At 59.9% G+C, this 54233-nt stretch carries 52 protein-coding genes, 1 tRNA gene, 4 pseudogenes and 1 other annotated feature; of the genes and pseudogenes, 16 read left to right on the top strand and 41 right to left on the bottom strand.

Annotated elements, in window-relative coordinates; translation table 11 throughout:
• The 8 genes from trbL to AB2L51_RS11655 all read right to left on the bottom strand — a co-directional run.
• Positions 1–897 (bottom strand): P-type conjugative transfer protein TrbL (trbL, locus tag AB2L51_RS11690; RefSeq protein WP_400922043.1); only part of this gene is annotated, 897 nt, incomplete at its 3' end.
• Between the two features lie 5 nt (positions 898–902).
• Positions 903–1637 carry a P-type conjugative transfer protein TrbJ gene (gene trbJ, locus AB2L51_RS11685; protein ID WP_395582626.1) on the bottom strand — a complete coding sequence of 245 codons (735 nt, stop codon included), beginning with the start codon at positions 1635–1637 and terminating at the stop codon, positions 903–905.
• The gene (gene trbE / locus AB2L51_RS11680) at positions 1634–4075 is read right to left on the bottom strand and encodes a conjugal transfer protein TrbE (protein ID WP_395582627.1); all 2442 of its coding nucleotides are present in this window, start codon (positions 4073–4075) and stop codon (positions 1634–1636) included. Before trbE ends, trbJ begins: the two co-directional genes overlap by 4 nt.
• A gap of 13 nt (positions 4076–4088) precedes the next feature.
• The gene (locus AB2L51_RS11675) at positions 4089–4364 is read right to left on the bottom strand and encodes a VirB3 family type IV secretion system protein (protein ID WP_395582628.1); all 276 of its coding nucleotides are present in this window, start codon (positions 4362–4364) and stop codon (positions 4089–4091) included.
• Complete coding sequence (locus tag AB2L51_RS11670; protein ID WP_395582629.1) at positions 4364–4732, bottom strand: TrbC/VirB2 family type IV secretion system protein; 369 nt, start codon at positions 4730–4732, stop codon at positions 4364–4366. The genes AB2L51_RS11675 and AB2L51_RS11670 overlap by 1 nt, the downstream gene beginning before the upstream one ends.
• Positions 4729–5685 (bottom strand): P-type conjugative transfer ATPase TrbB, encoded by a 957-nt coding sequence (gene trbB / locus AB2L51_RS11665; protein WP_395582642.1) that lies wholly within the window; start codon positions 5683–5685, stop codon positions 4729–4731. The genes AB2L51_RS11670 and trbB overlap by 4 nt, the downstream gene beginning before the upstream one ends.
• A 194-nt stretch (positions 5686–5879) precedes the next feature.
• Complete coding sequence (locus tag AB2L51_RS11660; protein ID WP_110507509.1) at positions 5880–6326, bottom strand: CopG family transcriptional regulator; 447 nt, start codon at positions 6324–6326, stop codon at positions 5880–5882.
• A gap of 7 nt (positions 6327–6333) precedes the next feature.
• Positions 6334–8328 (bottom strand): conjugal transfer protein TraG, encoded by a 1995-nt coding sequence (locus AB2L51_RS11655; RefSeq protein WP_395582643.1) that lies wholly within the window; start codon positions 8326–8328, stop codon positions 6334–6336.
• 288 nt (positions 8329–8616) lie between these two features.
• On the opposite strand from AB2L51_RS11655, the gene AB2L51_RS11650 reads away from it, so the two are divergent.
• Positions 8617–8871, top strand: a complete 255-nt coding sequence (locus AB2L51_RS11650; protein WP_010517990.1) for a type II toxin-antitoxin system Phd/YefM family antitoxin — start codon at positions 8617–8619, stop codon at positions 8869–8871.
• Positions 8871–9299: a type II toxin-antitoxin system VapC family toxin gene (locus AB2L51_RS11645; RefSeq protein WP_007397912.1), complete on the top strand. Its 429-nt coding sequence runs from the start codon at positions 8871–8873 to the stop codon at positions 9297–9299. Before AB2L51_RS11650 ends, AB2L51_RS11645 begins: the two co-directional genes overlap by 1 nt.
• Before the next feature lie 13 nt (positions 9300–9312).
• Here the strand turns inward: AB2L51_RS11645 and AB2L51_RS11640 are convergent, their stop codons facing one another.
• The 14 genes from AB2L51_RS11640 to AB2L51_RS11570 all read right to left on the bottom strand — a co-directional run bounded on the left by AB2L51_RS11640 (position 9313) and on the right by AB2L51_RS11570 (position 17825).
• Complete coding sequence (locus tag AB2L51_RS11640; RefSeq protein ID WP_395582630.1) at positions 9313–11052, bottom strand: relaxase/mobilization nuclease domain-containing protein; 1740 nt, start codon at positions 11050–11052, stop codon at positions 9313–9315.
• Positions 11053–11334: 282 nt separating this feature from the next.
• The gene (locus AB2L51_RS11635) at positions 11335–12051 is read right to left on the bottom strand and encodes a lytic transglycosylase domain-containing protein (RefSeq protein WP_395582631.1); all 717 of its coding nucleotides are present in this window, start codon (positions 12049–12051) and stop codon (positions 11335–11337) included.
• 4 nt (positions 12052–12055) lie between these two features.
• The gene (locus tag AB2L51_RS11630) at positions 12056–12394 is read right to left on the bottom strand and encodes a DUF736 domain-containing protein (RefSeq protein WP_095350273.1); all 339 of its coding nucleotides are present in this window, start codon (positions 12392–12394) and stop codon (positions 12056–12058) included.
• Between the two features lies 1 nt (position 12395).
• A complete protein-coding gene (locus AB2L51_RS11625) occupies positions 12396–12953 on the bottom strand; it encodes a S26 family signal peptidase (protein WP_095350278.1) in 558 nt (185 codons plus the stop codon).
• Complete coding sequence (locus AB2L51_RS11620) at positions 12950–13447, bottom strand: DUF2840 domain-containing protein (protein ID WP_095350274.1); 498 nt, start codon at positions 13445–13447, stop codon at positions 12950–12952. Before AB2L51_RS11620 ends, AB2L51_RS11625 begins: the two co-directional genes overlap by 4 nt.
• Entirely contained in the window at positions 13444–14523 is a 1080-nt protein-coding gene (locus tag AB2L51_RS11615) for a replication initiator protein A (RefSeq protein WP_124306680.1), read from the bottom strand. Before AB2L51_RS11615 ends, AB2L51_RS11620 begins: the two co-directional genes overlap by 4 nt.
• Positions 14524–14536: 13 nt before the next feature.
• A complete protein-coding gene (locus tag AB2L51_RS11610) occupies positions 14537–14788 on the bottom strand; it encodes a helix-turn-helix transcriptional regulator (protein WP_084149793.1) in 252 nt (83 codons plus the stop codon).
• A 221-nt stretch (positions 14789–15009) separates the two neighbouring features.
• Complete coding sequence (locus tag AB2L51_RS11605) at positions 15010–15558, bottom strand: DUF2285 domain-containing protein (RefSeq protein ID WP_223846632.1); 549 nt, start codon at positions 15556–15558, stop codon at positions 15010–15012.
• 19 nt (positions 15559–15577) lie between these two features.
• A complete protein-coding gene (locus AB2L51_RS11600) occupies positions 15578–15796 on the bottom strand; it encodes a transcriptional regulator domain-containing protein (RefSeq protein ID WP_075595803.1) in 219 nt (72 codons plus the stop codon).
• Positions 15797–15935: 139 nt separating this feature from the next.
• Positions 15936–16199: a hypothetical protein gene (locus AB2L51_RS11595; RefSeq protein WP_034932810.1), complete on the bottom strand. Its 264-nt coding sequence runs from the start codon at positions 16197–16199 to the stop codon at positions 15936–15938.
• A gap of 348 nt (positions 16200–16547) precedes the next feature.
• A complete protein-coding gene (locus tag AB2L51_RS11585) occupies positions 16548–16691 on the bottom strand; it encodes a hypothetical protein (RefSeq protein ID WP_253545869.1) in 144 nt (47 codons plus the stop codon).
• Between the two features lie 80 nt (positions 16692–16771).
• Positions 16772–16924 carry a hypothetical protein gene (locus AB2L51_RS11580; RefSeq protein WP_395582632.1) on the bottom strand — a complete coding sequence of 51 codons (153 nt, stop codon included), beginning with the start codon at positions 16922–16924 and terminating at the stop codon, positions 16772–16774.
• A gap of 343 nt (positions 16925–17267) precedes the next feature.
• The gene (locus AB2L51_RS11575; RefSeq protein WP_034930119.1) at positions 17268–17591 is read right to left on the bottom strand and encodes a DUF736 domain-containing protein; all 324 of its coding nucleotides are present in this window, start codon (positions 17589–17591) and stop codon (positions 17268–17270) included.
• A gap of 18 nt (positions 17592–17609) precedes the next feature.
• Complete coding sequence (locus AB2L51_RS11570; protein WP_034932806.1) at positions 17610–17825, bottom strand: hypothetical protein; 216 nt, start codon at positions 17823–17825, stop codon at positions 17610–17612.
• 594 nt (positions 17826–18419) lie between these two features.
• Here AB2L51_RS11570 and AB2L51_RS11565 point away from each other — a divergent pair.
• The gene (locus AB2L51_RS11565) at positions 18420–19079 is read left to right on the top strand and encodes a plasmid pRiA4b ORF-3 family protein (protein WP_408874557.1); all 660 of its coding nucleotides are present in this window, start codon (positions 18420–18422) and stop codon (positions 19077–19079) included.
• Positions 19080–19254: 175 nt separating this feature from the next.
• On the opposite strand, the gene AB2L51_RS11560 is transcribed toward AB2L51_RS11565, so the two are convergent.
• From AB2L51_RS11560 to AB2L51_RS11530, 7 genes are all read right to left on the bottom strand, one after another.
• Positions 19255–20190 (bottom strand): DUF2493 domain-containing protein, encoded by a 936-nt coding sequence (locus tag AB2L51_RS11560; RefSeq protein ID WP_034932802.1) that lies wholly within the window; start codon positions 20188–20190, stop codon positions 19255–19257.
• Between the two features lie 313 nt (positions 20191–20503).
• Positions 20504–21550, bottom strand: coding sequence for a DUF7146 domain-containing protein (locus AB2L51_RS11555; protein WP_034932798.1), 1047 nt, complete (start codon positions 21548–21550; stop codon positions 20504–20506).
• Entirely contained in the window at positions 21537–21977 is a 441-nt protein-coding gene (locus tag AB2L51_RS11550; RefSeq protein WP_034932795.1) for a hypothetical protein, read from the bottom strand. Before AB2L51_RS11550 ends, AB2L51_RS11555 begins: the two co-directional genes overlap by 14 nt.
• A gap of 84 nt (positions 21978–22061) precedes the next feature.
• A complete protein-coding gene (locus tag AB2L51_RS11545; RefSeq protein ID WP_395582633.1) occupies positions 22062–23264 on the bottom strand; it encodes a DUF932 domain-containing protein in 1203 nt (400 codons plus the stop codon).
• 136 nt (positions 23265–23400) lie between these two features.
• Entirely contained in the window at positions 23401–25479 is a 2079-nt protein-coding gene (locus AB2L51_RS11540) for a ParB/RepB/Spo0J family partition protein (RefSeq protein WP_034932831.1), read from the bottom strand.
• 226 nt (positions 25480–25705) lie between these two features.
• The gene (locus tag AB2L51_RS11535; RefSeq protein ID WP_039733240.1) at positions 25706–26326 is read right to left on the bottom strand and encodes an NIPSNAP family protein; all 621 of its coding nucleotides are present in this window, start codon (positions 26324–26326) and stop codon (positions 25706–25708) included.
• The gene (locus AB2L51_RS11530; RefSeq protein WP_039733242.1) at positions 26323–26682 is read right to left on the bottom strand and encodes a YciI family protein; all 360 of its coding nucleotides are present in this window, start codon (positions 26680–26682) and stop codon (positions 26323–26325) included. The genes AB2L51_RS11535 and AB2L51_RS11530 overlap by 4 nt, the downstream gene beginning before the upstream one ends.
• Positions 26683–26783: 101 nt before the next feature.
• On the opposite strand from AB2L51_RS11530, the gene AB2L51_RS11525 reads away from it, so the two are divergent.
• Positions 26784–27680, top strand: coding sequence for a LysR family transcriptional regulator (locus AB2L51_RS11525; protein WP_082084838.1), 897 nt, complete (start codon positions 26784–26786; stop codon positions 27678–27680).
• A gap of 175 nt (positions 27681–27855) precedes the next feature.
• Here AB2L51_RS11525 and fghA read toward each other — a convergent pair whose 3' ends face one another.
• From fghA to AB2L51_RS11495, 6 genes are all read right to left on the bottom strand, one after another.
• The gene (gene fghA, locus AB2L51_RS11520) at positions 27856–28683 is read right to left on the bottom strand and encodes an S-formylglutathione hydrolase (protein WP_039733239.1); all 828 of its coding nucleotides are present in this window, start codon (positions 28681–28683) and stop codon (positions 27856–27858) included.
• A 24-nt stretch (positions 28684–28707) separates the two neighbouring features.
• On the bottom strand, positions 28708–29109 hold the full coding sequence (locus tag AB2L51_RS11515) for a VOC family protein (RefSeq protein ID WP_039733238.1): 402 nt from the start codon (positions 29107–29109) through the stop codon (positions 28708–28710).
• A gap of 59 nt (positions 29110–29168) precedes the next feature.
• A complete protein-coding gene (locus AB2L51_RS11510; protein ID WP_039733241.1) occupies positions 29169–30278 on the bottom strand; it encodes an S-(hydroxymethyl)glutathione dehydrogenase/class III alcohol dehydrogenase in 1110 nt (369 codons plus the stop codon).
• A gap of 41 nt (positions 30279–30319) precedes the next feature.
• Positions 30320–30595 (bottom strand): formaldehyde-responsive transcriptional repressor FrmR, encoded by a 276-nt coding sequence (frmR, locus tag AB2L51_RS11505; RefSeq protein ID WP_025829448.1) that lies wholly within the window; start codon positions 30593–30595, stop codon positions 30320–30322.
• 493 nt (positions 30596–31088) lie between these two features.
• Positions 31089–33200 (bottom strand): DUF262 domain-containing protein, encoded by a 2112-nt coding sequence (locus AB2L51_RS11500; protein ID WP_400922013.1) that lies wholly within the window; start codon positions 33198–33200, stop codon positions 31089–31091.
• 459 nt (positions 33201–33659) lie between these two features.
• Positions 33660–34316: a chromate transporter gene (locus AB2L51_RS11495; protein ID WP_395582635.1), complete on the bottom strand. Its 657-nt coding sequence runs from the start codon at positions 34314–34316 to the stop codon at positions 33660–33662.
• Positions 34317–34324: 8 nt separating this feature from the next.
• Between AB2L51_RS11495 and AB2L51_RS11490 the strand changes: the two genes are divergently transcribed.
• The 5 genes and pseudogenes from AB2L51_RS11490 to AB2L51_RS11470 all read left to right on the top strand — a co-directional run bounded on the left by AB2L51_RS11490 (position 34325) and on the right by AB2L51_RS11470 (position 37920).
• A complete protein-coding gene (locus tag AB2L51_RS11490; RefSeq protein ID WP_395582636.1) occupies positions 34325–35404 on the top strand; it encodes an IS5 family transposase in 1080 nt (359 codons plus the stop codon).
• A gap of 11 nt (positions 35405–35415) precedes the next feature.
• Positions 35416–36072: a LysR substrate-binding domain-containing protein gene (locus AB2L51_RS11485; RefSeq protein ID WP_395582637.1), complete on the top strand. Its 657-nt coding sequence runs from the start codon at positions 35416–35418 to the stop codon at positions 36070–36072.
• 137 nt (positions 36073–36209) lie between these two features.
• Positions 36210–36492, top strand: a pseudogene (locus AB2L51_RS11480) (hypothetical protein); the annotation flags it as partial.
• Positions 36484–36633, top strand: a pseudogene (locus AB2L51_RS11475) (IS5/IS1182 family transposase); the annotation flags it as partial. The pseudogenes AB2L51_RS11480 and AB2L51_RS11475, both read left to right, overlap by 9 nt.
• A 353-nt stretch (positions 36634–36986) precedes the next feature.
• Positions 36987–37920: pseudogene (locus AB2L51_RS11470) on the top strand (IS630 family transposase).
• Between the two features lie 156 nt (positions 37921–38076).
• Here AB2L51_RS11470 and AB2L51_RS11465 read toward each other — a convergent pair.
• Both AB2L51_RS11465 and AB2L51_RS11460 read right to left on the bottom strand, forming a co-directional pair.
• Positions 38077–39018, bottom strand: coding sequence for an AEC family transporter (locus tag AB2L51_RS11465; RefSeq protein ID WP_173585212.1), 942 nt, complete (start codon positions 39016–39018; stop codon positions 38077–38079).
• 83 nt (positions 39019–39101) lie between these two features.
• Positions 39102–40733 (bottom strand): NAD-dependent malic enzyme, encoded by a 1632-nt coding sequence (locus tag AB2L51_RS11460; protein ID WP_166319075.1) that lies wholly within the window; start codon positions 40731–40733, stop codon positions 39102–39104.
• A gap of 207 nt (positions 40734–40940) precedes the next feature.
• On the opposite strand from AB2L51_RS11460, the gene AB2L51_RS11455 reads away from it, so the two are divergent.
• Both AB2L51_RS11455 and AB2L51_RS11450 read left to right on the top strand, forming a co-directional pair.
• Positions 40941–42151, top strand: a protein-coding gene (locus AB2L51_RS11455; RefSeq protein WP_395582638.1) for an IS3 family transposase whose coding sequence is annotated in 2 segments (ribosomal slippage) — positions 40941–41226 and positions 41226–42151 — 1212 coding nt in all. Because the reading frame shifts where the segments join, the coding sequence is not laid out codon by codon here.
• Positions 41219–41335 (top strand) — a sequence feature (AL1L pseudoknot). (Overlaps the previous gene by 117 nt.)
• A gap of 30 nt (positions 42152–42181) precedes the next feature.
• Positions 42182–42346 (top strand): annotated as a pseudogene (locus AB2L51_RS11450) (pyridine nucleotide-disulfide oxidoreductase); the annotation flags it as partial.
• Between the two features lie 134 nt (positions 42347–42480).
• Here AB2L51_RS11450 and AB2L51_RS11445 read toward each other — a convergent pair.
• On the bottom strand, positions 42481–42843 hold the full coding sequence (locus tag AB2L51_RS11445) for a winged helix-turn-helix transcriptional regulator (RefSeq protein WP_034927508.1): 363 nt from the start codon (positions 42841–42843) through the stop codon (positions 42481–42483).
• A 115-nt stretch (positions 42844–42958) separates the two neighbouring features.
• Here AB2L51_RS11445 and AB2L51_RS11440 point away from each other — a divergent pair, with 115 nt between their 5' ends.
• Together AB2L51_RS11440 and AB2L51_RS11435 are read left to right on the top strand one after the other, a co-directional pair.
• The gene (locus AB2L51_RS11440; protein WP_395582639.1) at positions 42959–44083 is read left to right on the top strand and encodes an alkene reductase; all 1125 of its coding nucleotides are present in this window, start codon (positions 42959–42961) and stop codon (positions 44081–44083) included.
• 16 nt (positions 44084–44099) lie between these two features.
• Positions 44100–45470 carry an NAD-dependent succinate-semialdehyde dehydrogenase gene (locus tag AB2L51_RS11435; RefSeq protein ID WP_034927514.1) on the top strand — a complete coding sequence of 457 codons (1371 nt, stop codon included), beginning with the start codon at positions 44100–44102 and terminating at the stop codon, positions 45468–45470.
• 197 nt (positions 45471–45667) lie between these two features.
• Here the strand turns inward: AB2L51_RS11435 and AB2L51_RS11430 are convergent, their stop codons facing one another.
• Complete coding sequence (locus AB2L51_RS11430; protein WP_034927517.1) at positions 45668–46315, bottom strand: SOS response-associated peptidase; 648 nt, start codon at positions 46313–46315, stop codon at positions 45668–45670.
• A gap of 12 nt (positions 46316–46327) precedes the next feature.
• Positions 46328–48430: an ATP-dependent helicase gene (locus tag AB2L51_RS11425; RefSeq protein ID WP_395582640.1), complete on the bottom strand. Its 2103-nt coding sequence runs from the start codon at positions 48428–48430 to the stop codon at positions 46328–46330.
• Between the two features lie 156 nt (positions 48431–48586).
• Here AB2L51_RS11425 and AB2L51_RS11420 point away from each other — a divergent pair, with 156 nt between their 5' ends.
• Genes AB2L51_RS11420 through AB2L51_RS11410 form a run of 3 tightly spaced genes read left to right on the top strand, consistent with a single transcriptional unit; the run spans position 48587 to position 53959 of the window.
• The gene (locus AB2L51_RS11420; protein ID WP_165993063.1) at positions 48587–49351 is read left to right on the top strand and encodes an ImuA family protein; all 765 of its coding nucleotides are present in this window, start codon (positions 48587–48589) and stop codon (positions 49349–49351) included.
• Entirely contained in the window at positions 49266–50789 is a 1524-nt protein-coding gene (locus AB2L51_RS11415) for a DUF6504 family protein (RefSeq protein ID WP_165993061.1), read from the top strand. Before AB2L51_RS11420 ends, AB2L51_RS11415 begins: the two co-directional genes overlap by 86 nt.
• Positions 50786–53959, top strand: coding sequence for an error-prone DNA polymerase (locus tag AB2L51_RS11410; RefSeq protein WP_395582641.1), 3174 nt, complete (start codon positions 50786–50788; stop codon positions 53957–53959). The genes AB2L51_RS11415 and AB2L51_RS11410 overlap by 4 nt, the downstream gene beginning before the upstream one ends.
• A gap of 170 nt (positions 53960–54129) precedes the next feature.
• On the opposite strand, the gene AB2L51_RS11405 is transcribed toward AB2L51_RS11410, so the two are convergent.
• Positions 54130–54206, bottom strand: a tRNA-Met gene (locus tag AB2L51_RS11405).
• Positions 54207–54233: the final 27 nt, after the last annotated feature.

The raw sequence follows: 54233 nt of genomic DNA, 5'->3' as shown, positions 1-54233 counted from the left end.
AGAGGCGACAGCCCCGACACCGGCCGCCGCAGCAGCACCCATGGCGCCGACGGCCATGCCGGTCCCGACGGCTGCACCCGCGCCAAGCTGCGGTGCGCCGGAGATCAGCCCGTTGGCGATGCTGCCGCCAAAAATGGACAGGCCGACAATTGCAAGCGAGGCCAGCACCACCGAGACGGACTGCCCGATCGTGGGCACGTCGCTGCCGTAGGAGGTTGAGAACTGGGCGAACAGAACCGACGCGATAGCGGAAATGACCGCCAGCACCATGATCTTCACACCCGACGAGACGACATTGCCCAGCACCTTCTCGGCGAGGAAGGCGGTGCGGTTGAACAGGGCAAACGGGATCAGCACGAACCCTGCCAGCGTGGTCAGCTTGAACTCGATCAGCGCCACGAAAAGCTGCACGGCCAGAATGAAGAACGCCGCCAGCACGATCAGCCAGGACAGGCAGAGCACGAAGATCTGGATGAAGTTGGTAAAGAAGGCGACCGGACCAAGGAGATTGTGGACAGAGTCCAGAAGCGGCTGCGCTGCCGTAAATCCGGTCGAGGCCAGTCGGCCGGGCCGCAGGAAATCACCAAGCGCCAGACTGCCACCGCCGACCTTCAGACCGAGGGCCGCAAAGCTGTCGAAGACGATCTTCGAGAGCGCATCGAAATCGTTGATGACCCAGGCGAAGAAGCCGATATAGAGCGTCTTCTTCACCAGACGCTGGATGATGTCCTCATCTGCCGCCCAAGCCCAGAACAGCCCGGCCAGCGCAATATCCAGCACCGACAGAGTACCCGCCAGCGAGATCACATTCCCCTTCACCAAACCGAAACCGGTATCGATCGTGGTGGTAAAGGTGTTCAGGAATGTATCGATAACGCCCACGTCATTGGTCGCCATGGCCGTCAGTTCCCGCTGCTGCCGAACATGGAAATCGCGGTCGGGCTATAGGCATTATATTGGGAAAAATGCTGGTACTGAGCTTCGCTCTCGGCTTCGGTGGCAGCATTTCGCGCCCGCTCCAGCGCCATAGCCCGCCCGTTGGCGGCGAGTTCGGCCTGAATGTCAGACAACTGGCGCGACTGAAGTGCTAGAAGCTGATTGCCGGCCTGCGCTGCCTGCAGGGCACCTGTGGAATCCTGGCTGGCCGAAACAAGCTGGGTCATGGCACTGCTGTCGGAAGGAATGTTCCCCACAACACGCGCCTGCAGTTTCAGGGCATCTTCAAAGCCGCCTACGGAATTCTGCCACCTTGTCTGCGCCTGGCTGAACAGGGCGCTGTCGGACATGCCCGATGAGACCGACGTATAGGACTGCTGGTACTGCTGCTCGACGGACTGGACGCTGTAGGCAATGTTCTGCGCCTGCGCGAGCAGTGCCGTGGTCTGGGAAATCGTTGATTGCAACGATGACAATGTCGAAAGCGGCAGGCTCGCCAGATTACGTCCCTGATTGACCAGCATCTGTGCCTGGTTGGCCAGCGAGGTGATCTGATTATCGATCTGCTGGAGGGTCCGTGCCGCGATGAGAACATTCTGGACATGGTTGGCTCCATCATACACAGCCCATTGTGCCCGGGCCTCCGGCACGCCAATCGACAACAGGGCCGCTGCACTGCAGAAAAAGATCACCTGCCTCATGACACGTCCCCTTCCCGCAGAAGGTCCGCAGCCCATGACACGCCACGCACGTCGAACCAGGCAGGCAGAAAGCCACCACGTCCGTGTTCCGCCAGCACACTGTCGATCAGCCGGTGATCGTCCTTGCCGGAGGCCGCGCACAGCGCCAGGGCAACAGGACCGAGCCCAAGTTCAAACAACCGGTTGCCCCGTTGCGTCTGGCAGTAATACTCCCGCTTCGAGGCCGCGCGGGCGATGATGGCAATCTGCCGGTCGTTCAGGCCGAAGTCCCGATAAAGCGCCATGATCTGCGACTCGATCGCCCGCTCATTGGGCAGGAAAATGCGCGTGGGGCAGCTTTCCACCACCGCCGGGGCGATCGGCGAATTGGCAATATCCGACAGGGACTGCGTGGCGAAGATGACGCTGGCGTTCTTCTTGCGCAGCGTTTTCAGCCATTCCCGGAGCTGGCCGGCAAAATCGCCGTCATCCAGCACCAGCCAGCCCTCATCGATCACCAGCAGCGTCGGCCGGCCATCCAGTCGCCCTTCGATGCGATGGAACAGGTAGGACAGCACGGATGATGCAGCGCCCGAGCCGATCAGCCCTTCGGTCTCGAACACCACGACATCGGCATCCCCCAGCCGCTCGGCTTCGGCGTCAAGCAACCGGCCATAAGGACCACCGAGGCAGTATGGGGCCAGAGCCTGCTTCAGGGCGTTGGACTGGAGGAGTGCGACCAGACCTGAGATCGTGCGTTCATGGCTGGGCGACGACGCCAGGGAATTCAGGGCCGACCAGAGGTGAGACTTCACATCCGGGGTCAGCGTTACCCCCTCTCCGACAAGGATCTGGCCGAGCCATTCGCTGGCCCATTTACGCTCATCGGGATCATCAATCCACGCCAGAGGCTGGAGCGATACACTGCCACCCTGTTCTCCCGATGGATTAGCATCGGTCAAACCGCCACCGAGATCGTGCCAGTCGCCTCCCATTGCCAGCGTCGCCGCCCGCATGGAACCACCGAAATCAAAGGCGAAAACCTGTGATCCCGCATAGCGACGAAACTGGAGTGCCATCAGCGCCAGCAGGACGGATTTGCCCGCTCCCGTCGGTCCCGCGATCAGCGTGTGACCGACATCGCCGACATGCAGGGAAAACCGGAACGGTGTGGCACCCGCGGTCCTGCCGTAGAAAAGGGGAGAAGCACGGAAATGGCCATCCTGTTCCGGCCCGGCCCACACGGCGGACAGAGGAATCATATGCGCGAGATTCAGGGTCGATACCGGCGGCTGACGCACATTGGCGTAGACATGCCCCGGCAGAGATCCCAGCCATGCCTCCACCGCGTTGAGGCTTTCCGTCATGCAGGTGAAATCGCGGCCCTGGATGATCTTCTCGACCAGCCGGAGCTTCTCGGCGGCGATGGAGGCGGAACCGTCCCAGACCGTGACGGTCGCGGTAATATAGGCCTGTCCGACATCGTCAGCACCAAGGGACTGCAACGCCAGATCGGCGTCGGCCGCCTTGTTGGCGGCATCATTGTCCACGAGGACCGAGGCCTCGTTGGTCATCACTTCCCGGACAATGGCCGCAATACTCTTGCGCTTTGCAAACCACTGGCGCCGGATTTTCGTCAGCACCTTCGTGGCATCGGTCTTGTCCAGCAGGATGGCGCGGGTGGACCAGCGATAGGGCATGGCCAGCCGGTTCAGGTCATCCAGAATTCCAGGGAAGGTCCGCGACGGGAAACCCGTAATGGTCAGGGTTTTCAGGAAGGCATCGCCCAGCTTTGGCTCCAGACCACCCGAAAGCGGCTGGTCCACCAGCAGGGCATCCAGATGCATCGGAATTTCCGGCACCCGGACCCGCTGGTTCCGGGTGGAGATGGTACTGTGCAGATAAGTCAGCATCTCACCGTCATCCAGCCATGCCGCCTCGGGCATGAAGCCATCCAGCAAGGCCAGCATCCGATCCGTGCGGTCCACGAACGTATGGAGCATGCCATGCGGATCGGGACCATCGCGTTCCCTGCCTTCATAGAGAAAACGCTCGGCGCGACCTGATGATTCCGCCGGTGGCAGCCAGACCAGGGTCAGAAAATACCGACTCTCGAAATGCGCGCCCTCATCCTCGAACTGCTCCCGGCGCTCCAGGTCGACCATTTGGCTGGCTGCGTCGGGAAAGTCACCGTCAGGATAGAGTGTCGCCGGGACGCGCTGCGCTTCCACGAACACCGCCCAGCCTGAGCCAAGGCGACGGAGCGCATTGTTCAATCTTCCGGTCACACCGACCAGTTCCGCTGGTGTTGCGCTATCGAGATCGGGACCACGTATTTTTGCGGTGCGCTGAAAACTGCCGTCCTTATTCAGGACGACACCTTTTTCGACCAGCGCGGCCCAGGGCAGGAAGTCGGACAGGAGGGAGTTCCGGTTGCGATATTCGCCAAGGGACATCATGGCCCTGCCCTCCCTATGCCCGGAGCCAGGCGGGATAGCGCAGATGCCGCCGGCCCACCTCCACGAACAGCGGATCACGTTTCGCGCCCCAGACCGCGAGCCCATGGCCGACGATCCAGAAAACGACCCCAATCAACCACAGCCGCAGGCCCAGCGCGATCGCTGCCGCCAGCGTGCCGTTGGCGATGGCGACGGCACGGGGCGCACCACCCAGCAGGATGGGGTCGGTCAGCGACCGATGCACCGGGACATGAAAGCCCGGCACCGCGTCATCGTCATATCCCGCCATCAGATCAGTGCTCCGCCGGAGAACGAGAAGAACGACAGGAAGAATGAGCTGGCCGCAAAAGCGATGGACAGACCGAAGACGATCTGGATCAGGCGGCGAAACCCTCCCGATGTTTCCCCGAAGGCCAGGGTCAGACCGGTCACGGTAATGATGATCACCGAGATGATCTTGGCCACCGGCCCCTGCACGGATTCCAGGATCTCGTTCAGGGGCGTTTCCCAGGGCATGCTGGATCCCGACGCCCATGCCGATGACGCGAAAACAAGCGACAGCAGCATGGAGGTTCCGAATACACGCAGATCCGGCACATGCCGGTCAGGACGTGCGACAGCGCACACAATGGCGCGCAAACGTGAAGGCGACCTCATGATGACTCTCCATTGGCAGATCTGTATGTTTCGGGAAAAGAGAAGCTGACCGGGCGGATGCGATAGGCGCCCGTCACGGGATCTAGGCCGTCAATTTCGGCCAGCTCGGAAAGGCGGCGTGCCGTGCCGCGCCCTGAAAGCACGGCGATCACGTCGATGGTCTCGGCGATCAGGGCGCGTGGCACCGTGACCACGGCCTCCTGGATCAGTTGTTCCAGACGATACAGGGCCGCCAGCACCGATCCGGCGTGCAGCGTCCCGATGCCACCGGGATGGCCGGTACCCCATGCCTTGACCAGATCAAGGGCTTCAGCCCCACGTACCTCGCCGATGGGAATACGGTCCGGACGCAGGCGCAGGGCCGAGCGCACCAGTTCGGATAGGGTGACAACATCATCACGGGTACGGAGCGACACAAGATTGGGGGCGCGGCATTGCAGTTCGCGCGTATCCTCGATCAGGACGACGCGATCGCCAGTTTTCGCGACCTCGGCCAGCAGGGCGTTGACCAGAGTGGTCTTGCCGGTGCTGGTTCCCCCAGCGACCAGTATGTTTTTTCGGTCGGATACAGCCCGGCGCAGGACATTCGCCTGGCCCGCTGTCATGGTCCCGGCTTCGACATAATCGTCGAGCGTGAACACAGCGACGGCCGGTTTACGGATCGCGAAGCTCGGGGCCATCACCACGGGTGGCAAAAGCCCCTCGAAACGCTCACCGGTCGGGAGTTCCGCCGACACGCGGGGCGCCCCCTCATGCACCTCCGCGCCGACATGATGCGCGACCAGCCGCACAATGCGCTCGGCATCAGCCGGTATGATCCTGTCCCCGGTATCACTCAGCCCTTCGGACAGGCGGTCGATCCACAGCCTACCATCGGGATTGAGCATCACCTCGACAATGGCAGGATCAGCGAGGTGCCGGGCAATCGCTGGCCCCATCGCCGTGCGCAGCATGGACATGCCGCGTACCGTGGCCCTTTCATGGATGCTGGAAACCGACATGATTTTCCCCGCTACGGGCCGAACGCGATGCGCGGACAGCAACAGGGACAATTAAGAAAGGCAGGAAACCACGCGGTTCAACAGGAATTCATGCGTCGTAGGACGGTAGGGAAACGCAGGGCAAAAATACTTGCAGGGTGCGGAAATTACGAATCCGGTTCATCCTGTATGGCAGGATCGGAAACGTCGTCTGGAATTTCCTGCTGGAGTCTCGGTCCCTGGGCCAGCCTACGACCGAGGGCCGCGACAAAATTATCGTAACGCGCCGCAGCCTGTGCCCGCGCTGCTTTTGCGGCCGGTTCGGGCAGCGGTGGGGTCGTGGTCAGCCAGAAGCGGATGAACAGCGCCAGGGTCTCCACCGTGATGCCAATATCACGCTCCAGCCGCGCAAGGCGCCGGTCCTGCCGGTCGAGGCGCTTCGATGTGGCAGCCTCGCGGCGCTCCTCCCCGTCGGGCGACAGGAAGGAGGCGACAGCGGCCTCGACGATCAGCGACATCGGCTGCGCGCGTCGCGCGGCATAGGCGGAGAGGGTCTTCATCACCTCGGGATCGAGATAGACGGAGATCTGGGCTTTCTTTTTTGCCATCGCCATACTTGCCTCACAGTTCCAACTCGTCGCCACGGTCGAGCGATGCCTGCCGGGCGACACCGCGCATGAGATCGTTCATCCGGTTGTTACGGGGCGCGATGTCGTCGAATTCGTCAGTCGGGTCGGGTGCGAATTCATTTTCCATCGGCTCCTTTTTCTCGACCGTTCCCTCACCTAGTTCTGGCTGGCGACGTCGGGCAGACTGCTTCGGGTCTTCTTCATCGTCGTGCATCACCGCCGCTTCAGTCGCCGCGTCTGACGCAGGCGGTCTGGGCGGAAGAGGGTGGTTGCTCCAGTCATCCGGGCAACCATCTTTGGGACGCGTGGTCTTCGGCGGCGGCAGAATACGCTCCTGAAAGCGCACATCCTCGAAATAACGGGCCTTCTTCGCGCGGATCGGATAGAGGCCGGAGACCATAACGATCTCATCGGACGGGGAAAGTTGCATAATCTCGCCTGCTGTCAGAAGCGGGCGCGCGGTTTCCGAGCGCGAGACCATCAGATGCCCCAGCCAGGGCGACAACCTGTGCCCGGCGTAGTTCTTCATCGCCTTCATCTCGGTGGCGGTGCCGAGCGCATCCGACACACGTTTTGCCGTGCGTTCGTCATTGGTGGCAAAACTCACCCGGACATGGCAGTTGTCGAGGATTGAATTGTTCGGTCCGTAGGCCCGCTCGATCTGATTGAGGGACTGGGCGATCAGGAAGCTCTTGATCCGGTAGCCCGCCATGAAGGCCAGCGCCGATTCAAAGAAATCCAGCCGCCCGAGGGCTGGGAATTCGTCGAGCATCAGCAGGAGCCGCCGGCGCTGTGCCGCGGCGTCGAGATCTTCCGTCAGGCGTCGTCCGATCTGGTTCAGCACCAGACGGATCAGCGGTTTGGTGCGGCTGATATCCGAAGGCGGCACGGTCAGGTAAAGCGTCACCGGGCGGTCCCCACCAACGATATCGGCAATGCGCCATTCGCAGCGGCGTGTCACTTCCGCGACCACCGGATCACGGTACAGGCCAAGGAAGGACATGGCGGTGGACAGCACGCCCGAGCGTTCATTTGGTGATTTGTTCAGCAGCTCCCGCGCGGCCGACGCCACAACAGGATGTGACCCCTTCTCGCCCAGATGGTTTGTCCGCATCATCACCGACAGCGTGGTCGCGATCGGACGCTTCGGGTCCGACAGGAAATTGGCGACACCGGCCAGCGTCTTGTCCGGCTCGGCATAGAGGACATGCAGGATGGCGCCGACCAGCAGGGAGTGTGAGGTCTTCTCCCAGTGATTGCGCTTCTCCAGACTGCCCTCCGGGTCCACCAGAATATCGGCGACGTTCTGGGCGTCCCGGACTTCCCATTCCCCACGCCGGATCTCCAGCAAGGGGTTGTAGGCCGAGGAGGCCGCATTGGTCGGATCAAACAGCACGACGCGACCGAAACGGGCGCGGAATCCCGCCGTCAGTTCCCAGTTTTCCCCCTTGATGTCATGGACGATGGCTGAACCGGACCAGGTCAGAAGGGTCGGGATGACCATGCCCACGCCCTTGCCACTGCGCGTTGGCGCGAAGGTCAGGACATGTTCCGGCCCGTCATGGCGCAGATAGGTTTTGCGATAACGACCCAGCACCACCCCGTCCGGGTCAAGCAGCCCGGCCTGGGCGATTTCCTCCGGCTCTGCCCAGCGTGCCGACCCGTAGGTTTCGATTTTCCTGGCTTCACGGGCGCGATGGACCGACAGCGTCACGGCGGCGGCGAAAGCCAGCACCCCACCCGATCCGGCCATCCACGCCCCGCGCGCAAAGACGTTCGGGGCATAGGCGTCGAATTCGAACCACCACCAGAAAAACAGCGGCGGCGCGTAGACCGACCAGTGATGGAACAGCACGAACCAGGGCCGACCGAGTTCAGGCTGGAAGCCCAGTTCCCAGGCCGTCCATTGGGTCGCGGCCCACCAGGACAGGACGACAATGGACAGGACCACCGCGACCTGTCCCCATTGAATTTTGGTTCCCGGCATTTTCGATTCCTCCTTGCGCAGGAACAGGTCGGGCGGCCATTTTCCGTTCCGCAAGGGCTTTTCCCGCGTCGTCGCATCCCGGCGCATGGCAGGGAAAAAATACTTGTCCGGTGCGGCCCAGACCGTCATCACATTGAGCGAAGGTCGCGGGAGTCGAATGATAACCGGGTCTTGTGGCTGGACGGGTGCTGCGGCCAACGATGATGCGAACCCCGACCAGACATGGATTTTCTGGCACTCCCTCTCATTATGTAGTAATGTTCCTACATTGCAGTCTGGAGGCCGGACATGAGCATCACCACACTTTCAAGCCGCGAGTTCAACCAGGACACCAGCCGGGCCAAGAAGGCGGCGGCCGAGGGACCGGTGTTCATCACCGACAGGGGACGCACGGCCCATGTCCTGCTCAGTATTGAGGAATACCGCCGTCTGACACACCATCCGCGCAAGATCGCGGACGCTCTGGCGATGCCGGAAGCTGCGGACATCGCATTCGATCCGCCTCGCGCCAATATCACACTCCGCCCGGCCGATTTTTCCTGATGTTCCTGCTGGACACGAACGTCGTTTCAGAACTGAGAAAAATCCGTGCCGGGAAAGCCGACCCGAATGTCGCGGCATGGGCGGATAGCGTGGAGGCAGAAGATCTGTATCTCTCCGCCATCACCGTCATGGAACTGGAAAACGGCATCCTGCGCGTGGAGCGCCGCGACGGAGCCACTGGCACGATCCTGCGGACCTGGCTGGAACAGCATGTCCTTCCTGCGTTCGAAGGGCGTATTTTTCCCGTCGATACATCCGTAGCCCTGCGCTGCGCCCGGCTCCATGTCCCCGATCCCCGTTCGGAACGTGATGCCCTCATCGCCGCGACCGCGCTGGTTCATGGCAAGACGGTCGTGACCCGCAACGTCGCGGATTTCCTGCCATGCGGTGTCCCCCTGCTCAACCCGTGGGAACCCCAGCCGGACTGACAGGAGCGCTGGTTCACAAACCCAGCCCCCTGTTCCGGGTGAAGCTCCAGTCAATCCCGCCATTGTCGCGCGCGACACCGGAGACGTGCCTGCCCTGCTGCTTCTCCAGCGATGGCGTCCAGGGCACAAGCTGGAACTGAAGCCCGTCATCAATCATCGCATAGCGACCCGAGGCCAGCACCATGCGCTGACGATAGGTGCCGGTGACATACTCCCCCGAACCCGACTGGCTGAATGTCCGTCCCGTCTCGACGGCCAGCCGCTCTCCAACTTCCCGGACCTCCCGGTCCCTGAGCGTCCCGATCAAGTTGCGCGCCAGAACCACCCGCTGCGTGTGACGTTCGGCAAGACCCTGCTCAATCAGTTGCTCCGCCCGGCGCTCCATCGCCTCACGGACCTCGGCGCCAAAGCCCGCCTGCCCCAATGCAACAGGGTCGCGCGCCACTGCCTGCCGGTCGAGCCAGGTGGCCCCTCGCGCCATCACCTGATCCTCGATCGACAGATCAGACCGCACAGCCAGCGCCACACGCCGTTGCCCCTTCCGGTCATCGAAGGCGCGCAGTTCCACCACCGAACCCATTACACTGTCCCCGGTCGCATCGAGATCGGGAAAGCGGATATGATGCGTACGCCCGTCCACGCCGTCGATGACCGCATAGGCCGTGCCTTTCAGTTCATCGTCCAGACCACGATCAACCAGCCTGCCGATGACGGGAACATCCAGGCTTTCGCCCGCCAGCACATAACTCGACGTGCTCCGCTCGATCCCGCGCTCGGCCAGGGAACGGTGAATGCGCTTGATGATGTCGCCGCGTTCGCCCAGTTCACGCAGCGTCGCCTCGGCCGTCTCATCCAGCAACCATTGCCCCTCTCCAACCTGATGGGCGAGACCAAGCCCTTCCAGCCGACGCAGGCGTCCGACCTTCAATGCCCCGAACGGATCGGGCTGCTCACCAGGCGAAGGCGCCGTGTCGATGACGCCATCGCGCCCCGCATCGCGCTGAAGCTGCCGGTCAAGCTGGGTCCAGTATTCGGAATCGACCTGACGTTCGAGGGCGCGGTGAATTTCGATGTCATTGCGCTGCCCGAGTTCCTGCGTCACCAGATCCTGGGCACGGGCGCGCAACCCGTCTTTGATATAATCCCGCGAGATGACAAGGTCGCTGCCATCCTCGGCTACACCGCGCACGAGGATATGGACGTGGGGGTGCTGCGTGTTCCAGTGATCCACCCCCACCCAGTCCAGTTTCGTGCCGAAGTCTTTTTCCATCTGCCCGACCAGTTCGCGGGCATAGCCCTTGAGGTCGGCCATGTCGGGCGCGTCCTCGGGCGAGACGATGAAACGGAAATGGTGACGGTCGTCCTCGCAGCGTTCGGCGAACGCCTTCGGGTCGGCATCGTCGATGCCGGGACCAAAGAGCCGTGCCTTCTCACCGTCCTTCGTGACCCCTTCCCGGCGCAGGTAACGCAGATGGGCGGCGAGCGGCGCCTTGCGCCCGCTATGGCGTACGACACGGGCCTTGACGGTCACGCGGCGGGCTCGGCTGGTCAGCAGGCGATTGGCCCTGGCTGCCGCGATGCGGCCACGCCCGAAGGACGAACGGGAACCACTGCCGTTGCGGCCCGAGCGGAACCCGCCGCCACCGGCACGCTGGGCCGAAGCAAGGGCCTGGGCGACGAAGGGCTTGAGCCGCTGGGCGCGCGGCGAGCGGATGCGACCCAGACGGGGCCGGAAGTCATTCTCGCGGGCCATTGGACCCTCCAATGTGCGAAAAAGGCTGGTGCAACAAAGGAAAACAGGGTCGGCAAACATTGCCAAAGAAGAGGAAACATTGCTGAAAGAACGAAAAAACGCAGGAAAACCGACACCCCAACCGAGGCGCAATGTGCGCCCTTTTATCTCGCCTCTCCTTAACCCCGCCCCAAAGTGCCTGTTCCACCCTGCCAGCACCCAATCCGCGATGCTGGCCCCTGCCCCGATCGCCCTCCACGAACCACCGCAAACCGGCAAGGGGAAGGATGCCTGGACGCGCATTCATGGCGTTGCCCCCGATGCGGAAGAGACAACGAACAACCCATCGGAAAGCGGCCTGACAGGCGCGAGACCATGCGCGATGATATCACTTCGAACACCATGCGACGGCAGCTTCATTGCAACCGGAACGCCCTGCCCCACATCGTCCGACTGCACGGCGAAAATCGGCGCGCGGGTCCAGAACAGCGGGTCGGGATGCGAAACCGACATCAATGAATCTGCACCGTCCTGACCGATCAGAGGCAGCAATCCGGCGACATAGGCGCGCGTTTCGGGTGGCAGCGGGCGTTGCCGATCGCGATAATCCTCATAGCGTCCCGGCCCGGCATTATAGGCTGCCAGAAAGCCCGGAGAGCCATAACGATCGTGCATCTCGCGCAGGAACGCGGCGCCCGCGAGAATGTTGTCATGCACATCGAACGGATCGCTTCTCAACCCGTAGCGAGCACGCAGATCGTTCCATGTCGCGGGCATGATCTGCATGAGTCCACGCGCGCCTTTCGATGAAATCGCGCTAATATCACCACCGCTCTCAGCGCTCATCACAGCCCGTATCCACGTCGCGGGAATATCAAAACGCTGCACGGCTTCAGCGATCACGGCAGCATAAGGATCAGTGTCAGCGGGCGCTGGAACCGATGCTGCCCATGACGGGTCAGATGCGCCCGATACGCCGATTGCAATGACACCGACAGCGAGGAGAACCGTGCATCGCATTGCCTTACTCCCCGCGTTCGGCACGTTTTGACGGACGCGTCCAGTTCAGCACCCAGACCGCACGCTCCCCACCGGCACGGAAGAGATTGGCACGGATCGGTTGTGCAAAGGCGGGATCGTCGAGGGCTACTGCGATGTATTCACCAGCCCTCTCGCCGGTGCGTTTCCAGCCCGCACCAACCTCCGGACCATCGGCATCGGTGAGATGGATGCGGTAATCCGGCGCATGTTCGGCGTCGGAAAACTCGGCCGGAACAAGAAGGATATCCTGCGCCACGCTGAGGGTGCGGATGCGCCCGGCAAAGCCGGTTTTCGTGCGCGTGAAAAGACCGATCTGAGCCATCTCATTGCCCTTTCGTGGATGGATTGAAGATCACGTTGACAGATTGCTGGCTCCCCGATGGAAGCCAGACCGGGGTGGCGCGACCGATGACGGTGGAAACGGGCAACGGGCCGAAATACCGACCATCGAGACTGCGTGGCTCGGCCGGGTTCATGACGAAGACTTCCCCGGAAGCGAGATGCCGGCACCCCTGCCAGACGGGTAGCGGACGTCCCCAATGATCGCCGGATTGCGCGTCGCCAGCGAAGTGCCCGTCGATGGTTACGCGCTGCCCCGTACGGCACACGGACTGCCCTGAGATAGCCGCTACAGGTTTGAGCAGGGGCACACCGAGAGGGAGATAGCCGCGCGTTGCCAGCAGCATCGCCTCCTGCGCAGGCAGACGGACGGCGACCAGATCACCGACATGCGGTGTGGGGTTCCTATGCAATCGGTACAACCCGACGGGCACGCTCGCCGTCTCGTTCCAGATCAGGCGTGGCGCAGGATGAAGGACCATTGACGCACCCACGCCGAGCACGGCGAAATAGGTCGCAAAGAACCAGCCGCGCCGGGTCATGACGTCACCTGCCGCCGCTTGAGCCATGCTGAATGCTGCGCCCGCGTATAGGCACGGGGCTCATGTCCGGCAGTGATGCGATGGTGGAGATGCCGCCAGTATTCGGGCGCTGCATCCGCCGGATCGAGACCCAGCGCTTCAATGGCATCGACCGCCCGAAGCACATGTTCGACCCGTGGCCAGCTATCGACACGCAGGAGGATTTCGCCGCCAGGACGCACGAACGGCAAAGTCTGGAACACTTCACCAGCCCTGACGGCCCGCACGATATCCAGTCGGGAGACGGTGATACCGAGGTCATTGGACGCCCAGCGCACAAAGGCGAAAACACTTCCTGGCGCAAAGCTGGAAATGCGGCGGCGGTCATCAAGGATATGCTCGTCGCTGCAATGCCCGAAGCGCAGCCAGTGTTCGATGCGCCTGTCGATCCAGGTCAGTTCGACATGCGTCAGTGTCGCCGGATGCCGGTGGGAGATGGGAGATTGTCTGCTCATGGCCCGTCTCCCGGCCCCTTGAAGGGCGCAATGGATGGGCGAGACGCGTTATCCGCAGAACGGCGCTTCCCATCAACATAAGAGTTAGAGTCTAAGTTAGATAAGTTAAGGGCTGGAATCGCCGTTTCCGGCCAAAGACTTAGCTGGGGTTTGTGCGTGTGAAGTCCCGATAGTCCTGCGTGTAATGTCCCGATAGTGGATGCGTGCGAAGTCCCGATACCATCCACATAGTTGTCCACAGGATGTGTGGATAAGTCAGTCGGCAGGATGCGCAGCAACTCGCGCACGCCGGCACGTTCAATGCTCAGGCGATAGCCAGGCAAGGGCTGGCAGGCGGCGGCACGCCGGATCTGGATGGCAAAATCCGAGGGACGCATCAGGCTGCCGGATTTCTGGTGCAGATGCCCGATCTCGAAAGCCCAGCCGGTACGTTGGCGACCCGCGTGTTTGCGGGCGACACGGTAGAGCCAACGCTCGATGCCGCCCGTCAGCCGGAAATAGGCCGGGTCGATGGCCAGCACCAGCGAACGGTCGATGACACCGCGATACAGCCATTCGGGAATGACGATCTCGACACCAGCGGCGCGACCATTCCGGCTGGCGCAGATTTCCCACTCGGTAATCCAGGAAAACTGCTGCCGTCGCCAGTTCTGGCCGTTGCGGATCGTGGTGGCGACCACGGTGGACTGGAGCCGGGCAAGTGCCGCCCTGAGCAGCCCATAATCCCGCGCCCCAGTCTGTCGGCCGATACCGGTGAGCAACTGGTAAGGCGTGAAGCGCAGAAAGCGCGAGGTGGTCAGACCGAGATTTTCCGCTTCGACGATCTGGCTGGCGGCCCAGATCAGCACGTCAGCGTCCCAGATCGTCGCCATGCCGTGCTCGGGCATGCCGAACACCTCTACGCGCGTGTCCCCTGCCGCGTAGAGGATTGGCGTCGTGCGCTTCTTTTTGGACAGGGAGAAAAACGGTCGTTCCATCAGATCGCGCTGGTCGCGCGGGCTGATCTCGCCGCTGGCGACAACGAACGGCAGGAGCCTGCTGCGCTCACTGGCCGTGAGGATGTGGCGGGCCTGCATGTCCATCCTCCCCTCACCGGCGATTAAGGCCGGCAGAGCGGGCCTCGTCATAATTCGGATCAGAGGTGGACCGGCAGGCGCTGGCGGTAGCCCAGGCGTCGAGGTCGTCGATCAGGTAGACGACACGACCGCCAAGCTTGCGGAAGGTCGGACCACTGCCATGGCAGCGGTATTTTTCCAGCGTGCGGGGAGAAAGGCCTAGAATCTGCGCGGCCTGATGTGTGCGCAGGTAGCGTGCCGGTGACGGCGCGTGTCTGTCGAGCATGGTATGCCTCCATCTGGTCTCGAAGCGCCGCAGGAATGATGCGGCGGATCGGGATGACGGTGGCGAAGAAAGCAGGCGTTGGGGGTGGACGAAGATTTTTCGGACTCAGTGTCCACCCTTCGTGTACCGGGACGTGCATGGGCGATACCGCGCGGAGCCGGGCGTGAAGCAGCGTGGGGAAAATGGGGGATCGCAGCGGGAAGGAGCGAAAACAGGCAGCACTATTTTCCGCGTAGAAAATCCAGATAACCGCCTTTGACCCGGTTCCGGGCGTCAAGAAGCAGGCGCTCCGCATGGCGACGCGCCGCCGTGTTGCGCCATTCGACCGCCGGTAAATCCGCCTGCCATGAACGATTGGCCGCAATGGCGATATCGCGGACGGTGCCGCCCGCTTCGTGAATATCGAAGGCGAGAAGGAGCAGTATCTGCCGCGCACGTTGCAACGGGGTCAACTGGAGGGCGCGCGGAAGCAGGCCAACGCGCTGGCCGCGCTGCCTGCGAAAGAAACGCAGCGCCACGTCGAGACGCAGTTCAGCGGCGTCGTCCATCGGCAGGAGCACGGCGGGTCGAACGATAGCCAGCGGGCTCAGAAGCCGAAGGTAAAGATTGCCAGCCACATCGCCGATCACCAACCACGCGTCGTCTTCCGCATCATGACGGGCCAGAAGGGTTCCAAGCACCGCCGGATTGATCGGGGTCACGATGGCGAAATCCGATGGCGCGGGCGTGAGGATCAGTGTGGCCGGTGAAACCTCGGGCCGCCAGATCATGCGCCCCTGAGGGACGGGTTCATCGGGCGCATGGACAAAAGCAGAGCCCCCAGCGTCGGGAGAACGCCGCGCACTCGGCGGCGGAATCCACGCCCCGACGGCCGATCCGCCGTTGCAGGCGGGCATAGTCGCGGCGATAGGTGGTGTTACGGCGGAGAAATTCGACGGCGAAACCGGAGCGGTCCAGACGGCTGATATGGTCGCGCAGTTCCGGTGAACGCCATAAAGGTGTTGGCATGCGGGCCTCCCTGTCTGTCCCCCCATGCGGCAAAAGGGGAAGCTTCCATCAGCCAGAGCGGGAGCGGGAGTGCATAGACCCTGATTTTTTATCGGGGAGAGAAGCGCAGGGCAGATGCGGGTGCCGGGGCGAAGCCCGGCTATTGCAGGCGCGGTTGCAGCAGATACTGGAAACCGGCTTCGCTCATCCAGCGCGCCCGTGCCAGATGCCTGCCATGAACGGCTTTCGCACGCAGCGGTTCGCGAACCGGGTCAATTTCGAACAGCACCGCAACGACTTCGCGCCAGTCCGCCCCTTCCTCGTCCGCGACCAGAAGGCGCAGGTAAAGCCCGAGATGCGCTTCGTCGTAGGCGTTTACCCGTTCGGTGAGAGGGGGATGGTCAAGGAAAGACGGGTCGGTCATGGCGGTTCCTCACGATACCGCTGCCAGATCGGTTCGATAACAAAGATCGGGATTGCCGACCGGCCAGGTTTGCATGACCCCGCCAGAAATCAGCACGCCCAACGGGGAAGGAATGACATGAACGGAACAGATCAGGGCGATTCCGCCCGACTACGCCCCCTACCCTGCCGCGTCTGGATATCGGAAGTCTCGTTAAGAAACATGACGCCGCGTCCCTGTCCGGACTCGATGAACAGAATGCCCGCCGCTTCCAGCGCGCGACGGACCTGATCGATCGTGCCCTCATGAACGCCCAGACCGCGTTCGGATTCTAGGCGCTTGAGCGCGGTCAATGCTACGAGGGCCTTTTCAGCGAGCCTTTCCTGTGTCCAGTTCAGGAGTGCCCGTGCCGCCCTTACCTGTCGGCCAGTGATCATCCACGATCACATCCGACACGCGGAGCCTGCACACCAGAAATACGACTATAATAGTCGCTTTGTGGATATTCAACATCGTTCTTTCAGGGGGATACCGAAAGAGAGTCGGCGTCTGGTTCCCGATTGTATTGGCGACCATGCAAAAAGACCCCCGCTCTATGCGGGGGCCGTCTCGTCGTCGCGCTCTGTTGCGCATCGTGCAAGCGCCTCGTTCAGTTCGCGCTCGATCTGCCGGCGCTCGCGGCGGCTCAGGTGAAAGCTGGTCAGTTCGGCGCGCAGCATCTGGATCTGGTCGTGTAGCGTGGTCATCGTCCTGCTCCTTTCGTTTTTCGAAGACAGGACGGACGGCTCATGCCGGGGTGGACCGGGTCAGGGATCGCCGAAGGCGACCGGCTTGCCGGCGTGTGGGGGAGCCGATTTTGTGCGGTGCGCCCGAAGGGTGCATCGGGCAAAATTGGGGGGACCACGCGTCCTTGACGCGGTTCGCCCTCGCGCATGGTACAATGGGAAGGCTGAGGGAAAGCCCCGTGTTCCTCCTGCGTCTCACGTCGGGCGACCTGCACTGCCGCCCGCGCCCCGGAAAAGCACGTGGGAAAATGAAAGCCCGGAAGGCCCCGCCCGGGGAGACCGGGCGGGGTTGGTGGTGGGGCGCTTACTCCCCGTTCCGGCTGCGGGGCCGGGTCCAGATGAGCGAGTAGCCCTCGCCCTCCTCGTCGGTGAACAGGTTGGCGAAGATCGGGGCGGCGAAGGAGGGATCGTCCAGCTTCAGACTCAGATAGGTGCGGCCTTCGCTGGAGCGGCGGGTCCAGGCGGCACCGAGTTCTACCCGTCCGAGGTAGACGCGGTAGTTGGGGGCGTTGTCGTTGGCGCGGTTGGTTTCGGCCACCAGACGGACGTTGCGGGCCTGCAGGGCCAGGGTGACGATTTCGCCTTCGAAGCCTTCGCCCACCTTCTTGAAGGAACCGATGTTAGCCATTGTCGTATCTCCATGCTGTTATCGGGCCGCGACCACCGTGGCCTCGATGGCGATCGACCAGCCGGAGGCGAGCGGCAGAGCACCCCTCGGGGCCGAAGCGCAGCGGAGGACGGCAGGGCCGGAACTTTCTTGTTTCGCGAGGAATGACGGCGCAGCCGGCAGGGGAAGAAAGTTCTGGAACGCCGTTGCGGCCAGCCGATCGAGGCGCAGCCGGTCTTCGGCTAGATCAGCCATCCGACAGAGGCCATGGTGTGCGGACCCGCCAGCCCCAAAGAGATACGATGCCGGCATGACCGGTCCGACAGGTGGGGGGACGATGCGATCTGGCGCGAGACTGTCACGCTGGCATTTTGGGAAACTGGCCCCGTCCGGTGGTCGTTTTTGCCGTCCCCGATGTTACGCCCCCTTTTCACCCGCTCATGGGCAGGGTTGCCCGTGCGGTGCGACAGGCCCCCGCTCCCGGCACAAGCGCATCCCGTTAGAGCGGGCCGGATGATCCCTCGTTCGCTGCCTGCCGTCCCGGCCCTTTCACCGATGGGGTTGGCGCGGGCGTTTCATCCCCATGGACCGTCCCCGCAGACACACGGGGCTGCCATCGAACTCCGTCCCGCCGGTTCTCCGGGCGGGGACTTCCAGGGGGCGGGCGAACGTGCCTACCGCCATCAGGTGCGCAGGAACTGGGGAGCCCGACGTCATTGCGGCTCAGACGTCAGACTTCATGTATCATGACGGTTTTACAAACCGTCGTGGAAATAATGCCCACCACGCTCTGTAAAAACCGTGCCGAGAAATCAGCACTGATCTTACACCCCGCCACACGCAACTTTCTTGACTTTATCAGGAATTACCATTTTTCTTGAAACCATGTTTGGACCTCCCAATGCTATGCAGATCAGAGTCTCAATCGACGATATCGAACCAGCCGTCTGGCGGCGTCTCGTCGTGCCTAGTGCGTGGAACCTGGAGCAGCTTCACCTCGCGATCCAGGCGGCCTTTAACTGGTGGAATTATCATCTCCATGAGTTCGAGATCGGGGGACTGCGTTACGGAAATGCCATTGAGGCTGCGGAAGGATCGGCCATCGGCGATCCTCAGGTCTTTGACGAGCGCCAGGTCCGGTTGCGAGATTTCCGCAACGCGGGCACGGCGTTCACCTACGTCTATGATTTTGGCGACGACTGGCGCCATACCGTAGAAATCGAAAATCTGCTTTTCCTCGAAAGCGCTCCCCAGCACGCGACCTGTGTTGACGGCGCGCGAGCCCGTCCGCCTGAGGATGTCGGCGGCATTCCAGGCTATGAGCAGTTTCTGGAGGTAATCGGCTCCCCCAAGGATCCCGAGCATCGGGAAACCAAGGCCTGGTGTGGTGGCCATTTCGATCCCGAGTGGTTCGATCTTGCAACCGTCGACAAGGATGTTCGAAACGCATTGAAGCCGAATGTGAAAAGAAGGCTTCATCAGCCGAAACCGAAAAAAAGCAAGTTGTAGATATCACTAAGTCAATCAGGCGTGTTTCAAGGTATAAGGTCAATGTTGTCGATCGGGATCGACGGCAGAACCGGGTTAAACGCGCCATGCCTTATCTTTCAGGCATTGAAAGACCGTCAATACGGTAGCCCTATGCTACCGTGCCGATTTCTCGGCACGGTTTCCTCACAACCTGTCAGGCACTATTCTTTTTCTGAAACCGCCAGACCGGGATACCCATCTGCTTCGCCTTGTCGGCCAGATTGTCCTGAATGCCCGAACCCGGAAATACCATGACGCCGACGGGCAGGACTTTCAGCAGGGCGTCGTTGCGCCGGAACGGGGCGGCTTTGCCGTGCCGGTTCCAGTCCGGTTTGAAGGCAATCTGTGGAATTTCGCGATGATCGGCCCAGCGGGAAGCGATGAATTCCGCGCCCTTGGGCGAGCCACCATGCAGCAGCACCATGTCGGGATGCTTCTCACGCACCTTGTCCAGCCGGTTCCAGATCAGGAGATGGTCCTCGTAATCGAGCCCGCCGGTCACTGCGACCTTTGGCCCGGGTGGCACGAGCAGCTCCGTTTCGGCCTTGCGGCGGGCGTTGAGGAAATCGCGGCTGTCGATCATCGACGCCGTCAGGGTGCTCCGGCTGACCAGCGAGCCGGAGCGTGGCCGCCAGGGCGACATCGTCAGGCGTTCGAACTGGTCGCAGGCGAGGGCGCGGAATATCTCATAGGCATTGCGTCGCTCCAGCAGGGTCAGCCCCTCGGCGATGAGGCGCTCCAGTTCCACCGAGCGGATCTCGCTGCCATCCTGTTCCTGCTGGCTGCGTTTCTGCGCCTGCTCGTTACGGTCAAGATCACGCTCCACCTGCCCGACCATACGGTGAAAGACGTTGACGGTGGACCAGAGCAGCGGTTCGAGATCAGGTTCCAGCCGCGTGTCGGTCAGTGTGGCTGACAGGGCATCGAAGATATCGGCAATCGCGCCCTCGATCTGGCTGGCGTCGGGCAACGGCCTCGCGTCCGGCTCGTCCTCGAAGGGACGATGGCCGTAAAGCTGGAGTTCCGCCAGCACATGAGCGGTGGAAGAGGTAGCGTGTGCGGGTTCGAAATCGTGCTGTGTGCGGGTCATGGGTCTGTCCTCCGGTTCTGGCCGCGCCCCTCGCGGCCTTTCCGGGGGCGGACAGCGGCAGACGAAGGCCGGGCCGGAACCGCGCAACGCGCGGCCGCAGCGCAGCGGAGGATGGCAGGGAGACGGCTATTTTGCTTCGCGATGCAAAGCGCGGCACGCGCGGCGGAAAATAGCCGGTTCCGCCATTGCAGGCCCGGCCTGGCTGACGCCCGCTCCCCTTCCAGAAAGGCCGCGGGCGCGCCCCATCCGGAAACAGGACAGCCCTGCGCACACCGGAAAGAAGAAGACCCTCACACCCCCTTCCCGGGCCGCCTCAGTGCGTGACGGGATGCAGAAACCGCGCCACGTCCTGCGGGGCAAGCTGGGGATGCAGGATTGCCCGCATCGCGCCACGCCCGAGGTAGCGGAGATCATCGTTGAAGTCCGCCAGACGCGGTGACAGCACGAGGCACTCGATCCCGGCTTCCTGCGTCCGGGTCTGCAGGATCGTCACCGCATGGTCTCCGGCCGGATCGTCATCGCGCAGCACGTAGAGGCGGCGCAGCGTATTTGGAAACATCATGGCGGCGAGATGCGCCGAGGACAGGCAGGCGGCCAGTGGCAGAGCGGGCATGATCTCATGGAGCGAGAGCACCGTCTCGATGCCCTCGCCCGCCGCCAGAACGTCGGACACCGTGCCAAAGCGCACGGCATTGCCGAGCAGGTCGCCCAGGGCACGGCGCGGATGATCGACCGGCGCCTTGCCGCGCCCGTCCGCCGCCAGCCAGGTCCGATGAACCCCGGTCAGGGTGCCGTCGAGGTCGGTGACGGCGGTGATCATGGCGGGCCAGGTCTCGGTCGGACTGTCCTCGTCCGGGCGGTAAAAGCAGCGCGGATGGAAGTGCAGGGCTGCGGTTCCGTGCAAACGCGTAATGTCGCGTCTGCGGAGATACATTTCTACGGACGTGCCCGCGATCGGCCCGGACATGGCCCAGAGCCGTCGCGCGGCTTCGGACGAACTGGCGGAACCACGCTCACGGGCAGGCCGGTCCTGTGACGGCGGCACCGGATCAGGGCGAGGCAGACTGAGGAAGGCGCGCGCCTCGTCGACCACGTCGCGGAAATCCACCAGACCGAGGCTTTCGCGGATCACGTCAAGCAGGTCGCCATGCTCGCCAGACTGCGCATCGGTCCACTTACCGGCCCTGCCGTTGGCGGTATCGTGCAGCCGGACAAACAGCGACCGGCCGGGAGTGTTGCGTACGTTACCGACCAGCCAGTAATTGCCATGACGGCGACCGGCGGACAGATAGCGTCGGCATACCGCCTCCGCGTTCTCCGCCAGACGGTGAGCCAGATCCCCAGCATCATGTCCAGTCATCGCCTTGCCCTCCTGTGTCGGGATTGCCTCCGTCCAGGGCAATCGCCAGCCAGCGATCAGTGGTCATCCATGAAATCGCTTTGCGCCTGCCAAGGTCAAGCAGATGCGCGCCGCCGCTGAAGGCGCCGATCCGGGGGCGGGATGCCGTATTGGCCCACTGGAATCCCCATCGGCCCCGCAACCGGAATGTTCGCGCACAGCGCAGCACGAACTCCACAACCTGATGCGGATCTCCGGTCGTCTCATCGTGCATCCAGAGTTTCGTGCCGCCATATTCAGGCACGATCGACAGAATGAAACCGTCAGAGGGCGGGTCTTCCGCCGCCAGTTCGTCCATGAATTCATTGTAGAGATCGAGCCCCTTTGCGGCATTGTCCACCGTGCCCACGTCGAGCACGCAGGAAAAATGCGTGAAAAAATCAGCCATCGGAAAAACTCCCGAAACGAAAAAAGCCCGGCGCAGGGGCCGGGCTCGTAAAAACGTATTGGCGGAAATACAGAAAAGCGGCTTTCAGGACGCACGCTCCATCAGCCTGCGGGCCTTTTCTTCCAGATCCAGCCGCGTATCCTGATTGGCTTTTGTGCGTGCCAGTGCGGTAATACCCTGCACGAAATCGAACACGCTCTCGGGCTTGCGGCCCTCTTCGTGCAGCACGGCTTCGATGATCTTCGCGGTTTCCGGTTTCGAGAACCCGCGACGGCGCAGGAAACTTTCGCGATCATCATCGGTTCTGGCCACCAGCGCCCGACGCGAAGCCTGGATACCGGAAACAAACGAGGCCGGGCTGGCCGTGGCGAAATTCCGGAGCGCTGGTGTCGCCTGATGCACGAAGCGGGATGCTGCAAACTTGCTATGCCGGATCGTGATCTGTTCGAAATTTTCGACGCCCCAGAGCATGCGATTTTGGCACACTCCGCGCAGGTAAAATGACGCAATACCAAGGCTTTTACTGCCGACTTCAGAATTCCACGCATAGAAACCCCGGAAATAGAGATCGGGATCGCCATTGGGCAGGCGTCCGGCCTCAATCGGGTGTGTATCGTCCACGAGGAACAGAAAAACATCGCGATCTGATGCGTAGAGCGTCGTCGTCTCCTTCGTGATATCCACATACGGATTATGGGTCATGGTCGCCCAGTCGATGACACCGGGCACCTTCCAGTTGGTATCACCTGTGCCGTCACCGGCAATTTTCCGCACCGCGCCGACCAGTTCGTGGTCCCAGATGCGGCCGTAATCTGGCCCGGTGACCGCGCGCAGTTCCACGCGGCCGTCCTCGGTTTCCAGTGCTTTGATCAGTTCAACCCGGTGTGACAGCAGGCCGTGCTGGAGATTGATCGCCGCCAGTGGAGCCGGAAGGTTACGCAGGTAGGACGATGGCGCGCTGACCAGACTGCACATCTGGCCGAACGACCAGTGTGTGGGGGCAATCGGCTCCTGCTGCCCCGGTACAGTCAGGGTCAGGCGCTCGGCATTGTCGCGCGAGGCTTCCACGCGAATGGCGCGGCTTTCCACTGTGCGGGTCGTGGCCCGATCTGCTCGCGCCAGGGTCGCGGCATGCAGGTCGGACAGCGACAGATAGCGTTCGTCATCGGGGCGGGAAAACCACTCGGACGATACGCGGGCACTGCGCTCCCCACGCGAAGGATCGATCCTGAAGCCGCCGGATGCGGCACCACGGGACGCGGGGGACAGGATGGTGGTTGTGATCATGGAAAACTCTCCTCTATGCCGGTTATTCGGCACAGAAGGCGAAGCCGACCTCTCCCTCTTTCCGGTATGCCGGACACGAAAAAAGCGGCTTCCGGGCACCGGAAGCCGCTGTCTCACAATTCCAAAACTCATTGCGTCACTCGGCGGCGATGGCCTCCATATCCCCGCCTGACGTCACCGTTTCAACCTGTGCCTGATCGGCCAGCCCCACGGTCCGCAACGCCTCGGGCAGCCAGCCCGAACCATCAAGCAGCCGCTCGGCCTCGCGCGCCATGTCGGGCTTCTTCATATGAACTATGCGGTCAGCCGCTTCGTCGCCACGTGCATCCCGCACCGCCTGCAGGATGCGCGCCTTGGTCACCCGGCCGAGATAGTTCTCGACCGTGGGCTGCCAGCCAGCCTCAATCAGATCAAGGCTGAGGGCCGACGCCAGTCGATTGGCCCGCTTGAGGCGTTCGGTCACGCTGCGCTGGGACACCGCACCATAGGCGGGCATGCGCTCATAGAGCGCGTTAATCCCGAAGGACAGGCAATGCGCCAGCAATGCCATGCGGCTGGTATCATCCAGCCCGGCGATCCAGCGCCACAGCGCGTCTTCGTCGTCCGGCAGATCGTGCTTCCAGCCATCGTTACGCTGTCGCAGCGCGTGGGCTGGCAGGCTGCCTGGCATGTCGGAGGAATGGACCGGCAGCGGGATTTCCCGGACATAGGCTTCCAGGCAATCCGCACCCGGTGTCTGCCAGTAAACATCGCGCACCAAGGTATGCAGCAGTTCGGTCAGCGCGATGTGCGGGTTGCTGGCAAAGGCGTCCCGCAGGGCGAGCGTGCGCCAGGCCGTCAGTTCGGTAAGCAACCGGTCAGGCAGCGGCTTGATCCCGTCTTCTTCCTCGGGTTCCACGTCGGGAGAGATGCTATCGCTCTTCCCCTCCTGATAACCATCGCCTGCGCTATCGTGCTCCTGCCCATCATACGCAGGGCAATTGTATTGATCGGCGTTGCCCGCATCATCGGTCTCTTCCGGCTCAGCCGGCATGTCCTCGGGGAGCACAAACCCCCGCTCCAACTGCAACGTACCATCGCTGGCGAGGCTTACGAAGGCCCCCGCCCGCGCCATGTCAGCGGGATCGAACGCCAGAGGCCGTTCTTCGAGGGCAAGGATGGCCTGTTCGATCTCGCCCAGCCTTGCATCAACCTCATCCGGGTATTCATCAGCCTGGGCATATTCAGCCTCGATGCTTTCCTGCTCGGCGCGCAGGGCTGCAAGCCGGGCAGTCTCCTCATCGGACAGCGGCATTTCCGTGCCATCGATCTCCGCAAACTGCCGTGTGTGGCCCCATGGGAATGACAGGGCGGTTTCGACCCATTTCCAACCCTCTGCACGGATATCTTCGGCGGCTGCATGCAGCTTTTCCATGACCAGCCGGTCCAGAATGGCCGGATCCTGCAACCAGCCGCCGTCATCGGCCTCGAACAGGTCGCGCATGATGGGACCACCCGCTACGATATAGGCCTCCAGCCCGACGAAACGGGCACGGGCGTCCGAAGCCCGCACGGTCTTTTCCGTCAGCATGCGGCGGATGACATAGGGTTCGCGGTTATGGCTCTGGGACACGATCTCCCAGACCTGTTCCTGACGGGCATGGTCATCGCTGATGGAAAAGGCCATCAACTGTTCCAGCTTCATGCCGTCCTGCTCGTAGATATCCAGCAGCTTGTCCGACACCGTCATCAGCCGCAGGCGCTGTTTGACCACGGTCGGTGCGACGAAGAACGCGGCAGCGATTTCTTCCTCGGATATACCCTTCTCCAGCATGTCACGAAAGGCGCGAAACTGATCCAGCGGATGCAGGGCTACCCGCTGGACATTCTCGGCCAGGGAATCATCTTCGGCGAGAATGGCCGACCCTGCCTCGCGCACGACGCACGGCACGGGTGCCGTTTTCGCCAGTTTCTTCTGCTTCACCAGCAGTTCGAGCGCGCGAAAACGACGCCCACCGGCCGGCACTTCGTAGGTACCGGTCTCAACCCCGGCATCGTCAACGACTGGCCGGACATTCAGGCTCTGCAGCAATCCGCGGCGCTCGATATCGCGGGCCAGTTCCTCGATCGACAGGCCGGACTTCACACGCCGCACATTGGACTGGGACAGGACCAGCCGGTTGAACGGGATATCACGGGACGAACTGAGGCTGATTTTGGGAATAGCGGTCGCCATGGCGAAAAACTCCATGACGGGCGGACAGGAGACTCTCTCCCACCCTCTCAACCCGTCACGAAATTTCGCGCAGCCCTCTGACTCTAAAAGGCCCGGACGCACCCAAAATCCGCAGCCTTTTCCCGGCAGAAAACGACGGCAACGGGAGGGGTAACAGAATGTCGGTTATCAAGCGACAAGGCTGGCAAAGCAGTCATTCATGGGAACATTTGTGAGCTTTTCGTCGTCACCGTAATGGCGAGAAAGTTTCCGGTAAGCAAAGGCAGGACTGGGCATGAATAATTTGCTCAGGCCCTCCTTTTGGCGGCCAAAGTCCGTCCACGTAATGTTGCTGACGCAGAATATTGCGTTGTTCAAAGCTGTCGAAGGCCCAGATATGGCAGATGCGTGACGCACCATCCAGCGCGAACATGTTGGTGATCAGGTGGCGGGTATAGGCTTGTGCAGGCTTCAGAGCACTCTGCCACGCTTTCAGGGTCGGTTCCAACCCTCCAGCTTTTAAACTGTAAGTTCGGATTTCATAGAGTCCACCACATTCACCAAACTCCGGGGGTTTAAGAAACGGAAAGCCTTCAAACGCCTCAGCTTCTATTAAAACGTCGTTCATCTTGATACCGAAGGGCGTTCTGGACTCCAGTGTTCTGTGCCGCGCCTTAAGCAAGGCATCCTGACAGGAAAAGGAACGCAGCAGGAGTAGCGTTCCAAGTTCACCGATCTCCGTTCGCCATACCCCTGTGAGGCTTCCCGCAACAGGATTCAGGGTATCCGAGAACCGTGCTTTCAGGAGACGGGAGAGGGCTGGCACTCCCAAAACATCCGTCCGAAAGCGAATCATTTCATAGATCATGAGTGTTCTTCGGATGGGAATAGAGATTGCAGTTCCACGGGCGGTTTGCCGGTCGATAGGTTGGACAGGCAACCGAACAGCGGATCCCACTCTTCAATTCGAAGATCACAGATCAAACCTTCCGGCGAGAACGGATCCCGAGCCACCATCGCTTCAATCTCCTGCCGATTGGCACCTTTCATGATCAGAAAACCTGACCGCAATGGGGTGCCTTTCAGCGGACCAGAAGCCAGAAGACTACCTTCCTGAATGAGGCGCTTGAGATACAGCACATGCGCCACGACATGCTGCCCCCACCCGTCGCCGTCCGGATGATCCATTCGCACAAGATAAATAGGCATTCTAAAGAGCTCCATCGGAGAAGATGCTTGCCGATCAATCAGCAGGCTCAACATATTCCTCTTTTTTAAGAGATAAATTGTCGATAGAAGATGTCAGTCACAACTGAGGATGATGAATGCTTGATCGTTTGACCAGTATGAAGGTTTTCATCAAGGTTGTGGAACTGGGGTCTTTTGCCGCGGCCGCTCAGCGTCTGACCTTATCGCCGCAGATGGTGGCCAAACATATAGAGGCTCTGGAGCGTCATCTTGGCACGCGCCTGCTCCATCGGACGACACGTCGTCAGAGCCTCACAGAAATAGGGAGTCTTTACTGCGAGCAATGTCATCTCGTCCTGAAGGCTGTCGAGCGTGCTGATAATCTTGCCGCCAACACGCTGGGCGAACCACGTGGTACACTTGCTGTCAGCGTACCAGTTACCTTCGGGCGGACCATGTTCCCCATGTTTCTACATAATTTTCGGAAGAAATTCCCGAAGGTACGATTACAAGTATCCCTTACGGATCAACTGGTTCATCCGACGCTGGATGGCCATGAAGCTGTCATTCGTATTGGCGAGCCAGATCCCGATCTTACGGTCGTCAGTCGCCCTCTGGCCTCATATTCCCTCACGGTCTGCGCAGCGCCTGCCTATCTCGAAAAATTTGGCGCTCCGGACAGTCCTGAGGAACTCGCCCGGCATCAGTGTCTTGTCTACGAAAACTCTGCAAATTCTGTACGAACAGCATGGCACTTTATACGAAAGACCTGCACACGATCTGTCATGGTTTCTGGCACTGTGACGTCCAACGACTGGGGCTTTCTATTGGCCCTCACCTTGTCAGGAGAGGGCATAGTATTGGGTTCTGAACAGGCCTTGAAGCCCGAACTTGATTCTGGCCGCCTTGTCCGCATTCTATCCCAGTGGAGAGTTCCTGGTCGCCCGATGCATCTGCTTTACAATGCCGGCCCTGCTATGACCCCAAAACTGCGGAGTTTCGTTATCGAAGTTCAAAACGCCTTTCCGCCATGACATCTGAGATATCCTACGATGCTCCGGCGCGTCGAAAGGTCCATGCTCTTCGACGGTACGCTCAAGCCCACACGGCAAGCTGCCAGCTGATTTCACAGTTTGAAAGATGCCCCTAACAGATTTCATCTCCACTCAAAGCCAGAAAATTCCGGATCCCAAAAGACAGACAATCTATTCATCGTAGTTTACTCACGAAATATCTGAGATGATCTGCAATAAAACTGGCTACAAAATAATAGCTGTGATCGTAATCAGGACGAAGATTCAGGATGAGTTCCTGCCCTGCATTCTGTGCGGCTTCCTGGAACAGTTCTGGCCTGAGCTGTTCTTTCAGAAACTGGTCCGCCAGACCCTGATCTATCAGAACAGGCAGTCTTTCCTTCGCTGTCCGCACAAGTTCAAGCGGGTCATAGGCTGCCCAACTGGCACGATCCGGCCCCAGATAAGCACTGAATGCTTTTTCACCCCATGGTACCTGCGTTGGTGCCACAATGGGTGAAAAGGCTGACACAGAACGATAGCGGCCAGGATTACGCAGCGCGATCATGATGGCGCCAAATCCACCCATCGAATGTCCCGCAATGCCTCGCTGCTGCGTAACCGGAAAGCTCGCCTCAATCAGCGCAGGAAGTTCCGTGACGACGTAATCATACATCCGATAATGCACAGCCCACGGCTCCTGCGTCGCATTGAGGTAAAATCCGGCACCCTGTCCAAGATCGTACGCATCGTCATCAGCCACACCCACGCCCCGTGGACTGGTATCCGACGCGACAATGGCGATGCCCAGTTCTGCGGCCACGCGTTGCGCGCCAGCCTTGCCAATGAAATTCTGCTCCGTACATGTCAGACCGGAGAGCCAGTAAAGAACGGGAACCTTTTCAGTTTTTGCCTGCGGCGGCAGGTAGATCGCGAAGTTTGCTTCCACACCCAACGACACGGACTTGTGTCGCCAGACTTCCTGCACGCCCCCAAAAGAGGCGTGTGTTTCCTTGCGTTCCATGGCTCTCACTGCCTTTTGCGCATGTCAGTTACCGTCCGTGAAGGTATAAGTGCAGATCTTGTTCCCTGCCGGATCCCGGAGATAGGCAGCGTAAGCGCCCGGTAAGTGGCTTCGCGGACCGGGTGCGCCTTCATCGGCTCCCCCATTGGCAAGACCTGCGGCATGAAAAGCCTCCACTTCGGCGGGTGTCGCTGCTGCAAAACCGATGGTGACACCGTTGCTTGAGGGCGCTTCACCGTTGCCTGGACGTGCAATGATGAAGGCTGGCTTTTCGCGGCCATACAGAATCCACCCATGCCCGAACGGCCCCAGGTTTTTTATGCCCAGAGCCGCAAGCGCGGCGTCATAGAATTTCGCGGATACCGCAGTATCCACTGCCCCAAGAAAAACATGAGAGAAAACACCGTCACCGGAAATAACTGCCATGATCGTTCTCCTGTAATTTCCAACCATTGGAAATGATGTTGCGCGGTGAGACGCAGACCTTAGAAATGAATGACGGAACGGATGGATTTTCCTTCATGCATCAGATCGAAGGCCGTATTGATGTCTTCGAGCGGCATGGTGTGGGTTACGAAAGGCGCAAGTTCGATATCGCCACGCATGGCATCTTCGACCATGCCGGGAAGCTGGCTGCGTCCCTTGACCCCACCGAAAGCCGAGCCGCGCCACGAACGCCCCGTCACAAGCTGGAAGGGACGGGTCGAAATTTCCTGACCGGCCCCTGCCACCCCGATGACGATCGACTGCCCCCACCCACGATGCGCGGCTTCTAACGCCGCGCGCATGACGTTGACGTTTCCGATACATTCAAATGTATGATCAATACCCCAGCCGGTCATTTCCACAAGAACCTGCTGAATCGGTTTGTCATAATCCTTGGGGTTGAGGAATTCCGTGGCGCCGAATGCTTTGGCAAGTTCAAACTTTTCCGGGTTGGTATCAATAGCGAAAATCCGGCCAGCCTTTGCCTGTCGCGCTCCCTGAATGACCGCGAGACCGATCCCGCCCAGACCGAAGACGGCAACCGTATCTCCCGGCTGCACCTTGGCCGTGTTGTGTACCGCACCAATCCCTGTGGTGACGCCACATCCCAACAGACAGACATGCTCTGGATTGGATGCGGGATTGATTTTTGCCAGAGAAACCTCGGCGACAACCGTGTATTCGCTGAACGTCGAACACCCCATGTAATGATGGATCGGCTGACCTTTGTAGGAGAAGCGTGTCGTGCCATCCGGCATCACGCCTTTACCCTGTGTGGCGCGCACTGAAATGCAGAGATTGGTTTTTCCCGACTTACAGAACAGACATTCACCGCATTCCGCCGTGTAAAGCGGAATGACATGGTCGCCGGGGGCAACGCTGGTGACCCCTTCTCCGACCTCGATGACAATTCCCGCGCCTTCGTGACCCAAAACGGCTGGGAACAGTCCCTCGGGATCATCCCCTGACAGGGTAAACGCATCAGTGTGGCACACACCCGTATGCGTGATCTGCACGAGCACCTCACCAGCACGAGGAGGCGCTACATCGATCTCGACAATCTCAAGGGGCTTACCCGCCTCGAAAGCAACTGCGGCCCGTGATTTCATGATTTTTTCTCCAAATAACCTATCAGCCAGCATCGAGGGCATTACCGGAGATAGGATCGAACGAGTGACACCACATTCTCGATCGAACCACTGGCAGCATCACGATCACCGGCACACTCAACAAATTCTTCCCGCAGGTGGCTTTCGAGAACACCGGCCATTAATCCGTTGATCGCTCCCCGGATAGCCGCCACCTGTTGCAGCACCGGACCGCAATCAGTTCCCTTCTCCAAAGCCTGTTCCAGCGCATCAAGTTGCCCGCGAATACGGCGCACGCGGGTCAGAACGCGCTTTTTCTCAGCCGGTGTGTGCGGCACGAACGCTTACTCCCGAATATACTACCCTTGAGTATCCTTTTCATACTATGGGGCAGTATGTAAGGGATATAAGGAACGTGCTTGTCATATGATCCGATCACAATTCCGTATTGCTGAAATTTTCACCATAACGTCCATGGGTTGCCTGTCTGTGTCTTGGGATCATTCAATAGGTGCAATCAGTGAGATCCAGACAATCTCTGCAACGAGGCTTTGAAGCGCTGATGTCCGCTATTTGGCAAACAACCTTGTGGTCCAAACGACCGAGATGAGGGCGTTAACAGTCGCAAGTTGTCCTTCGGATCACACTTTGTCGTTCCCGCAGCAGCGTGTTCACTCCTCTGGATCTTGAAGCGCTGCGTACGAAGCTAGCCTTGCTCCTGGCCAGAAAGATGCGACACCATTTCCATTTCACCGCTACAGCAAGGCACAAACGACATGGCAGTAAAGCCATGCCGCATTTACAGACGGTCAGATGCGCGACTGACTGACATCAGGCGTTACCGGTTGCCCTGAGCCGGCGCCATTCGTCTGCCAGCATCCAATCGCCTTCATCGCGGGCGATTTGCCAGTCGTTCCAACCATTCCTGTTAGTATCGGTGATTGCCTTCGATGCTCCGGAGAAGGATGCGAAAGAGCCCGTTTTCCCGTCTACAACTAGCGCTCTATCCCGTACTTGTGCGTGATAAGTGGTGCCGGAATAGGTGAAGCGACAGCAGGTGCCATCCACAGGAAGCCAGTTCTTCAGTGGCTCCATCACGGCCATTATGTCGTGATCGCGCGCCGGAGCAGCCCATATCTTGAGGGCTACGTCGAAAAGCGACGCGCCTCGCTCGGCGATCGTTTCCTCATTCCATGCGTCATAGCTGTTCAACTCGCGGTTGAGTGCTAGGCTGGAGTTAGATCGCACCGACGGCATCTTTACGGAGTATGGTCCATTGGAGACCGACGAGTTAAGGGCCTGAGTGAGCAGGGTGAGGTTGCCGAGCTTGTTCACCGCAGCCGAACGGGCTGACTGTCGGGCGACAAATTCGGGGTCGAACTCTCCGGACTCAAGATGTTCAAATCCGGAAATAGGCCAGTTAGTGACCCATGACTGCGGCATGATGTGTTCTATCGTGAGGGTCGATTTAATCGAGATGTCTTCGCTCAGGGCGGTTCGTTTGGCGCGCTCTATCGCCTCGAAAATATAGCGAAGCCTAGATTGACGCGGGCCTTTGTACTGATCGCGCTCCATCCAGCCGCGCCGCCATTCGCTGTCGTCCGGCCAGCGGTCTGTCTCAGCAATGCGGGTGGAGAGATATGAGAACAAGGCGTCGGTCTTGTCGCCCTCTGCCTTCCGCAGATGGGCAATGATGCCGACAAACAAACGATTGTAATTCTTGTTGGGCAATCCGCAGATATCCCGGCGCAGGATATAACTTTTCAAAATGGCTAAGGCTCTAGAGAGGTCGGCACCCAAACATCCTTCGGTGGCCAGATAGATTACTAGGGGCATAGCCGTTGACACATCGAAGGCATCAGCGAACAGGCCGAAATCGCCTATGGGATCGTCGCCATCTTGGTCGAACAGCCTCTTCTCGATCGAGGCGGTACTGGAGATCGCTTCCAGTTCCTCAATCACAGAGCCAAAGGGGCGATCATTCAAGATCCAGCGGCGGTAGCTCTCGAAGAGCCGATCGACCGAAACAAGGTCGGCGACCTTCATAGAAAGATGGTCGGTTAGCATCCAATCGAGACGCTGACGGACTTGGCGACCGCGCGAGGCGGACTGGTTCCAGAATGTATGGTCGAGAGGGAGCCAGTGTTTCTCATAAAGGTTATCGACGGCAAGCGATCCGGTGTTCTGCCCAAGTCCTTTTGCGCGCTGGAAGATAAAATTCCGCATCAGATCGCCAGGAGTGAGGTCGACGCCACGGCTATTGAGCGTCTCGAATATCGTTTGGGGATCGTCACCGCCTTCCAACTCGATCGAGACGACCGCGAGGGCATCTTTCATCGCTTCGAATAAGGTTTCGAATCTGAATTCGTCAAAACTGTCGTCGATGACGACATGTCGCTCGATCGCATCTTTGAAATAGACGTGAGCAGAGATCGCGCGCCGAACGAAGCCTTCCTCGTTGAGCGCCGGGGGCGTAATAGCGTCAACGTTCGCCGAGGGATCAATCATACCGATGAAGGCGCGGCGATCAGTGCGGGACGGCCAGAGCTTAAAGCGCTCGACCTCCTCCTGCGCCATGACCCCTTCGTTCAATAGGTAAGGGCGCAGTTCGGCCGCCCATTTCGGCGAATGGCGGACGGCCACATCGCGCAGAGCGGCAAGCAAAATCTGGAACGTCGTGAGACGTTGCTGGCCGTCGATAATCTCGAAAGCCTGCACTTCTTTCCCGAAGGTCTTGATTTGGGCGATTACGATCGCGCCGAGAAAGTGCGGCGTGACCGAGGCGCGATCGGTTCTCAGGCGATCGGCCGCACGTTCGATATCCTCCCAGAGCAACTCAAGTTGCGGCTGTACTTTCCAGGCATATTGCCGCTGGTAGAGAGGAATCAGATAGCGTTTCTTGCCGTCAAACAACTCAATTATCGAACGTGTATATGGTCTCACGCTATTGCTCTCTAAGTAGTAACTTAGGACCACATTAATGCTCGGGCAGCTGTTGCGGAAGGTATTTAAGAGCAAGATTAACCATTATATTACACAAGGTTTCTAGCTGCTGAGTGGCGAAGTCGTCGCCTACCCTCTGTGACGGAGCCAAATCAGTGCTCTAAACCGCGTTGGGATGCGCAGAAGCCAGCGTTCGCGTGCCCCACGGTCATGTCCGCTTTCCAGAAACGAAAATTTCTCTCACGATATCCGCTTTGAGGGCGACTGCAGCCTGTCTGCTCCGGCATCACTGAGCAGACAGGCAGTTCAGGGGGGGTAAACTGCCTGTCCGTTTTCTGGCTGACTTACACAGGAAACGGCCGAAACATGGCCCTTATAACGACGCGCCATTATTGAAGTGTGCGTTGAAAAACGGTATGGCGATCACGCGTCGATGCACGTCGCTGACTGAACATTTCATTATGCTGCCTGCCCAATGACGACCCCTCCCAGCGCGCTGATACCGACTACCACCAGGGGTGGCGCCCGCCAGACGGTCAGCAGGACGAAACCGACCAGCACGATCCCGAAATCCGCCGCCGACCTGACCGCGCTCGTCCAGACCGGTGTATAGAGCGCCGCCCCCAGCAGGCCCACGACCGCTGCGTTGACGCCGCGCATCGTCGCCTGAACGGCCCGCTGGCTGCGGAAGGTGTCCCAGAAGGGCAAAGCTCCGATCAGGACCAGGATGCCCGGCAGAAAGATGCCGAAAAGACCGAAAGCGGCACCGGCAACACCGTGGGGAGATTGCCCGACGACCGCGCCGAGATAGGCCGCGAACGTGAAAAGCGGCCCCGGAACCGCCTGTGCCGCGCCATAACCGGCGAGAAAGGTGTCGTCGCTGACCCAGCCCGATGTCACGAAAGCCTCGTGCAGCAAGGGCAGCACGACATGACCGCCACCGAACACGAGCGCGCCTGACCGGTAGAAGGCGTCGAACAGGGAAACGCCCTCTGGTGCGCCATGGCAGGCGAGAACGGGCAGACCGAAGAGCAACGCCAGAAAGAGAGCCAGTGCGACGATCCCTGCACGATGCGATACGGGCACTGTAATATGCTCGCCATCTGACGTCTGCACAGAGCGGCATGATGCAGCCCGGTTTTTTTGATGTTGAAGATCGCCTGGCTCGTCTGAGTGGGCTTGGTGACCAGCTCGAAGCGTTTTCCCGGACTGTGGATTTTGAAGTATTCCGTCCTGACCTGGAGAAGGCTCTGACCTATGCGGACGGGAGCAAAGGCGGCCGTCCGCCGTTTGATCCGGTGCTGATGTTCAAAATCCTGGTGATCCAGACGCTGAATAATCTGTCCGATGAACGGACGGAATATCTGATCAATGACCGCCTGTCCTTCATGCGTTTTCTTGGTCTGGGGCTGTCAGATCGCGTGCCCGATGCCAAAACGGTCTGGCTGTTTCGCGAGCGTCTGACACAGGCGGGTGCGGTCGATGGTCTGTTCAATCGCTTTGATGCAACCCTGCGGAACGCTGGTTATCTCCCGATGTCAGGGCAGATCCTGGATGCAACGCTGGTCGCGGCTCCCAGGCAGCGCAACACAAATGCTGAGAAAGCGGATCTGCGTGAAGGGCGGATCCCACAGGACTGGCAGGACAAGCCGTCAAAGCTGTCCCACAAGGACAGGCATGCGCGGTGGACGCTGAAGTTCACGAAAGCAAAGCGGCAGGAGGATGGGACGATCCCCGCAACAGATCTTGCCATCCCATTCTTTGGCTACAAATCCCATGTCTCCATCGACCGAAAATTTCGGTTGATCCGGAAATGGAAAACAACCGATGCCGCCGCCAGTGATGGTGCGCGATTGAGAGAGGGCTTGCTGGATAAAACCAATACGGCCTCAATAGTCTGGGCAGACACAGCCTATCGCTCAAAAGCCAACGAAGACTTCATGGAGAAGCAGGGCTTTGTCTCGAAGGTCCACAGGAAAAAGCCGCATCTCAAGCCTATGCCTCGGCACATCCAGAAATCCAACGCCGGAAAGTCCGTTATCCGGTCACGTGTCGAGCATGTCTTTGCTGATCAGAAGTCACAGACCGGACTGTTCATCCGGACAGTGGGTATCACTCGTGCAACCATGAGGATCGGGCTGGCCAATATCGTCTATAATATGCGCCGCCTTCTCTTCCTCGAGAGGATTAACGCCCACGCGTAGCAGTCCAGCGGATGATCGTTCCCGATCTGCTCAAAACGCAGAGCGAAAGCCACCCCAGGAGCCATCAATCAGCACGCCAAAACTCTGAAATCAGGAGCCAGACGCATCAATCAACGGTTCTTCGATCTCTCCAGGTGATTAATCGTCCGGCAGATCTCGTTGACGATGGGATAGATATCGCGCTGCGTGCTCGTTCCGGTATTGATCCCAATAGCAGCCTGATTGTTCGGCCCCTCGGGTATTCTCGCCTAGTACTTGCAATGAGCCCGGCACTGCGCAGTAGCGGCTATGAAATGCTATCGCTCGATCGCATAGCAGAGTTACCGACCTTGTCGATGGCGGAGACCAATGATGAAGACATCTGGCATCTGACTGGTCCGGGAAACGAGGTATATATGATACATCATCGCCCACGCCTTTTATGTAGTAACTTTGACATGCTGCATGCCGCTGCACTCGAAGGGGTCGGCATCGCACTTCTTCCTTATCATATCGCTAGAGCATCTTTCAAATCCGGTGAGCTTATTCATGTCCTGCCTGACTGGGGGTCGCCTTTCGGCGTAGTGCAGGCGGTGTTCTCAACGAAGAAAGGATTGCTGCCAGCTATACGGGCGCTAATCGAATATCTCGCTATTGCAGTCCCGCGCATACTCTCTTCCGCACCATAGGCAGCGCCAAGTTCTTCTAATTAGGTATGCCAATGTGCCGAAGAGAGAGCCAACTCGGTGTTTAGTCCCGGGCTTTAATTGTGTGGCATTTTCACGTGAATGAAGGAAGCATTGCATTATGGACGGTCGTCACGACCATGTATGCCGTGCGAACAGCAGTACAGCGATCGCGGGCTTCGCTCACGGCGCTGAGTGAGGAGTTCGGTATCAACCCGGGAACGGTTGCCACGTGAGGGACGCGTCAGACTGACGAAGGCCAGTAGACAGGACCAGAAGCCAGCGTTTCAAACGTTCCCCGATTGGGTTCTTTCATCTCGGTATCAGCGGAAATCGAGAAAGCTGAGGGCAAGCTGTGCCTCTTCGTAAGCCATCGCCCGGACCAGCAAATTCACTGTCACACGACTGGCCGAAAAAGCCGATGAAGACTTCATGGAAAAGCAGGGTTTTGTTTGCTGAGTTCATCGCAAGCAGCTTTATCTCAAACCGATGCCGAAGCATATCCAGAGATCCAGTGCCAGAAAATCCGTTATCAGATCCCATATCGAGCATGTCTTTGCCGATTGAAAATCACAGACAGGACTGTTTGTCCAAAACTTGAAATTAGGGGCTGGACGCATATACTAACGGCTCTCCGATCGCTACATTTCATCGCACGTTGCGCATGGGAAATCTCGTGAAAAAGCTTTACGAGCCTGACCTTCCACTCCTACGGGTAGATACGCTTTCTTGGCGCTGGTGATGCTAATTTTGAAGCTGTGATCAAGGTTGCACACCCAGGATCTTAAAATATCAGTTCCAGATTAAACGTTGCGCGATCGTCTTCGCCTCGTCTAGAGCGGTTCCACCGAACTCTGAATCGAGAGGAGACACTGAAGGTGAAATGTGATTCACCGTTTTTGTTGATGGAGACGGTGATGGCACGAGCATTGAGTGATAATCTTCGGGAGCGGGTTGTGGAAGCTGGAGTTGCGGGAGCACCGGCCCGCTCGCTTGCAGCGCAGTTTGGAGTTGAGATTTTGTCAGCGATCCGCTGATTGCGTCGGGAACGTGAAGGCGGCGATCGCCAGGGTAAGCCACGCGGGTCACGGCTGGACGCGCATGAAGCGTTCATTGCTGGCATGATCGAGGTGCTGAAAGACATTACGCTCAACGAGATGCTGGCGCGCCTGCAAAGCGAATGTGGCATCGAGATTGGCCGTAGCATGCTCAACCGCTGGCTGCGGCAGCACGGCCGGACATTCAAAAAAGACCGCTCATGCACTGGAGCAGGAGCGTGAAGACGTCTTGAAGCGACGGCAGGAGTGGTTCGCTCTCCAGCCCGATCTCGATCCGCAGCGACTGGTGTTCATTGACGAAACCAGCCTCTCAACGAAACTGGCCCGTTTGCGCGGGCGTGCCTTGCGCGGGGAACGCTGCCGCGCCGGTGTGCCGCACGGCCACTGGAAAACCACGACCTTCACCGGTGGGCTACGTCTGACAGGCCTGACCGTGCCCTTCGTACATGATGGTCCCATGAACGGTACAATCTTTCAGGTCTACGTCGAACGGGTTCTTATCCCGACACTGAAGCCGGGCAATATCGTCGTGTTGGACAATCTTCCGGCGCATAAGCTTTCTGCAATACAGAAGGTCATTGAGCAGGCAGGGGCGGAACTGATGTTCCTTCCGCCATACAGCCCGGACTTCAATCCCATCGAGATGACCTTCTCAAAACTCAAGGCCTTGCTGCGCGCCAGAGCCGAACGGACTGTCCGTGCTCTGTGGGATACCGTCGGCGCGCTGCTTCCGGCTTTCACATACAGTGAATGCGCCAGCTTCTTTACAGCCGCTGGATATGAACCAGACTAAAGTGGAACCGCTCTAGAGCACTCAAATGAGCAAAACGCTTCTCAAAACGGAAAACAGACCTTTTCAGGACTCATTTTCTCCAATCAGTGCATGGAATTGTAATCATAGGGCAGGTCTTAAAACCAGAGAACTTTTCCAATCATCTATTTTTTTGCGTTATATCCACTCGCATATAGCGACAGTGGCGGGAATGACGACGACCATGCCGAGCGTCGTGAGCAGCATGATGCTGGCTGTTTCTACCTCGCACTTCCCATACTGCTGGGCAAACAGGGCAGACGGTGTGGAGGTAGGCATCGCACTTGCGACAAAAGCTGCTTTCGCCATAGCGGATTTTAGTCCCCATGCCTTGAGGGCGACGAAGAAGACTGCTGGTTGCAAGACGACACAGACGAGCGATCCCAGTATAACGGTCCTAGATCTGAGATTAAGGGAATAAGACGCAAGCGCGAGCCCGCAGGCGAAGATCGCCGCTCCTGGTGCGCAGACTGCTAGAGGCTTGAGCACGGACACGGAAACCGGCGGCATCGTCAGACCGGACAGAGACACGATGGTGCCCAGCACCGGTGCCCACACAAGGGGGTTCTTGATCGTTTTTCCAAGCGTTCGGGCCAACGAGGGTCTCGACGTTTCTGACCTGGACGCGCTCTCGAGCAGGTAGATGACGACTGAAACCTGTAAGAGGTTTGTGACAACCGCAGCCAGACCGACTACGCCGCCGCCGACCGTATCGCCATAGATTGGATCGAGGACCGTCAGGCCATAGATCGGTGCGGCTGTGGAGGACACCGCATAGCCGAGGAGGACTGCGGTCAGCCGGTCGCGCGTCATCATGCACAGGACGAGATAGCTCACGCCAAAGAAGAGCGAATATCCGATGATCATGACCACAACGAGTGGCCCCTGCTGAAGGAGCAAGTCGCATTTGAAGGACGCCATGCTGAGGAAGAGCGCAACCGGCAGGGCATATTTCAGCGCGAAATGACTGAAACCGATGGCCTGATCGTGATCGAAATCCTTGTACTTCCCGGCCAGATAGCCCAGCCCGAATATGAGGACAACCGGAGCGATGGCGGCGACGAGTATCACGAGATTCACGGATCTGCTCCGGGTTGGTGAGAGAAGGCCTCATCATCCCCGGTGATCGGCTCGAGCCGATCACCGGGGATGACTTAGGTGTGTCAGAGTTCCTTGTAGACCGGCTTGTAGAGCAGCCCCTCGATCCAGGCGCGGATATTTTCCGGACGCTCGACGGTGGCCTGTCCACTATCGAAGATATGCTCCGCAACCCGCGTGGCGGTCGTCACTTCGGTCTCCAGGATGTTGGCTTGGAGCGGGAACAGCATGCCATGCTCGCGTGCGCTCGGCCCCACCTGATCCGCTGTCGCGGCGGCGGCGGTGATGAACATATCGTCCGTGATCCGCGCGGGACGGGTCGCGTAAACGGCGAGGCCGATTGCCGGAAAGATATAGAAATTGTTGGCCTGTCCCGGGTGGTAGCTCTTTCCCTGATATTCGAAGTCCGGAAATTGGACTCCAGCGGCGTATAATGCTTTGCCTTTTGTCCAGGTATAGGCCTGCTCGGCCGTACATTCCGCCTTGTTCGTCGGATTGGAGAGCGGGAAGATCACCGGCCGCTCGTTCAGTTTTGCCATCTCGCGGACCACCTCCTCGGTGAATGCGCCGCCGATGGTGCTGACGCCGATCAGAATGGTCGGCTTGAAGGTTCTGACGACCTCGAGAAGATCTTTCGTCGGTTTCGCCTCGTGCGCGAACGGCTTCTGCCACTCGTTGAGATCGGTCCGGCTGGTCTCGATCAGACCGTTGACATCGATCAGTACGATACGCTCACGCGCTTCGGCCTCGCCCAGACCCGCTTCGACCATCGCCGAGACAATCATACTTGCGATACCGATCCCGGCTGAGCCTGCGCCCAGAAAAAGGACGCGCTGATCGGCGAAAGTCTCGTTCTTGATCTGCAGTGCCGTGGTCAGGCCTGCTACCGCGATCGCTGCGGTTCCCTGAATATCGTCATTGTAGCACAGGACCTTGTCGCGATAGCGGGCGAGAAGCCGCATCGCATCGGTACCTTTCCAGTCCTCGAAATGAATGCAGACACCGGGAAACACGTCTGTAGCGGCTTCGATAAATGCGTCTGAGATCAAATCCACCTCCGCTTCGTCTGGCGGGAGCTCGCGCAGACCAAGATAAAGCGGATCGGCCCGGAGCGCCGCGTTCGTGGTGCCTATGTCCAGTAGCACAGGCAGCAGCGCCTCGGGCGGCACCCCCGCGCAGGCGGTGTAGAGCTGGAGCTTGCCAATGGGAATGCCCATGCCGTTAGCGCCGATATCGCCAAGACCGAGAATACGGCCGCCGGTGGACACACAGATGAACCGAACGTCTTTTACCGGCCAGTTGCGCAGAATTTTTTTGAAGCGACCTTTCATGTCGCGCGTGAGATACATGCCCGCGCTGCCGCGATAGATATGTCCGAATGCCAGACAGGCATCAGCCACGGTCGGATCATAGACAATCGGCACAAACCGCGCGGGGTCGGACATCAGCGTGTGGTAGAATAGCGTCTTGTTCCTGGCCGCCAGGCTCATGAGATAGATGTAGCGTTCGAGATCATTCGGCTTTGCGGCGAGTTGCGTCTGAACCCTCTCCAGTTGCCGGTCGATGTTTTCCACAGTCGGAGGAAGCAGACCTTCAAGGCCGAGCGATTGACGCTCAGTCATTGTAAAAGCGGTTTCCTTGTTGAGGGCGGGGTTGTTGAGGATTTCCTGTCCCCGGATCGTGCTGGCGTGGCTCATGTGTTCTCCTCGCGGTTCGGTAATCCCCCCATTTTTAGTGGGGCATTGAATGAGAATTCAGGCAGCTGTTTTTAGTTTCTGGGCGGGGGTTAGCCCGCTGTTCCCCATGTTGGGTCTGTCATGGTTATATGTCCAGAGCCATTGTGTTGCGTGTGAATTGCCCCGGGTTTTGTGGAGACAGAACGACCCGAGAGGTAAGAAGGTTTCATGAGCAACAAATCGAAGCGTTTTCCACCTGAGTTTCGTGAACGTGCAGCCCGCATGGTTCTGGAGGAAGAGAAGAACCATCCATCACGCTGGTCTGCGGTGATGATGATCGCGCCAAAGCTGGATATTCATCCTGACACGCTGTCAAAATGGACCCGTCTGCATGAACGTGCCAATGCGCCTGCGGTGAGTGAGCTGCCTGATCGAGAGAAGATCAGGCAACTGGAGCGAGAGAACCGCGAATTGCGGCAGGCCAATGAAATCCTGCGTAAGGCGTCGGCATATTTTGCCCAGGCGGAGCTCGACCGCATCTTCAAGCCATGACACGCTTCATTGAGGAGCACCGGCAGACATATGGTGTCGGGTCAATCTGCAGGGTTCTGTCGATTGCACCATCTGCCTATTATGCAACTGTTGCCAGACAGAAAAATCCGTGTGTGCGCAGCCAGAAAGACAAAGAACTGTGCGATGACATCCGTAGAGTGTGGAATGATAATTTCTGCGTCTATGGAGCGCGCAAGGTCTGGCATCAGCTCAAACGTGAAGGCCTGGATGTCGCCCGCTGCACGGTAGAGCGGCTGATGCGCCGGATGGGGCTGAAAGGCGTCATTCGTGGCAAGGGGGTCAGAACCACACGGCCTGATCCGCAACGTCCGTGTCCGCAGGATCTGGTGCAGCGCCAGTTTCATGCTCCTGCCCCCAACAGACTGTGGGTTTCGGATTTTACTTACGTTTCCACATGGCAGGGCTTTGTTTATGTGGCCTTCATCATTGATGTATTCGCACGGGTTATTGTGGGCTGGCGCGTCTCCTCAACGGCCCATACCGACTTCGTGCTGGATGCTCTCGAGCAGGCTCTGTGCCAGAGGCGACCTGAGGGAAAAGTGACCCACCATTCCGACCGCGGCTGTCAATATGTGTCCATTCGCTACACGCAAAGACTGGCTGAAGCGGGGCTCGTTGCTTCTGTCGGCAGTGTTGGGGATTCCTATGATAACGCCTTGGCAGAGACCATTAACGGACTTTACAAAACCGAACTCATCTATCGGCAGGGGCCATGGAAAAACAGGGAAACTGTTGAACTGGCAACACTTAAATGGGTCGACTGGTTCAATAATCGGCGCCTCCTGTCCTCCATTGGAAACATCCCGCCAGCAGAAGCTGAGGCACGCTTTTATGCACAACAGAAATCACATGCATTAGCCGCTTAAATCAGATAAAAAACGTCTCCACAAAACCCGGGGCAATTCAGTGTTAACGGGCAGCAGGCCGTCAGGGAGCCACGTCTCTGGCTGCTGGGTTATGGCTCCTGGTGTGGGCCCGCATCCGCCACGCTGCTGGGCGCCGGCCGTGTCGCCAGATCCATGGTCCGGCAACTGGCGGCCTGGCTTGCGTCGCCGATATAGAAGGTCTGCTTATCGAAACTTTGAGCAAGTCTGAACACGGCCGAGAAGAGGCGACTGCTGCCCGTCCGCTCTGCTTCTGCTATACTGACAGGTATGTTGCTGCAGGAATTGTCCATAATGCTTAGCGGTCAATCTCAATCACCAGCTTTGTTCCGCTGGAGAGAATGCGCATACCGATCTCCCCATGTTTTGAGTGCCTGAATAACTGGTTTCAGGGTTTTGCCCAGATCGGTCAGGGCGTATTCCACATGCGGTGGTACCTCGGGGAAGACGGTGCGTGACACCAGGCCGTCTGCCTCGAGTTCGCGCAACTGGTTGGTCAGCATCCGCTGTGTGACATTGGGCAGGCGGCGGCGCAGTTCGCCAAACCGCAGCACCCCGTCCTCGAACAGGTGATACAGAATCAACGCCTTCCACTTGCCCCCAAACAGTTCGAGCGTGGCTTCCACCGTGCAGCCGGGGCTACAGGCCAGCGTGGTGTGACGAATGCGGGGCATGGTATCATTCCTGACACTAGTGGCGGTTTATGTGCGTTCTTGCGCACACCAGAGGGTGGGTCAATGTTTACACGCGGGCCGGACGGATGTCCTGCATTTGTGAACAAGGTTGATCATGTCTTCGTCTTCTTTATTCGATCCTGTGCGGCTGGGCGATTTGTCCCTTGAAAACCGGATCTTCCTGCCACCCCTGACACGCTGCCGCAGCACGCAACCCGGGGACATCACCAACACGCTGATGGCCGAATATTACGCGCAGCGCACACAGGCGGGGTTCCTGATTACCGAGGGCACGCAGATCGAACCCCGCGGACAGGGCTATGCCTGGACACCGGGCATCTACTCCCCTGAACAGGTCGCGGGCTGGAAACTGGTCACCAATGCGGTACACGCAAAGCGGCAGCCCATCTTTGCACAGTTGTGGCATGTCGGCCGCGTGTCCCACCGCGCTTTGCAACCTAGTCATGAGGCGCCGATCGCCCCGTCGGCGGTTGCGGCAACAGGCGTGAACGTGTTCATCCCCACGGGGCCGGGTACAGGAAAGCTGGTACCCCCTGATGTGCCACGCGCGCTGACCATTCCCGAAATCCATGAACTGGTGGAGATGTATGCACAGGCGGCACGCAATGCACTGTCCGCCGGGTTTGATGGTGTGGAGATTCACGCCGCCAATGGTTACCTGATCAACCAGTTCCTATCCGAACGCGCCAATTTCCGTACCGATGCTTATGGCGGCAGCCTGTCCAACCGCCTGCGCTTCCTGCGCGAGGTGGTCGAAGCCGTCTCCGCCGTGGTTACGCCCGACAGGCTGGGCGTGCGATTTTCCCCACTGTTCGGCACGACCACGGAAGAGCGTGTCTATCTTGGCCTGCTGGAGGACAATCCGGCGGAGACCTACACGCAGGCCGTGCGCGTGCTGGCGGATGCGGGCATCGCCTATGTCTCGCTCGCCGAAGCCGACTGGGATAATGCGCCGGAAATGCCGGACACCTTCCGAGCCAGTGTGCGCGACATCTTCGACGGCCGCATCCTGTGCGCGGGACGTTACGACCTGCACAAAGCCCAGCATGTGCTGGCACATGGATGGGCGGACATGATCGGCTTTGGCCGGAAGTTTATCGCCAATCCGGACCTGCTTGCGCGGCTGGAACACGGCTGGCCGTTCAACTCGCTGGACCCGGCGACGATGTATGGCGGCGGCGCGCATGGCTACACCGACTACCCGTTCCATAATCAATAAACAGGGAAACAGACCAATGAGTTTTTACCAAACCCTCAACCCGACCACGGAAACCGTGGAACGCACGTTTGAACTACATACCGCCGCGCAGATGAAGGCGATTGTCGATCGCGCGGACCATGTGTGGAAGACCGACTGGAAAAAATGCGACATCGCCGAGCGTAAGGTCGTCATGTCAAAGGCCGCCGATCTGCTGCGTCGCGATCGTGTGGCCCATGCGCGCCTGATCGCGACCGAAATGGGCAAGGCGCTACCGGACGCGCTGGAGGAAATCGACATCACCGCCGATATTCTCTCCTTCTATGCCGATGGCGCGGAGAAATTCCTCGCTCCCACGCATCTGAAGGTCAAGGAAGGCCATGCAAAGATCATCAATCAGCCGCTTGGCCTGATCTACTGCATCGAGCCATGGAACTTCCCCTATTACCAGCTTGCCCGCGTAGCGGGGCCGAACCTGATGGCAGGTAACGTGGTCATCGCCAAGCACGCGCCCAACGTGCCGCAATGCGCGCTGGCCTTTGAAAAGCTGTTCCACGATGCGGGCGCGCCTGTGGGCGTCTATACCAACATCTTCCTCGACAACGACCAGTCAGCCGAACTGATCAAGGATGTCCGCATCCGTGGCGTCGCGCTGACCGGTAGCGAACGCGCCGGCCAGGCGGTCGCGGCCGAAGCGGGGGCGGCGCTGAAGAAGGACACGATGGAACTGGGTGGCAGTGACGCCTTCGTCGTGCTGGATGATGCGGACCTTGAACTGGCGGTCAAATGGGCGACATGGGGTCGCTTCGCCAATAACGGGCAGGTCTGCACGGCGGCCAAGCGGATGATCGTGCATGAGAAGGTCTATGACGCCTTCCTCACCGGTCTGAAAAAGGCGATCACGCAGTTCCGCATCGGCGATCCGCTGGCTGAGGGCACCACCCATGGCCCGATGAGCAGCAAAAAGGCGCTGGACACTGCGCTGGCGCAGACTGACGAAGCCGTTAAGGCAGGGGCAACTCTGGTGGTTGGCGGCAAGCGGATGGATCGCAAGGGGTTCTTCATGGAGCCGACTATCCTGACGAATGTCTCCAAAGACAATCCGGTCTTCTATCAGGAGATTTTCGGCCCCGTTGCGGTCGTGCACAAGGTCGCGTCAGAGCATGAAGCCATCGAACTGGCCAATGATTCCCCCTATGGTCTCGGCGGGTCCGTGTTCTCCCGCGACCTTGCTCGCGCCGAAAAAGTGGCGGAACAGGTCGAGACCGGCATGATGTTCATCAACACAGCCACGGCTGCGGCCCCTGAACTGCCCTTTGGCGGGATCAAAAATTCGGGTTTTGGTCGCGAACTGTCTTTCCTGGGCATCGAGGAGTTTATCAACCGCAAGCTGATCCGCGTTGCCTAAAGATTAGGCGAATGCTGCGCCCTGTCCCAGATAAAAACCTATCCGGGACAGAGGTGTACTACTCACCAAGTTAAATATCGCCTGCGGGTCAAGTGATATTGGGAAATGATATCTATCTGCTTTGCCAACCGTACGATTAGTCATCGAATGACCGGGATGAGGCGAAAGCGGCAAGTAATCTTTCGCCTTCATGGCCGTCATTCCAAAGAACGCCGGACTTCAACACGGACCAACAGATCATCTGGCAGAGGCCGCTGAAGCTGCAGAGCCTCCTCCGCTGGCGCATTCATCCACACATCCAGTTCATCCGGCTGCGTCAGGATCACAGGCATGGCCTTCGGATGAACCGCGCCCACTTCCCGGTTGGCCTCAGTGGTCAGAAAACCGAACAGGTCATCCGTCGTCTCCCCGTCCGCCAGTTTCCGCACCGACGTCCACCGGCACCAGATCCCGGCAAAGAAAGCCAGCGGCTCACCGTCGCTGCGGACAAACCACGCAGGCCGTGATTTGCCATTAGGCAAACGCTCCGGTTCCGAAAAGGCGGTCAGCGGCACTAGACAGCGATGCGCCACCCCTTCCCAGCGCTTCCACCATGTCGAGGTCGGATTGCGGATATTGGTCATACCGCGATCCACTTTATGGCCTTTCAGGTAACCGGGCGGTGTCGGCATGCCCCAGCGCGCCATGACCAGTTCACGGCCATTGTCTCCATTCCGCACAACCGGTGCCATCGTGTTCGGGTAAATCTCGGGCAATGGCTGGAGATTCCCCGTGCGATCCTCGAGGACTTTTGCAACGTCCTTGATCGCCTGTGGGTTGGAAGTCATGGAATAGAGATTGCACATCTGTCTGCTCCCTTACGACCACATGCCGCGCAGACGGGCTGCCATGTCGATCCGCACGGACTGCACCGCCTTCTGCCGGGCCTGCTCTTCCGGTTTCACGACCGGCCAGGCCATGGACTGGAACAAAGGCAGCATGTCCCGGTCGATGAAGCGCGTCCGCGAGGCATAGACATGCCGGTCGCCCCGGCTGTGCTGGCCATGCACGTAAAAACGCTGCGGTACCATGATATCGAGACTGTCCTTCGCCCGTGTCATAGCCACATAGAACAGCCGGCGCTCCTCCTCGATGTCGTCCTTCTCACCAGTGGCCAGATCAGACGGAATGCACCCATCGACCACGTTCATGACGAACACATTCTTCCACTCCTGCCCCTTGGCGGAATGAATGGTGGAGAGGATCAGATAGTCTTCATCCAGCAACGGCACGCCGGCCTGGTCGGATGTGGCATCCGGCGGATCCAGCGTCAGTTCGGTCAGAAACTTCTCTCGTGACGGATACCCCCCGGCGATCTGCTCAAGCTGCACCAGATCGGCCAGCCGCGTGGAGGCGTCCTCATGCAGCCGCTCCAGATGCGGCTCATACCAGTACCGCACAGCCGCGATCTCGCCCGGCCAACCGACCTGATGGCTGCCGAGAGCTGTCAGCAGATTCACAAACCCCGTCCAGGCCTCGCCACTGCGCTGCGGCGCTTTCACATCCTTCAGCGCCTCGAACGGATGCGCACTCTCGCCCATCGTATCCAGCACGCGTCGGGCCGAACCCGGCCCCACGCCGGGGAGAAGCTGCAACACCCGAAAGCCCGCGATGCGGTCGCGTGGGTTCTGGGCAAAACGCAATAGCGCCAGCACATCTTTCACATGCGCGCTGTCGAGAAATTTGAGGCCACCGAACTTCACGAACGGAATATTGCGCCGGGTCAGTTCCACCTCCAGCGTGCCGCTATGGTGCGAAGCCCGGAACAGCACGGCCTGCTGCTTCATCGGTGTTCCCGCCTCCCGCTCTTCCAGCACCCGATCGGCGATGTAGTTGGCCTGCGCCGTGTCGTCCCAGATGGTGACCAGTCGCGGCTTTTCCTCCGAAGTCCGTTCGGTCCACAGATCCTTGGTGAACCGCTCGGCCGCCTCACCGATCACGGCATTGGCCGCATCCAGAATGGGTTTCGTCGAACGATAGTTCCGATCCAACGTCACGATGCGCGCCGGGGGATCGAAAGACGCTGGAAAATCGAGGATGTTGCGCACGGTCGCGGCCCGGAAGGCATAGATGCTCTGCGCGTCATCACCCACCACCGTCAGGCCTCGACCGTCGGGCTTCATGCCCATCAAAATGTCCGCCTGCAGCCGGTTGGTGTCCTGATACTCATCGACCAGCACATGATCCCATTTGCCGCCGATATCAGCGGCCAGAACCGGGTCGCTGGTCATCTGCGCCCAGCACAGCAGCAGATCGTCGTAATCCAGCACGCCCTGTTCCTGCTTCGCGGTGACATAGCCTGCAAAGAGCTGTTTGAGCTGGGCTTCCCAGCCCGCGCACCACGGATAATGCTTCAGCAGCATATCGGCGAGCGGCGTGCCGGAATTCACCACACGGGAATAAATGGCAAGGCACGTGCCCTTGCCGGGGAACCGCTTCTCGGTTTTCGAAAACCCCAGATCATGCCGGATCAGATTCATCAGGTCAGCGGAATCTTCCCGGTCATGGATCGAGAAGGCCGGATCCATGCCGATCTGCTGGGCATACTCCCGCAGCAGCCGCGCACCAATGGAATGAAACGTCCCGGCCCAGGCCAGCGCGTCAACCAGAGGTCCGGTCTTGTCGCCGAGCACCGTTTTGCAGATGCGCTCCACCCGGCGCGTCATCTCCACACTGGCTCGCCGCGAGAAGGTCAGCCGCAGGATGCGGCGCGGATCAGCGCTCGAGGCGATCAGATGCGCGACCCGGTGGGCCAGCGTGTTGGTCTTGCCTGAACCGGCGCCAGCGATGACCAGCAGCGGGGATGAATCCGCGACGCCTGGCGAGTCTCCGATCCCATGCGTGACCGCCTGTCGCTGGGGGTCATTCAGACGGGACAGATAATCGTCGCGATCCGGGGCAGGAGAAGTCTCTGAATTCAATTCTTTAGCGCACTTTCATCAACGATACCGAACCAACATTGGACAGCAGCATGCCGGATACAGAGCGAATTTGCATTGACTTGCGTAGCATGATCAGAACAAATCACGAACATATAATCATGAAATGCAGCTGCACAAGGGACATCGAACCGTGACATGACCGCTGAAACCCACAAAAAACCGGGACTGGAGACCCTGCGGGCTGCGATCAGCCGTCTCGAAGGTCATAGTGACCGACGCCGCAAGATGCTGCCCTTTGGCGTGCGCGAGATCGACGGCCGACTGCCGGGCGGCGGTCTGGCGCTGGGAGCCCTGCATGAAGTGGCAGGTGGAGGCAATGACGCCCTGCACAGTGCGGCGGCCGGTCAGTTCTGCGCCGGGATTGCGGCCCGCACGCGCGGCAAGGTTCTCTGGATCGTCACCCGTCAGGATGTGTTCGCTCCCTCCCTGAAACAGGTCGGGCTGTCAGCACGGCGAACGATCTTTGTCGAGGCCAGTTCAGACGTCGATGTGCTGGCCTGTTTCGAGGAAGGGCTGCGACATGGCGGCCTCGGGGCCGTTGTGGCCGAGGTCGCCCGCCTGTCCATGACCGCCTCACGCCGCCTGCAACTGGCCGCCGAGACGTCCGGTTCCCTGGGCATCGCGATAAGACGCTGGCGGCGGCAGACAGATGCGGCAGATTTCGGCCAGCCAACCGCCAGTGTGACGCGCTGGCGGGTTTCCGTCCTGCCATCCGCGCCGCTGCCGGTCCCCGGCGTCGGAAGACCGCGCTGGCTGCTGGAACTGATCCGTGCCCGCGCAGGCGAATGTGCCGATTTTGAAGTGGAGGCCTGTGATGGCAAGGGTCGTCTCTCTTTACCTGCCGCTCTGGCCGACGGATCGGATCAGGAAGCGGCTGGGCAAAGACGCGCCCGCGCCTGAAACGCCGTTGGCCCTTGTCGGACGGGAAGGACGGCGGCGGGTTGTGCTGTCTGTTGATCTGGCCGCCCGCAAGCTGGGGCTGCGTCCCGGCACGCCGGTCGCCAAGGCGCAGGCGCTGTATCCCGATCTGGTGCTGATGGATGCCGATCCCGAGGGTGACCGGCTGGGACTGGAGAAGCTGGCCCTGTGGTTCCAGCACCGTATCGCGCCCATCGTGGCCGTCGATGCTCCGGACGGGCTGGTTCTGGACACGACCGGGGCGGATCACCTGCATGGCGGTGAACTTCCCATGCTTAAGGACATGGTTCATCGCATGGCGGGCGCCGGGTTCCGGGCAAAGGCCGTGGTGGCGGAGACGTGGGGCGCTGCGCACGCCATCGCCCGCTATGGCCGGGCACCGATTGCCGTTGTGCAGGCCGGTGATGCGTCAAAGGCACTGGCCGATCTTCCCCTTGAGGCGCTGCGCCTGCCCCCCACCATTATCGAAGGTCTGGCCACGCTGGGTGTGTCGCGCATCGGACCACTGGCCGCCATGCCACGGGCACCCCTAGCGCTGCGGTTCGGTCCTGATATCGCCCGCAGGCTGGATCAGGCCTTTGGACGCATCGGGGAAGCCATCCTTCCGGTCCGTCCCGTCGATCCAGTCGAGGTCAGCCGGAACTTTGCCGAACCCATCGGCGCTGCTGAGACCATCGCGCGCTATATCGGCAAGCTGGTGCCGCTGCTCTGCCAGGGGCTGGACGAACGTGGACAGGGCGTGCGCCGCCTCGACCTGCTGCTGCATCGCGTGGACAGTCGCACCGAAGCGATCCGTGTGGCGACCGCCATGCCCGTACGGGACGTGAAACGTCTGACGCGGCTGCTGTGCGAGAAAATTGAAACGATCAATCCGGGCTTCGGCATCGAGCGCATGGTGCTGATCGCGTCACAGGCGGAACCCATGGACCGGCGGCAGACGGTCTCCTCCCTGATTGCCGAGGAAGAGACCGATGTGTCTGATCTGGTCGACACACTGGCCAACCGTGTGGGTATGCAGGCGCTCTATCGGTTTGCCCCGGTGGAAAGTGATCTGCCCGAACGCTCCTTCTGCCGCGTGCCCGCTCTGGCCCCCGAGGAGACGAAGGACTGGCCGGATCACTGGCCGCGTCCGACGCGCCTGCTCGCACGACCTGAGCCGGTGCAGGCCATGGCGGAACTGCCGGACCAGCCGCCGCTGTTCTTCATCTGGCGAGGGGTGCGGCGGAAAGTGAAATGCGCTGACGGCCCGGAGCGGGTCTTTGGTGAATGGTGGAAGAATGATGCTGAACTGACCATCGCCCGGGATTACTTCCGGGTGGAGGACACGTCTGGAGAGCGCTTCTGGCTCTACCGGGCGGGTGATGGCGAGCATGGCGAGACCGGCTCGCAGGGCTGGTTCTTGCACGGAATCTTCGGATGACCATATCCGCACCGCGTTATACCGAACTACAGGTCACGACCTATTTCTCGTTCCTGCGCGGGGCATCCTCCCCGATCGAACTGTTCGAACAGGCCAAGGCACTTGGTATGGAGGCGCTCGGTATCTGCGACCGCAATTCTCTGGCCGGCATGGTACAGGCGCATGTGGCGGCGAAACAGGCGGGGCTCCGGCTTGTCGTGGGATGCCGTCTCGATCTGGCGGATTTTCCGCCCGTGTTGGTCTACCCGACGGACCGGGCCGCCTATGGCCGGTTGTGTCGTCTGCTCACCATCGGTAAGGCGCGCGCTGGCAAAGGGAAATGCCATCTGCTCTGGGAGGATCTCGTCACCTGGGGTGAAGGCCTGATCGTTGTCCTGATCCCCGACACGGCGGATGATGCCTGCGGTCTGCATCTGCGCAAGCTGAAGGACGCCTTTGCTGACCGTGCCTATATGGCGCTCACCCTGCTACGCCGTCCCAATGACCCGATGCGGCTGTATGAGCTTGCCAACCTGGCGCATCAGGCACGGGTGCCAACCGTTGTGACCAATGACGTGCTGTTCCATACCCACGACCGGCGCATCCTTCAGGATGTCGTCACCTGCATCCGGCATAACACCACCATCGACGAGGCCGGGTTCGTCCGCGAGCGTCACGCGGACCGCTATCTCAAACCGCCACAGGAAATGGCCCGGCTGTTCAGCCGTTACCCTGAAGCCGCCGCCCGCACCATGGATATCGTGGAGCGCTGCCGCTTCTCGCTCGATGATCTGGCCTACCAGTATCCTGATGAAGTCTCCGTACCTGGCCAGACACCCCAGCAGGCGCTGGAGGCGCTGACCTGGGAGGGCGCCCGTTCCGTCTATCCGGATGGCGTACCGGATGACGTGGCGGAAACGCTCCGCCATGAACTCGGCCTGATCGGGCGCATGGCCTACGCGCCCTATTTCCTGACCGTGAACAGCATTGTCCGCTATGCCCGCTCTCAGGATATTCTCTGTCAGGGACGCGGCTCGGCGGCCAATTCTGCCGTCTGCTACGTGCTCGGCATCACAGCCATCGACCCCGCCCGTAATTCGCTGCTGTTCGAGCGCTTCGTCTCCGAAGAGCGGGGCGAGCCGCCGGACATCGACGTGGATTTCGAGCATGCACGGCGCGAGCAGGTCATCCAGTGGGTGTATGAGCATTACGGACGTGACCGCGCGGCCCTGACAGCCGTGGTGATCCGCTATCGCGCCAAAGGGGCTTTGCGGGATGTTGGCAAGGTCATGGGCCTGCCGGAAGACCTGATCCGCACGCTCTCGGGCCAGACTCATGGTTGGGGCCACAGGCTGGACGATGACGCCCTGACTGATAGTGGCATTGATCTGTCAGACCGCCGTATCCGCCTGACGCTTGATCTGGCCCGCTGCCTGATCGGCGTACCCCGTCATCTGTCACAGCATCCCGGGGGATTTGTGCTGACGCATGACCGGCTGGATGAGCTTGTGCCCATTGAGCCTGCGTCGATGGAGCAGCGCCAGATCATCGAATGGGACAAGGATGATATCGACGTCCTGAAATTCATGAAGGTCGATATTCTGGCCCTTGGCATGCTGACCTGCATGAAGAAAGGTCTGGACCTGCTGGCGGCGCACAAAGGCCAACACTTTACGCTCCAGGCCCTCCCGGCCGAGGATCCGCGCACCTACGCCATGATCCGCAAGGCCGACACGATCGGCGTGTTCCAAATTGAATCCCGCGCGCAGATGTCCATGCTGCCGCGCCTGAAGCCGCGTGTGTTCTATGATCTCGTCATTGAGGTCGCGATCGTGCGTCCCGGCCCTATACAGGGGGATATGGTCCATCCCTATCTCCGCAGGCGCGAAGGGATCGAACCGGAAAACTATCCGACACCTGAACTGGAAAAGGTTCTGAAAAAGACGCTCGGTATCCCGTTGTTTCAGGAACAGGCGATGCAGGTCGCCATGATCTGTGCAGGGTTTACCGCCGCCGAGGCCGATCAGTTGCGTCGCGCGATGGCGACTTTCAAGAATACCGGTACCGTCTCGCAGTTTCAGACACGCCTGATCGAAGGCATGCGCGCCAATGGGTATGATGAGGAATTCGCCGAGCGGATCTATCAGCAACTGGAAGGCTTCGGTTCTTACGGATTTCCCGAGAGCCACGCGGCCAGTTTCGCCATTCTGGCCTACTCGTCGTCATGGATGAAATGCACCCATCCGGATGTGTTTCTGACCTCACTCCTGAACAGCCAGCCGATGGGGTTCTATGCGCCGGCACAACTGGTCCGCGATGCGCGGGAACACGGCGTGGAGGTCAGGCCTGTCTGCGTGAATGCTTCACGCTGGGACAGCACACTGGAAGGGCCGGAAACACCGGAGGGTCGCTTCGCCGTGCGGCTGGGCATCAGTCTGGTCAAGGGCCTGGCCAATGACGATGCGGCCCGGATTGTTGCCGCACGAGCCTCCCGTCCCTTTACATCCATTGATGATCTGTGGCGTCGGGCTGGCGTGAAGTCGGCAGCCCTGACCCATCTGGCCGAAGCGGACGCGTTCCGCCCTTCGCTCGGGCTGACACGGCGCGAGGCGCTCTGGGCGATCAAAGCTCTGCGCGATGAACCCCTGCCCCTGTTTGCGGCTGCGGAAGTAACGCGTGAAGCGGAGGAGCCGGATGTGTTGCTGCAGCCCATGCGGGATGGCGCCGAGGTAGTGCGGGACTATAACCGGCTTGGCCTGACCCTGCGGGACCATCCCCTCGCATTTCTTCGCAGGGATCTGCGAGAACGGGACATCGTCACCTGTCGGCAGGCGCTGGCGGCAAAGGATGGGAAGCGTCTCACCGTGGCAGGGCTGGTGCTGGTTCGGCAGCGACCAGGGTCTGCCGAAGGCGTGGTGTTCATGACGCTGGAGGACGAGACAGCCAACATGAACGTCATCATCTGGCCGGATATGTTCGATGCAAACCGGCGCGTGGTGCTTGGTGGGCAGATGCTGGCGGTGACGGGCATGCTCCAGAAGGAAGGTGACGTCGTGCATCTGGTAGCAAAAGAGATCACCGACCTTTCCGGGTTGCTCGCAGACATCGGTAATCGCTCCTCTGCTGAGAGCACCCATGACAGCGATTCCGCCGGTGAGCGCATCGTCGTCAGATCGCGTAATTTCCACTGATCGATAAGGCTGCCGACAAAGATCACGCCATCGTGAAACGCCCCGATTTCAGTCCTATCTACGCTGGAGTTTCACTCCCATTTGCATCCTATACGCATCCTGCGCGCGGAGCAGAAACGCAAAAGGCCGCCCATGAGGCGGCCTAAGTATTTGATATTAAACGGGATTCATGGTTGCGGGGGCAGGATTTGAACCTGCGGCCTTCAGGTTATGAGCCTGACGAGCTACCGGGCTGCTCCACCCCGCGGTTGAGAGAGTGCTGATTTTGTTTTGG

Source organism: Acetobacter fabarum (genome assembly GCF_040702925.2).
Lineage (GTDB): Bacteria > Pseudomonadota > Alphaproteobacteria > Acetobacterales > Acetobacteraceae > Acetobacter > Acetobacter fabarum_B.
This window is presented reverse-complemented; position numbering and strand designations above follow the sequence as displayed.

Bases quoted from the DNA above. Each gene is read 5' to 3' on its own strand.
- trbJ (WP_395582626.1), bottom strand. From the start codon at position 1,637: ATGAGGCAGGTGATCTTTTTCTGCAGTGCAGCGGCCCTGTTGTCGATT.
- trbE (WP_395582627.1), bottom strand. From the start codon at position 4,075: ATGATGTCCCTTGGCGAATATCGCAACCGGAACTCCCTCCTGTCCGAC.
- AB2L51_RS11675 (WP_395582628.1), bottom strand. From the start codon at position 4,364: ATGGCGGGATATGACGATGACGCGGTGCCGGGCTTTCATGTCCCGGTG.
- AB2L51_RS11670 (WP_395582629.1), bottom strand. From the start codon at position 4,732: ATGAGGTCGCCTTCACGTTTGCGCGCCATTGTGTGCGCTGTCGCACGT.
- trbB (WP_395582642.1), bottom strand. From the start codon at position 5,685: ATGCTGCGCACGGCGATGGGGCCAGCGATTGCCCGGCACCTCGCTGAT.
- AB2L51_RS11660 (WP_110507509.1), bottom strand. From the start codon at position 6,326: ATGGCGATGGCAAAAAAGAAAGCCCAGATCTCCGTCTATCTCGATCCC.
- AB2L51_RS11655 (WP_395582643.1), bottom strand. From the start codon at position 8,328: ATGCCGGGAACCAAAATTCAATGGGGACAGGTCGCGGTGGTCCTGTCC.
- AB2L51_RS11650 (WP_010517990.1), top strand. From the start codon at position 8,617: ATGAGCATCACCACACTTTCAAGCCGCGAGTTCAACCAGGACACCAGC.
- AB2L51_RS11645 (WP_007397912.1), top strand. From the start codon at position 8,871: ATGTTCCTGCTGGACACGAACGTCGTTTCAGAACTGAGAAAAATCCGT.
- AB2L51_RS11640 (WP_395582630.1), bottom strand. From the start codon at position 11,052: ATGGCCCGCGAGAATGACTTCCGGCCCCGTCTGGGTCGCATCCGCTCG.
- AB2L51_RS11635 (WP_395582631.1), bottom strand. From the start codon at position 12,051: ATGCGATGCACGGTTCTCCTCGCTGTCGGTGTCATTGCAATCGGCGTA.
- AB2L51_RS11630 (WP_095350273.1), bottom strand. From the start codon at position 12,394: ATGGCTCAGATCGGTCTTTTCACGCGCACGAAAACCGGCTTTGCCGGG.
- AB2L51_RS11625 (WP_095350278.1), bottom strand. From the start codon at position 12,953: ATGACCCGGCGCGGCTGGTTCTTTGCGACCTATTTCGCCGTGCTCGGC.
- AB2L51_RS11620 (WP_095350274.1), bottom strand. From the start codon at position 13,447: ATGAGCAGACAATCTCCCATCTCCCACCGGCATCCGGCGACACTGACG.
- AB2L51_RS11615 (WP_124306680.1), bottom strand. From the start codon at position 14,523: ATGCAGGCCCGCCACATCCTCACGGCCAGTGAGCGCAGCAGGCTCCTG.
- AB2L51_RS11610 (WP_084149793.1), bottom strand. From the start codon at position 14,788: ATGCTCGACAGACACGCGCCGTCACCGGCACGCTACCTGCGCACACAT.
- AB2L51_RS11605 (WP_223846632.1), bottom strand. From the start codon at position 15,558: ATGATCTGGCGGCCCGAGGTTTCACCGGCCACACTGATCCTCACGCCC.
- AB2L51_RS11600 (WP_075595803.1), bottom strand. From the start codon at position 15,796: ATGCCAACACCTTTATGGCGTTCACCGGAACTGCGCGACCATATCAGC.
- AB2L51_RS11595 (WP_034932810.1), bottom strand. From the start codon at position 16,199: ATGACCGACCCGTCTTTCCTTGACCATCCCCCTCTCACCGAACGGGTA.
- AB2L51_RS11585 (WP_253545869.1), bottom strand. From the start codon at position 16,691: ATGTTGAATATCCACAAAGCGACTATTATAGTCGTATTTCTGGTGTGC.
- AB2L51_RS11580 (WP_395582632.1), bottom strand. From the start codon at position 16,924: ATGACCACGCTACACGACCAGATCCAGATGCTGCGCGCCGAACTGACC.
- AB2L51_RS11575 (WP_034930119.1), bottom strand. From the start codon at position 17,591: ATGGCTAACATCGGTTCCTTCAAGAAGGTGGGCGAAGGCTTCGAAGGC.
- AB2L51_RS11570 (WP_034932806.1), bottom strand. From the start codon at position 17,825: ATGGCTGATCTAGCCGAAGACCGGCTGCGCCTCGATCGGCTGGCCGCA.
- AB2L51_RS11560 (WP_034932802.1), bottom strand. From the start codon at position 20,190: ATGACCCGCACACAGCACGATTTCGAACCCGCACACGCTACCTCTTCC.
- AB2L51_RS11555 (WP_034932798.1), bottom strand. From the start codon at position 21,550: ATGACTGGACATGATGCTGGGGATCTGGCTCACCGTCTGGCGGAGAAC.
- AB2L51_RS11550 (WP_034932795.1), bottom strand. From the start codon at position 21,977: ATGGCTGATTTTTTCACGCATTTTTCCTGCGTGCTCGACGTGGGCACG.
- AB2L51_RS11545 (WP_395582633.1), bottom strand. From the start codon at position 23,264: ATGATCACAACCACCATCCTGTCCCCCGCGTCCCGTGGTGCCGCATCC.
- AB2L51_RS11540 (WP_034932831.1), bottom strand. From the start codon at position 25,479: ATGGCGACCGCTATTCCCAAAATCAGCCTCAGTTCGTCCCGTGATATC.
- AB2L51_RS11535 (WP_039733240.1), bottom strand. From the start codon at position 26,326: ATGATCTATGAAATGATTCGCTTTCGGACGGATGTTTTGGGAGTGCCA.
- AB2L51_RS11530 (WP_039733242.1), bottom strand. From the start codon at position 26,682: ATGGAGCTCTTTAGAATGCCTATTTATCTTGTGCGAATGGATCATCCG.
- AB2L51_RS11525 (WP_082084838.1), top strand. From the start codon at position 26,784: ATGCTTGATCGTTTGACCAGTATGAAGGTTTTCATCAAGGTTGTGGAA.
- fghA (WP_039733239.1), bottom strand. From the start codon at position 28,683: ATGGAACGCAAGGAAACACACGCCTCTTTTGGGGGCGTGCAGGAAGTC.
- AB2L51_RS11515 (WP_039733238.1), bottom strand. From the start codon at position 29,109: ATGGCAGTTATTTCCGGTGACGGTGTTTTCTCTCATGTTTTTCTTGGG.
- AB2L51_RS11510 (WP_039733241.1), bottom strand. From the start codon at position 30,278: ATGAAATCACGGGCCGCAGTTGCTTTCGAGGCGGGTAAGCCCCTTGAG.
- AB2L51_RS11490 (WP_395582636.1), top strand. From the start codon at position 34,325: ATGATGCAGCCCGGTTTTTTTGATGTTGAAGATCGCCTGGCTCGTCTG.
- AB2L51_RS11485 (WP_395582637.1), top strand. From the start codon at position 35,416: ATGATCGTTCCCGATCTGCTCAAAACGCAGAGCGAAAGCCACCCCAGG.
- AB2L51_RS11460 (WP_166319075.1), bottom strand. From the start codon at position 40,733: ATGAGCCACGCCAGCACGATCCGGGGACAGGAAATCCTCAACAACCCC.
- AB2L51_RS11445 (WP_034927508.1), bottom strand. From the start codon at position 42,843: ATGCCCCGCATTCGTCACACCACGCTGGCCTGTAGCCCCGGCTGCACG.
- AB2L51_RS11440 (WP_395582639.1), top strand. From the start codon at position 42,959: ATGTCTTCGTCTTCTTTATTCGATCCTGTGCGGCTGGGCGATTTGTCC.
- AB2L51_RS11435 (WP_034927514.1), top strand. From the start codon at position 44,100: ATGAGTTTTTACCAAACCCTCAACCCGACCACGGAAACCGTGGAACGC.
- AB2L51_RS11430 (WP_034927517.1), bottom strand. From the start codon at position 46,315: ATGTGCAATCTCTATTCCATGACTTCCAACCCACAGGCGATCAAGGAC.
- AB2L51_RS11420 (WP_165993063.1), top strand. From the start codon at position 48,587: ATGACCGCTGAAACCCACAAAAAACCGGGACTGGAGACCCTGCGGGCT.
- AB2L51_RS11415 (WP_165993061.1), top strand. From the start codon at position 49,266: ATGGCAAGGGTCGTCTCTCTTTACCTGCCGCTCTGGCCGACGGATCGG.
- AB2L51_RS11410 (WP_395582641.1), top strand. From the start codon at position 50,786: ATGACCATATCCGCACCGCGTTATACCGAACTACAGGTCACGACCTAT.